The 57,671-nt window shown below is 45.0% G+C and carries 52 protein-coding genes, 2 pseudogenes and 2 riboswitches (2 of these 56 running past the window's edge); of the genes and pseudogenes, 35 read left to right on the top strand and 19 right to left on the bottom strand.

Annotation, left to right across the window (positions count from 1 at the left end; translation table 11 throughout):
• Positions 1 to 459 carry the 3' portion of a Fur family transcriptional regulator gene (locus MKY66_RS17545; protein ID WP_036613667.1) on the top strand. It extends 33 nt beyond the left edge of the window, so only the last 459 of its 492 coding nucleotides appear in the window; the start codon falls outside the window, past its left edge; the stop codon is at positions 457 to 459.
• 125 nt (positions 460 to 584) lie between these two features.
• Positions 585 to 2,924, top strand: coding sequence for a type IA DNA topoisomerase (locus MKY66_RS17540; protein WP_076210119.1), 2,340 nt, complete (start codon positions 585 to 587; stop codon positions 2,922 to 2,924).
• A gap of 28 nt (positions 2,925 to 2,952) precedes the next feature.
• On the opposite strand, the gene MKY66_RS17535 is transcribed toward MKY66_RS17540, so the two are convergent.
• Together MKY66_RS17535 and MKY66_RS17530 are read right to left on the bottom strand one after the other, a co-directional pair.
• A complete protein-coding gene (locus MKY66_RS17535) occupies positions 2,953 to 3,717 on the bottom strand; it encodes an HAD family hydrolase (protein WP_076210120.1) in 765 nt (254 codons plus the stop codon).
• Between the two features lie 49 nt (positions 3,718 to 3,766).
• A complete protein-coding gene (locus MKY66_RS17530) occupies positions 3,767 to 4,687 on the bottom strand; it encodes a helix-turn-helix domain-containing protein (RefSeq protein WP_076210121.1) in 921 nt (306 codons plus the stop codon).
• Positions 4,688 to 4,895: 208 nt separating this feature from the next.
• Between MKY66_RS17530 and MKY66_RS17525 the strand changes: the two genes are divergently transcribed.
• The 5 genes from MKY66_RS17525 to MKY66_RS17505 all read left to right on the top strand — a co-directional run bounded on the left by MKY66_RS17525 (position 4,896) and on the right by MKY66_RS17505 (position 10,424).
• The gene (locus tag MKY66_RS17525) at positions 4,896 to 6,086 is read left to right on the top strand and encodes an MFS transporter (RefSeq protein ID WP_076210122.1); all 1,191 of its coding nucleotides are present in this window, start codon (positions 4,896 to 4,898) and stop codon (positions 6,084 to 6,086) included.
• Positions 6,087 to 6,169: 83 nt separating this feature from the next.
• Positions 6,170 to 6,895, top strand: a complete 726-nt coding sequence (locus MKY66_RS17520; RefSeq protein ID WP_036613671.1) for an ATP-binding cassette domain-containing protein — start codon at positions 6,170 to 6,172, stop codon at positions 6,893 to 6,895.
• 22 nt (positions 6,896 to 6,917) lie between these two features.
• Positions 6,918 to 8,237, top strand: coding sequence for a hypothetical protein (locus tag MKY66_RS17515; protein ID WP_143760298.1), 1,320 nt, complete (start codon positions 6,918 to 6,920; stop codon positions 8,235 to 8,237).
• Complete coding sequence (locus tag MKY66_RS17510; protein WP_017688086.1) at positions 8,230 to 8,928, top strand: response regulator transcription factor; 699 nt, start codon at positions 8,230 to 8,232, stop codon at positions 8,926 to 8,928. Before MKY66_RS17515 ends, MKY66_RS17510 begins: the two co-directional genes overlap by 8 nt.
• Positions 8,925 to 10,424 carry a HAMP domain-containing sensor histidine kinase gene (locus MKY66_RS17505; protein ID WP_076210124.1) on the top strand — a complete coding sequence of 500 codons (1,500 nt, stop codon included), beginning with the start codon at positions 8,925 to 8,927 and terminating at the stop codon, positions 10,422 to 10,424. The genes MKY66_RS17510 and MKY66_RS17505 overlap by 4 nt, the downstream gene beginning before the upstream one ends.
• Positions 10,425 to 10,543: 119 nt before the next feature.
• On the opposite strand, the gene MKY66_RS17500 is transcribed toward MKY66_RS17505, so the two are convergent.
• The gene (locus MKY66_RS17500; protein ID WP_076210125.1) at positions 10,544 to 11,770 is read right to left on the bottom strand and encodes a glucose-1-phosphate adenylyltransferase; all 1,227 of its coding nucleotides are present in this window, start codon (positions 11,768 to 11,770) and stop codon (positions 10,544 to 10,546) included.
• A 193-nt stretch (positions 11,771 to 11,963) separates the two neighbouring features.
• Here MKY66_RS17500 and glgB point away from each other — a divergent pair, with 193 nt between their 5' ends.
• A complete protein-coding gene (glgB, locus tag MKY66_RS17495; RefSeq protein WP_076210126.1) occupies positions 11,964 to 13,970 on the top strand; it encodes a 1,4-alpha-glucan branching protein GlgB in 2,007 nt (668 codons plus the stop codon).
• The gene (gene glgA, locus MKY66_RS17490; protein WP_076210127.1) at positions 13,967 to 15,409 is read left to right on the top strand and encodes a glycogen synthase GlgA; all 1,443 of its coding nucleotides are present in this window, start codon (positions 13,967 to 13,969) and stop codon (positions 15,407 to 15,409) included. The genes glgB and glgA overlap by 4 nt, the downstream gene beginning before the upstream one ends.
• A 146-nt stretch (positions 15,410 to 15,555) precedes the next feature.
• Here the strand turns inward: glgA and MKY66_RS17485 are convergent, their stop codons facing one another.
• Together MKY66_RS17485 and MKY66_RS17480 are read right to left on the bottom strand one after the other, a co-directional pair.
• On the bottom strand, positions 15,556 to 17,322 hold the full coding sequence (locus tag MKY66_RS17485; protein WP_076210128.1) for an alpha-glycosidase: 1,767 nt from the start codon (positions 17,320 to 17,322) through the stop codon (positions 15,556 to 15,558).
• 237 nt (positions 17,323 to 17,559) lie between these two features.
• Positions 17,560 to 18,735 carry a M20 family metallopeptidase gene (locus MKY66_RS17480; protein WP_076210129.1) on the bottom strand — a complete coding sequence of 392 codons (1,176 nt, stop codon included), beginning with the start codon at positions 18,733 to 18,735 and terminating at the stop codon, positions 17,560 to 17,562.
• Positions 18,736 to 18,917: 182 nt separating this feature from the next.
• Between MKY66_RS17480 and MKY66_RS17475 the strand changes: the two genes are divergently transcribed.
• The 3 genes from MKY66_RS17475 (at position 18,918) to MKY66_RS17465 (ending at position 22,183) form a co-directional block, all read left to right on the top strand.
• Positions 18,918 to 20,381 (top strand): ABC transporter substrate-binding protein/permease, encoded by a 1,464-nt coding sequence (locus MKY66_RS17475; RefSeq protein WP_083656995.1) that lies wholly within the window; start codon positions 18,918 to 18,920, stop codon positions 20,379 to 20,381.
• Positions 20,368 to 21,090, top strand: a complete 723-nt coding sequence (locus MKY66_RS17470; protein ID WP_017688094.1) for an amino acid ABC transporter ATP-binding protein — start codon at positions 20,368 to 20,370, stop codon at positions 21,088 to 21,090. Before MKY66_RS17475 ends, MKY66_RS17470 begins: the two co-directional genes overlap by 14 nt.
• 219 nt (positions 21,091 to 21,309) lie before the next feature.
• Positions 21,310 to 21,506, top strand: a riboswitch (cyclic di-AMP (ydaO/yuaA leader).
• Between the two features lie 2 nt (positions 21,507 to 21,508).
• Positions 21,509 to 22,183 (top strand): 3D domain-containing protein, encoded by a 675-nt coding sequence (locus MKY66_RS17465; protein ID WP_076210130.1) that lies wholly within the window; start codon positions 21,509 to 21,511, stop codon positions 22,181 to 22,183.
• 107 nt (positions 22,184 to 22,290) lie between these two features.
• On the opposite strand, the gene MKY66_RS17460 is transcribed toward MKY66_RS17465, so the two are convergent.
• The gene (locus MKY66_RS17460) at positions 22,291 to 23,082 is read right to left on the bottom strand and encodes a polysaccharide deacetylase family protein (protein WP_076210131.1); all 792 of its coding nucleotides are present in this window, start codon (positions 23,080 to 23,082) and stop codon (positions 22,291 to 22,293) included.
• A 153-nt stretch (positions 23,083 to 23,235) separates the two neighbouring features.
• Between MKY66_RS17460 and MKY66_RS17455 the strand changes: the two genes are divergently transcribed.
• From MKY66_RS17455 to MKY66_RS17435, 5 genes are all read left to right on the top strand, one after another.
• The gene (locus tag MKY66_RS17455) at positions 23,236 to 23,577 is read left to right on the top strand and encodes a hypothetical protein (RefSeq protein ID WP_076210132.1); all 342 of its coding nucleotides are present in this window, start codon (positions 23,236 to 23,238) and stop codon (positions 23,575 to 23,577) included.
• A 111-nt stretch (positions 23,578 to 23,688) separates the two neighbouring features.
• Positions 23,689 to 24,360, top strand: coding sequence for a PspA/IM30 family protein (locus MKY66_RS17450; protein WP_076210133.1), 672 nt, complete (start codon positions 23,689 to 23,691; stop codon positions 24,358 to 24,360).
• Positions 24,361 to 24,454: 94 nt separating this feature from the next.
• Positions 24,455 to 24,856, top strand: coding sequence for a DUF350 domain-containing protein (locus tag MKY66_RS17445; RefSeq protein WP_036613690.1), 402 nt, complete (start codon positions 24,455 to 24,457; stop codon positions 24,854 to 24,856).
• 23 nt (positions 24,857 to 24,879) lie between these two features.
• The gene (locus MKY66_RS17440; protein ID WP_076210134.1) at positions 24,880 to 25,386 is read left to right on the top strand and encodes a DUF4178 domain-containing protein; all 507 of its coding nucleotides are present in this window, start codon (positions 24,880 to 24,882) and stop codon (positions 25,384 to 25,386) included.
• 12 nt (positions 25,387 to 25,398) lie between these two features.
• Positions 25,399 to 26,136, top strand: coding sequence for a DUF4247 domain-containing protein (locus tag MKY66_RS17435; protein WP_076210135.1), 738 nt, complete (start codon positions 25,399 to 25,401; stop codon positions 26,134 to 26,136).
• Positions 26,137 to 26,248: 112 nt separating this feature from the next.
• On the opposite strand, the gene MKY66_RS17430 is transcribed toward MKY66_RS17435, so the two are convergent.
• Positions 26,249 to 26,539 (bottom strand): HNH endonuclease, encoded by a 291-nt coding sequence (locus MKY66_RS17430; RefSeq protein WP_143760299.1) that lies wholly within the window; start codon positions 26,537 to 26,539, stop codon positions 26,249 to 26,251.
• Positions 26,540 to 26,740: 201 nt separating this feature from the next.
• Here MKY66_RS17430 and glp point away from each other — a divergent pair, with 201 nt between their 5' ends.
• Together glp and mobB are read left to right on the top strand one after the other, a co-directional pair.
• Positions 26,741 to 28,030 (top strand): gephyrin-like molybdotransferase Glp, encoded by a 1,290-nt coding sequence (gene glp, locus MKY66_RS17425; protein ID WP_076210366.1) that lies wholly within the window; start codon positions 26,741 to 26,743, stop codon positions 28,028 to 28,030.
• Positions 28,031 to 28,046: 16 nt separating this feature from the next.
• On the top strand, positions 28,047 to 28,598 hold the full coding sequence (gene mobB, locus MKY66_RS17420) for a molybdopterin-guanine dinucleotide biosynthesis protein B (RefSeq protein WP_076210137.1): 552 nt from the start codon (positions 28,047 to 28,049) through the stop codon (positions 28,596 to 28,598).
• A gap of 218 nt (positions 28,599 to 28,816) precedes the next feature.
• Here the strand turns inward: mobB and xerS are convergent, their stop codons facing one another.
• Positions 28,817 to 29,923 (bottom strand): tyrosine recombinase XerS, encoded by a 1,107-nt coding sequence (gene xerS / locus MKY66_RS17415; protein ID WP_076210138.1) that lies wholly within the window; start codon positions 29,921 to 29,923, stop codon positions 28,817 to 28,819.
• Between the two features lie 178 nt (positions 29,924 to 30,101).
• On the opposite strand from xerS, the gene MKY66_RS17410 reads away from it, so the two are divergent.
• The 3 genes from MKY66_RS17410 (at position 30,102) to MKY66_RS17400 (ending at position 32,505) form a co-directional block, all read left to right on the top strand.
• On the top strand, positions 30,102 to 30,590 hold the full coding sequence (locus tag MKY66_RS17410; protein ID WP_076210139.1) for a GNAT family N-acetyltransferase: 489 nt from the start codon (positions 30,102 to 30,104) through the stop codon (positions 30,588 to 30,590).
• Positions 30,591 to 30,705: 115 nt separating this feature from the next.
• Entirely contained in the window at positions 30,706 to 31,479 is a 774-nt protein-coding gene (locus MKY66_RS17405; RefSeq protein ID WP_076210140.1) for a glucose 1-dehydrogenase, read from the top strand.
• A gap of 132 nt (positions 31,480 to 31,611) precedes the next feature.
• Positions 31,612 to 32,505: an aldo/keto reductase gene (locus tag MKY66_RS17400; RefSeq protein WP_076210141.1), complete on the top strand. Its 894-nt coding sequence runs from the start codon at positions 31,612 to 31,614 to the stop codon at positions 32,503 to 32,505.
• 469 nt (positions 32,506 to 32,974) lie between these two features.
• On the opposite strand, the gene MKY66_RS17395 is transcribed toward MKY66_RS17400, so the two are convergent.
• Positions 32,975 to 33,619, bottom strand: coding sequence for a LysE family transporter (locus MKY66_RS17395; protein ID WP_076210142.1), 645 nt, complete (start codon positions 33,617 to 33,619; stop codon positions 32,975 to 32,977).
• Between the two features lie 155 nt (positions 33,620 to 33,774).
• Positions 33,775 to 34,524, bottom strand: a complete 750-nt coding sequence (locus tag MKY66_RS17390; protein WP_076210143.1) for a YqcI/YcgG family protein — start codon at positions 34,522 to 34,524, stop codon at positions 33,775 to 33,777.
• Between the two features lie 139 nt (positions 34,525 to 34,663).
• Here MKY66_RS17390 and MKY66_RS17385 point away from each other — a divergent pair, with 139 nt between their 5' ends.
• Positions 34,664 to 35,527 carry a manganese catalase family protein gene (locus MKY66_RS17385; protein WP_076210367.1) on the top strand — a complete coding sequence of 288 codons (864 nt, stop codon included), beginning with the start codon at positions 34,664 to 34,666 and terminating at the stop codon, positions 35,525 to 35,527.
• A 74-nt stretch (positions 35,528 to 35,601) separates the two neighbouring features.
• On the opposite strand, the gene MKY66_RS17380 is transcribed toward MKY66_RS17385, so the two are convergent.
• Complete coding sequence (locus tag MKY66_RS17380) at positions 35,602 to 35,955, bottom strand: hypothetical protein (protein ID WP_076210144.1); 354 nt, start codon at positions 35,953 to 35,955, stop codon at positions 35,602 to 35,604.
• A 173-nt stretch (positions 35,956 to 36,128) separates the two neighbouring features.
• Between MKY66_RS17380 and MKY66_RS17375 the strand changes: the two genes are divergently transcribed.
• Complete coding sequence (locus MKY66_RS17375) at positions 36,129 to 37,577, top strand: amino acid permease (protein WP_076210145.1); 1,449 nt, start codon at positions 36,129 to 36,131, stop codon at positions 37,575 to 37,577.
• Here MKY66_RS17375 and MKY66_RS17370 read toward each other — a convergent pair.
• Complete coding sequence (locus tag MKY66_RS17370) at positions 37,570 to 38,202, bottom strand: LysE family transporter (protein WP_076210146.1); 633 nt, start codon at positions 38,200 to 38,202, stop codon at positions 37,570 to 37,572. The genes MKY66_RS17375 and MKY66_RS17370 overlap by 8 nt on opposite strands.
• 211 nt (positions 38,203 to 38,413) lie before the next feature.
• Here MKY66_RS17370 and MKY66_RS17365 point away from each other — a divergent pair, with 211 nt between their 5' ends.
• The 3 genes from MKY66_RS17365 to MKY66_RS17355 are packed head-to-tail and all read left to right on the top strand — an operon-like array spanning position 38,414 to position 42,283.
• Positions 38,414 to 39,934: a spore germination protein gene (locus tag MKY66_RS17365; protein WP_256704200.1), complete on the top strand. Its 1,521-nt coding sequence runs from the start codon at positions 38,414 to 38,416 to the stop codon at positions 39,932 to 39,934.
• 12 nt (positions 39,935 to 39,946) lie between these two features.
• On the top strand, positions 39,947 to 41,155 hold the full coding sequence (locus tag MKY66_RS17360) for a Ger(x)C family spore germination protein (protein WP_076210147.1): 1,209 nt from the start codon (positions 39,947 to 39,949) through the stop codon (positions 41,153 to 41,155).
• Positions 41,156 to 41,176: 21 nt separating this feature from the next.
• A complete protein-coding gene (locus MKY66_RS17355) occupies positions 41,177 to 42,283 on the top strand; it encodes a GerAB/ArcD/ProY family transporter (RefSeq protein WP_076210148.1) in 1,107 nt (368 codons plus the stop codon).
• Between the two features lie 76 nt (positions 42,284 to 42,359).
• Here MKY66_RS17355 and MKY66_RS17350 read toward each other — a convergent pair whose 3' ends face one another.
• The 7 genes from MKY66_RS17350 to MKY66_RS17320 all read right to left on the bottom strand — a co-directional run bounded on the left by MKY66_RS17350 (position 42,360) and on the right by MKY66_RS17320 (position 48,329).
• Complete coding sequence (locus MKY66_RS17350; protein WP_083656998.1) at positions 42,360 to 42,671, bottom strand: spore coat protein; 312 nt, start codon at positions 42,669 to 42,671, stop codon at positions 42,360 to 42,362.
• Between the two features lie 13 nt (positions 42,672 to 42,684).
• Positions 42,685 to 42,876 (bottom strand): spore coat protein, encoded by a 192-nt coding sequence (locus tag MKY66_RS17345; protein WP_076210374.1) that lies wholly within the window; start codon positions 42,874 to 42,876, stop codon positions 42,685 to 42,687.
• 34 nt (positions 42,877 to 42,910) lie between these two features.
• Entirely contained in the window at positions 42,911 to 43,750 is an 840-nt protein-coding gene (locus MKY66_RS17340; RefSeq protein ID WP_076210150.1) for a manganese catalase family protein, read from the bottom strand.
• A 175-nt stretch (positions 43,751 to 43,925) separates the two neighbouring features.
• Positions 43,926 to 44,438: a DUF3231 family protein gene (locus tag MKY66_RS17335; RefSeq protein ID WP_076210152.1), complete on the bottom strand. Its 513-nt coding sequence runs from the start codon at positions 44,436 to 44,438 to the stop codon at positions 43,926 to 43,928.
• 216 nt (positions 44,439 to 44,654) lie between these two features.
• Positions 44,655 to 46,151, bottom strand: a complete 1,497-nt coding sequence (locus tag MKY66_RS17330; RefSeq protein ID WP_076210154.1) for an amidase — start codon at positions 46,149 to 46,151, stop codon at positions 44,655 to 44,657.
• A 315-nt stretch (positions 46,152 to 46,466) separates the two neighbouring features.
• Positions 46,467 to 47,447 (bottom strand): DMT family transporter, encoded by a 981-nt coding sequence (locus MKY66_RS17325; protein WP_047843351.1) that lies wholly within the window; start codon positions 47,445 to 47,447, stop codon positions 46,467 to 46,469.
• Between the two features lie 144 nt (positions 47,448 to 47,591).
• A riboswitch (FMN riboswitch) is annotated at positions 47,592 to 47,745 on the bottom strand.
• Between the two features lie 83 nt (positions 47,746 to 47,828).
• Positions 47,829 to 48,329, bottom strand: coding sequence for a DinB family protein (locus tag MKY66_RS17320; protein ID WP_076210156.1), 501 nt, complete (start codon positions 48,327 to 48,329; stop codon positions 47,829 to 47,831).
• Positions 48,330 to 48,472: 143 nt separating this feature from the next.
• Between MKY66_RS17320 and MKY66_RS17315 the strand changes: the two genes are divergently transcribed.
• The 8 genes and pseudogenes from MKY66_RS17315 to MKY66_RS17280 all read left to right on the top strand — a co-directional run.
• Positions 48,473 to 49,024, top strand: coding sequence for a CGNR zinc finger domain-containing protein (locus MKY66_RS17315; RefSeq protein WP_076210157.1), 552 nt, complete (start codon positions 48,473 to 48,475; stop codon positions 49,022 to 49,024).
• Positions 49,025 to 49,135: 111 nt separating this feature from the next.
• The gene (locus MKY66_RS17310; RefSeq protein ID WP_076210159.1) at positions 49,136 to 50,515 is read left to right on the top strand and encodes an amidohydrolase family protein; all 1,380 of its coding nucleotides are present in this window, start codon (positions 49,136 to 49,138) and stop codon (positions 50,513 to 50,515) included.
• Positions 50,516 to 51,058: 543 nt separating this feature from the next.
• Complete coding sequence (locus tag MKY66_RS17305; protein ID WP_076210161.1) at positions 51,059 to 52,138, top strand: hypothetical protein; 1,080 nt, start codon at positions 51,059 to 51,061, stop codon at positions 52,136 to 52,138.
• Between the two features lie 272 nt (positions 52,139 to 52,410).
• Positions 52,411 to 53,343, top strand: a complete 933-nt coding sequence (locus MKY66_RS17300; protein WP_076210163.1) for a tyrosine-type recombinase/integrase — start codon at positions 52,411 to 52,413, stop codon at positions 53,341 to 53,343.
• A gap of 167 nt (positions 53,344 to 53,510) precedes the next feature.
• A pseudogene (locus MKY66_RS17295) lies at positions 53,511 to 54,950 on the top strand (IS1182 family transposase); the annotation flags it as partial.
• A pseudogene (locus MKY66_RS17290) lies at positions 54,889 to 55,050 on the top strand (transposase); the annotation flags it as partial. The pseudogenes MKY66_RS17295 and MKY66_RS17290, both read left to right, overlap by 62 nt.
• 204 nt (positions 55,051 to 55,254) lie before the next feature.
• Entirely contained in the window at positions 55,255 to 57,489 is a 2,235-nt protein-coding gene (locus MKY66_RS17285) for a hypothetical protein (protein ID WP_305956093.1), read from the top strand.
• Positions 57,490 to 57,552: 63 nt separating this feature from the next.
• Positions 57,553 to 57,671, top strand: partial view of a hypothetical protein gene (locus MKY66_RS17280; protein WP_076217082.1) — the 5' portion only. Its footprint extends 1,090 nt past the window's final position; 119 of the gene's 1,209 nt are visible here — the first part of the coding sequence; the start codon lies at positions 57,553 to 57,555; its stop codon lies beyond the right edge, outside the window.

Genomic DNA, 57,671 nt, shown 5'->3' with positions numbered 1-57,671 from the left:
CAGATCTTTCACATTAAAAATCAATTGGTTGAAAAAGGATATAAGTTAACACAACAACGGGAAGTTACTGTACGTGTATTGCTTGAACATGAAAAGGATCATTTTAGCGCAGAGGAAGTATTTCTCCTGGTTAAGGAGCAGTTCCCTGAGATTGGATTGGCTACCGTATACCGAACTCTCGAACTGCTGAGTGACCTTCAGGTCGTTGAAAAGATTAACTTTGGTGACGGGGCTGCGCGCTTTGACCTGCGAAGTACAGACGGTTCCCATCACCACCATCATTTGATCTGTACAGAATGTGGTAAAGTGGAAGAGATTATGGAAGATGGTCTGCTTCGTTTGGAACAACAAATCGAGCGTCAGTATGGCTTTGCTGTTACGGATCATCGTCTGGATTTCCAGGGTGTATGCAAAGAGTGCAGACAAAAACATGTATTAAAGGAACAGGCAGCAGGATAATTCACTTCGGGAAGGTGCTCCCGAATCCAAAATCTGATATAATGAGTTTCAGAAGCAAGGGGCTTCCGTCGGCGGAATGCCCCTTTTTGCCGTCATGCGGACGGTGAAGGAGGAGAGATGGACGGATGAAGACACTGGTTATAGCGGAAAAACCCGACATGGGTCGAACCATTGCCGCCGTCATAGAACCAAAGGCCAAGAATAATCGCACATATCTGGAGGGTGAGCATTACATCATCACTTGGGCGATAGGGCATTTGCTTGGACTGGCTGAACCGGATGCCTATGATACAAAGTACAAACGCTGGAATATAGCGGACCTGCCAATCATACCCGATCAGTTCAAGATTGTACCCAATCCGAGGACTAAAGATCAGCTCAAAATGATTGGAGAACTGGCAAAACGGGCTTCAGCGATCGTTAATGCTTGCGATGCAGGGAGAGAAGGTCAGTACATCTTCGCTCTCATACAACAGCAATTGAAGCTGCGTCAGCCTGTAAAGCGTTTATGGATATCGGATTTGACGGCAGAGAGCATTAGACGTGGATTTGATGGTCTGAAGGATGCCTCTGAATTTGAAAATTTGACCCATGCAGCTCGCGCCAGAAGTGAAGCCGATTGGCTGATCGGCATGAATGCCTCGCGGGCGTTTACAACCCGCCATAATGCATTGTTGTCTGTAGGCCGTGTGCAGACGCCGGTACTCGCGCTAATCTACGATCGGGAAATAGAGATTGAAGCGTTCCAGTCACAGACCTTTTATGAAGTAGCCGCCTGGTTTCGGCAAGAAGGTGTTGAGTACCGGGGACTGCGTCAGGGAGATAAGTTGACCGATGCGGAGGCAGCAGAGGCCATTGCAGCCACTGTGAAGGGCAAGACAGGGCAGATTACCAAATACGAAGCAAAGCAGACGAAGGAGTATCCGTATCGTTTGTATGACCTGACCCTTTTACAGCGTGAAGCCAATGCCAAGTTTGGATATGGAGCCAAAAAAACACTGGATATTGCACAGGCCTTGTATGAAAAACACAAGGTAATTTCGTATCCGCGGACAAACTCCAACTATGTTACAGAACAGAATATTGAAGGTATGCACAAAACACTAAACCTGCTTAAAAATGGTACCTATAGTGAGCTTGCACAAGGGGCCAAGCCAGAGCTTGTTCACAAGAATAATAAAGGGGTATGTAATCCGAGCAGAGTTGAAGATCACCATGCGATCCTACCTACTTTGAAGCGACCAGGTACCTTATCCAAGGATGAGCAGAACATCTATGATTTGATTGTAAGACGGTTCTTGTCTCACTTTTATCCTCCGGCGGAGTATAAGCAACATACCGTGCTCACCGAAGTGGAGAAACATCAGTTTAAGACATCTGTCAAAGAGCTGCTGTCCCTCGGATGGAAAGTGGTTCTCGGTTCTGGAGATCAGGAACAGGGTGGTGCAGGCAAGAAGAAGACCAAGAAAAACGGCAATGAGGATGAGGAAGCTGAAGAGTGGACGGACAAGGCTTTTGCTGTACAACCTGAATTGCCTGTTCAATGTACGAAGAGTGAGTTCAAGGAGAAGGCGACCCAGCCTCCCAAAAGTTATACCGAGGGAACATTGCTGAAAGCGATGGAGAGTGCAGGCAAGCAGATCGAGAATGAAGAGCTGCGAGATGCGATGAAAGATAGTGGTCTGGGTACTCCGGCTACACGTGCGGCTACAATTGAACGCCTCAAAAACGTGGGTTACATTACGCTGCAAGGAAAGAAAATGCAGTTAACGCTCAAAGGCAGAACAGCTATTGAGTTGATTCGCCGTGCAGGCGTAGATCTGTTAACTTCACCTGAGATGACCGGGCAATGGGAAAGAAGATTATATCAGATTTCCAAAGGTGAGGCGGGTCAGGACAAGTTCATGGAGAACGTCAAGAAATTCACCTTGTCCATCATTGAGAAAGTACGTGTACAAGCCCCAGCCCCAGCAGATGCTTTTGGGGAAGATTCACGGGCAGGCAGGGGCAAAGGTAAAGGAGCCAGGACCCAGGCCGGCAATACAAGGACATCTGCCAAGACGGCTAGTGGTGGTTCCGCTGTAAAAACGTCCCGTCAGACTACGGCATCTTCGTCCAGAGCGGGCAGTGGGAAAAGCACGACCACCAAGGCATCATCTTCAACAGCGAGCCCAACCGGAGTGAGAGAGTTACTGGCACCTTGTCCTTCTCCCGGCTGCACGGGTCAGATTATAGAGGGCAAGAAGGGTTATGGATGCTCACGTTTCAAGGAAGGCTGTCCATTTGTGGTCTGGAAAGAGTATGCGGGTAAAAAAATCACCAGTACGATGTTAAAATCGCTGATAGAGAAGGGCAGTACACAAGTACTGTCGTTTAAACGAAAAGACGGGAGTACGGTGAAAGCACGTATTATTTTGCAGGACGTAGTAACAGGCAAATTATCTGGCGAGAAGCAGGATGCTTGATGTTAGTCATCATAAAGTAAAAGGACCCTTAACCAAGGGTCCTTTTCTGTTGCTGCTGTTGTATATTTTCGTGTATGACTTTTGGTACCTCTTCCAGTGCAGTGATGGTATACATCGACGTTTCCGGATTAGGCTGAAGTTCTACGATGTTGTATTGCCATTCATTCGGTTGTTTGATATAAATGCTGTGAATTCCGGCTTTTACCGCAGGCATAATATCTGTGCGTAGTGAGTTGCCAATCATCCAAGTTGCCCGACGATCAAACGGACCATTAGACAGAATGCCTTCCAACGCCTCGACGTTTTTGTGTTGTCGGATATAGATCCGATCATCAAAATAAGCCGAGAGTTTCATCTGATCAATCTTCCGCTGTTGGATCACGGTTTCGCCGCCCGTATATAAGTAGAGGGAATGTCCAGCACCTTTGAGGTTCTCAAGCGTTTCAACCATATGAGGGTAGGGTTCAACCTCCTGATCGTACACACTCATACCCAACTTGCTCAGATAAGACTCTTCTCTGGGAGAGGTTAATCTGGCGAACTTGCCGGAGAAATAACGATAGGTATCAATCAGGGATTGCGGGAAATGATGACTCGCAAAGCCAAGCTTGTTCACTCCGGTTACATCAATCTCCAGCTGTTTTTCCCGAATCTCTTGTGTCGTCAGAGAATGTCCATCAAACCACTCTTGCATATTTTCAAAGAATTCTCCCAAAACCAGGTTGAAGTACTTGTTGCAATATACGAGTGTATCATCAAGGTCAAACAAAATATGTTGTTTCATTATTTTCATGATCTAACTCACTCCTTGTAGCCAGTAAATCCACAATGGTTCAACTAAATTAAATGCGAATGTAGGATTCCAGGAACATATTCAGTTCAGATACGCCATCCGGTCGAATACTATATTTCTCTTTACGGTTACTTCCGAGCAGATGGGTCCGTAGCAGACCTGCGATGCGTAGCGCCATAACCTGGTCTTTGACCGTGTCTTCGTCTTTATCCAATTCTTCACACATCTCAGCGAGGGATTTGGGTTCATCCGATACGTAACGAAGCAGGCGAAGTCTTTCGGGATCAGCCAGCGCATGGGTGAAACGTAAAAGACATGTTGGTGGCTGGTCTTCGTTCTCTTCAGGTGCATCTACGGGATACTGCATGATCATCATACCCTCATAGAAACAGTACATATTAATAGGACGATTGTGGACCGTTGGAAACAGGATGACTTCGTTCAGTCCCGGCATCGGTTCAACAATAACGCCCGCTGTAGCATATTCAATAAGCAGTTCAGGGCCCATTTTATCAAGCAAAATGCGTTTTTCTTCGGCATCTTCTTCCAGCCACACACGCTGATCTTCGCTCATATTCTGACAGTAGTGTTCATCCCATAGTCGCAATAATGGGACATAACTGTTCCGAATGCGCGTAGATTCTTCTATTGTAAGAGCGGGCAGAAGAGGAGACACACGTGCATACAGGTCTTCCGCTGTCATTCCGGCAAGCATGTCCAGAAATTCACGATTTTCCTTCGTATCATTTTGATACGCAGCCCATGCAAACAGGACATCAAAATCATCAAAAGGCCAAGTGGCAGCAGGTGCGAGCGCAGCTCGTACATTGGAACTTAGTTTGCCTTCCACTTCCAGAATCCATTCAGGACCTATATCCAGATGCTGAATCCATTTTTTCGTAACATAAACCAGAAAGCTGTTGAGCATTTCATATATCGGTGAAACATCAATTTTCACATGATAAGCCATATTGTTGCAGAATCCTCCCGTCACATCTAAGTGTACGCAGCGACTTAAGTACTATTATGGCTTGTTTTGCAGGGCGTTGTCCACTATAATGTTCAAGTCCGGCGCAAAGCCCTGATTCAAGAATAGCAGTTTAAAACCATATGTATATCATACAAAAGTCGTCAGCGATGGCGATTTTTCTTTGTGTGCTCGCAGGAGGAATGAATTCGTGTCATCGATTACTCGTCCCAAACTATCACACTCGACAGCCAACTATCTCATTTTGATTACGGTTATTGTGGTAGCTGGAATTAGTCAGGGGCTTTTGCTGCCTGTGCTTTCGATTTTTTTGGAGCAAAAAGGGGTTTCACCAGGTTTGAACGGATTAAACGCCGCCGCGTTGTACATTGGCTCCTTTGCCATGACTCTAGTTGCGGAACGACTATTAGGGGCACTCGGGTTCAAAAAACTGATTGTGGGTGGCCTGATATTGGTCATGGTCCCTTTAGTACTATTTCCGTATTTACCAGATATTAAAATATGGTTCATATTGCGCCTGATCGTTGGAATAGGAGACAGCGCACTGCATTACGCGGCTCAGCTCTGGGTACTGCTTGTTACGGCACCTGAGAAACGTGGGCGCTACATATCACTATATGGCATGTCCTACGGGCTGGGATTCAGTATTGGTCCGCTGGGAATTAAGCTGCTTGGCTTCGGTGATGCTGTCCCTTTCTGGGTATTGTTCGTATGTATGGCAGCAGTACTTATACTGGTATTAATGAAGCTTCCGAATACGAAGCCGGAAAAAGCAGAGCATGGCCAGCTCCCTGAACGGCGCTTCCGTCGCAGTCTGGCATGGGCCTGGTATGCATTGTTACCAGCACTTTTATACGGATATATGGAGGCCGGTATGAATAGCAACTTCCCCGTGTATGGCCTGCGTATTGGATTCGATACCGATCAGATTTCATCCTTGCTTCCATTTATCGGGATTGGAGGTTTGTTCCTTCAATTGCCTCTTGGGATATTGAGTGACCGATACGGGCGTAAAAAGATATTGATGTTTGCGGGCATCAGCGGGGGAATCATCTTCATGCTGGTTCCAGTCGCAGGTACGCATTTCTGGTGGACGCTTGTATTGTTAACCATCGCAGGTGGCCTGGTCGGCTCCTTTTTCTCATTGGGCCTGGCCTATGCCGCAGACATTTTGCCTAAGGTGTTACTGCCTGCAGCCAACGTTGTGGCATCCTTTCATTTCACGATTGGAAGTATTATTGGACCGAATCTGGGTGGTCAGATGATCAACTGGATTTCACCCGGAAGCATGTTCACCTTGCTCGGAATTCTGTACCTTCTTTTCGGCGTGGCAGGTATATTATTTCGTCGTAAACCTGAGTTCGAATCTGTGTTAAAATAGAAGCTGGTGTTCGCATGGAAATTGATGTCCATTTCCGAGTACACTAGTGGTAGGGAAAAACATGGACAAGAGGAGACATCGCGATGATCAGAGTAGAGAACTTGAGTAAATCCGTTGGCGTGGACCGCGTTCCCGTTCTGCGGGATATTCGATTTGATATGCAACAGGGTGAAATGATTGCTGTAGTTGGCTCAAGCGGTAGCGGTAAAAGCATGTTGCTTAAATGTTTGGCCATGATGGAAAAATGGGATTCCGGCCGGTTTACGGTGGATGGTGCCGAGATTTTGAAAGAAGGCTGGTCCGGAAAACGGAAAATCAAACGGGAATGGGCATACTTGGAACAAAATCCAGAATTATTTCCTAGACGTACGGCTCTTAAAAATGTGTTAATCGGACGATCGGGTCAGACTCCCGTATGGAGAATGGTAACCGGTATGGTACGTTCCGATGATTATATGGGTGCTATGGATTATCTCGAAGGATTGGGATTACTTGATAAAGCACATCAAATAGCAGAGAAGCTCAGTGGTGGCGAGAAGCAGCGTGTTGCTATTGCAAGAGCACTTGCTCATGGTGCCAAAGTCGTTTTGGCCGATGAACCAGTGATTGGTCTTGACCCTCACACAGCAGATTCGGTGCTGGAAACGCTGCGCAAATTATGTGAAGAAGAACGTGCAACAGTCATTGCAGTACTGCCTATTGAACTTGCTGAAAAACATGCCACACGGATCTGGGGATTGGCAGAAGGCAAGATTGCTTTTGATATTCGTGGACGAAGACTGACACAGCAAGAAAAAAACCAGATTTAAACTATTGAAAAGAGTGATGAGATTGTTTAATTCACGGTGGGGACGCTTCATTGCAGCAGGAACTATGGCGATTATGCTTGGTTCTGTTCTAAGCGGATGCACAGTCATAAGTGACCCCAAGGGCTTGATGAGAAAACCAATGATGTCCACCGATAAGGAGAAACTGTACAACGTGGTTCAGGTTAAACTGCCGCCAGAGAGCACGTTGATCCGTCCCAAGGATATGAATAATACCAGTATGATTCGAGTAGAAGACCTGAATGGGGATGGAACTCGGGAAGCGATTGTTTTTTATGAGACACCAAATGAGAATGTGCGAATCCATGGCATGATTTTGGAAGAGCAGGGAGGCACATGGGTTAAAAAGCTTACATTTGATGTGCCGGGAAATGAGTTGCAATCCTTTAAAGTATTGGATATTACGAATGACGGAAATCCGGATATTATTCTTGGTGTAAGTCTGCAGGAGCAGAAGGCCCTGACTGCATATTCCTACAAGGGCGGGGCACTGGAGCAGGTCTTGGGTGGAGTTCCGTATAATCAATATATTATTGATAATGCGCAGGGGAACACGCTGGATTTGAGCGGAGATGGTAAAAGTGATTTTGTTATCATTTCGCTGAACACCAGTGGTTTTGCATCGATTGCGTTATACCAGTATGAAGATGGTAGCTTCAAGGAAGTGGATCGGGTGCAGACCGATTATACCGTTAAAGAAGTTTATAATGCGCTGGGTGGCGAGATCTCCAAAGGACAAATGGGCATTGTACTGGATGCTGAGCTGGATGATCGGAGTTCCTTCTCACAAATTATGTATGTTAAAGATAACAAGTTAGTCAATGCTTTTAAATCACCGGATCAAACGTATAGAGATGACAAAATTTTAAGCGGTGATGTCGATAATGATGGTATTATTGAGTTTGGACTTAAAGAGACTCCAAAAGGCTGGGAGCATTACGTTTTTGACTCCAGGTTGTGGTTCTATACCTATTACCAATGGGATGGCAAAGACAGCAAGAAATTTGTCTCATTCCAATTCCGGGATGATGCTGATTTATTCCATCTAAATCTCAAGCCAGAGTGGTACGGTAAGATCACTATTGACACCAAATCGGAGAAGGAAAAATATATTCGATTTAAAATGATTGATACGGACGAAACCGTAGCAGAGATCAAATATTTCACCCTTTCCAAGTGGGAACAGGAGAAGGGTAAAAGCTGGAAGGAAATTACGCGTACCAAAGATCGGGTTATTGCTTCACGAGTAGCACAATCAGAGGCGGGTAAAGATGCACTGAGCAATACTTCTCAGCTGAATAGAAAGGGAGAACTTAATGAGTAAAGTACTTATTCTTGAGGATGAAGAATCCATCCGCAGTTTTATAGTGATTAATTTAAAGAGAAACGGATTCGAAGTGCTTGAAGCGGGTGATGGCCATGAAGCACTCCGCATACTTCAGACAGTACCGGATATTGATCTGGCTCTGCTGGATGTTATGGTACCAGGTATTGATGGATTTGAGGTCTGTCGACGCATCCGTGAAACCAATGAACGTCTGGGCATCATCTTTTTGACCGCGAAAGTTCAGGAACAGGATAAAGTGTATGCTCTCTCCGTTGGTGCAGATGATCACGTCAGCAAGCCTTTCAGCCCAACAGAGTTGATTGCACGTATTCAGTCATTGTTACGCCGGGTGAACGTGCATCGGGAAACTGCGGCAAAGGTTACGTTCCAGTCCGGGCCATTTTCACTGGACCTGATCTCGAAGCAATTCAAGAAACAGAATGAAGCCATTGAATTGACTCCAACGGAGTTTTCCTTGATTCAGTTTTTCCTGGAAAAAGAAAATACACCGCTCAGCCGCGATGTATTGTTAGATCATGTGTGGGGAAAAGAGTACATGGGTGATCCCAAAATTGTGGATGTCAACATTCGTCGTCTGCGTCAGAAAATTGAGAACAATCCTTCCGAGCCCGAATACCTGCAAACTGTATGGGGTCACGGGTACAAATGGAAGGGCCGGGAGCAATGATTAAAAAAGGCATTACTCGGCAGATCGTACTACATTATTTCTTTGTAGTTTTTCTCGCTCTGCTGTTGGTCGAATTCGTATTTATGTTGGCAGTACAAAGGTATTATTATGAAAGTATCTACAATACGATTAGTACCCACATTTCTAATTCAAAGGACTTTTTCGAGCCAATCGCTCGTGAGAATACTACGGAGGATGGCAATAATCTATCCAGACTCCTTGTGAACTTGGCATTGTCCAATACTGAATTGGAAATTTTGGATCTGAACGGGCGCGTATTGGCGAGTTCGACTGCTTTTGAATCTGACCGTGCTGTGCTGCAAACCAGTGATATTATGCAGGCTCTGAATGGGGATATGGGACGCTGGATTGGAAGACAACCAGGTACTGGAGAATCCGTCATGGCCGTTTCACACAAGTTTGATCTGGGCGGCGAAAATACTTATGTTATTCGATATCTGACTTCACTCGAAGATGTGAATTCAAAGCTGTTGAATATGGGACTACTCGCCGCTGCGGTCGGTGTTGGCGTGCTTGCTATAGTGTTGATCATCAGCATTGGTATGGCAAATTCCATTGTACGTCCAATTAACAACATCACCGCAGTATCTGCCCAAATGGCCAGAGGGCGGCTGGATGTCAGGGTTAAGGGAAATTATAAGCACGAACTGGGCGAATTGGCATCAACACTTAACTTCATGGCACATGAAATCGTGCGCAGTAATCAGATCAAGGATGATTTTATCTCCTCGATCTCACATGAATTAAGAACACCTTTGACCAGTATTAAGGGCTGGAGCGAGACACTGGACTCAGGCGGTTATGATCCGGAAGAAACTCGTATCGGTATGGGTATTATCTCCAAGGAAACCGAACGACTGATTGGACTTGTTGAAGAGATGCTGGATTTCTCCAAATTGCAGCAGAATCAGATGAAGCTGGTCAAAGGAACGGTCAACATTCGTGAAATTGTACAGGAAACGATGTTGAATGTCTGGGCCAAAGCGGAACAAAAACAGGTCCATCTCAAATTGGAAACGGACGAGACGCGTGCTTATAATGTCCATGGAGACGGCAATAGACTGAAACAAGTTTTCTTAAACGTTGTGGATAATGCGATCAAATTTTCACATGAGAATTCCTGGATCTTCTTGTCGGTCAAAGAGGAGAATGGTCAGATCATTGCAGCTGTTCAGGATACCGGTATCGGAATTAGTGAAGAACACCTAATCAAAGTACGGGACCGCTTCTTCCAGGTTAATCATCAAAATGGGGGAACGGGACTGGGTCTTGCGATTACGCAAGAATTGGTAGAACTGCATGAGGGAACGATCACGATGCAGAGTGAACTTGGATCTGGTACAACCGTTACGGTTACATTACCGGCTGTGTCTGAGGAGATGGGTCCAGAAGAATCTGTAACCGCGTCTGGTGATGCTGAAGTCACAGATGAGGGAACAGCAAGTGATACAAAATCGGATCTAGAAAAGTCTTAAGGTTTTAAAAGATAAGAGATTTTTCTACCTGATGATTGATCGAGCATGTACGCTTTATAACTTCCATATCAACACAAAAAAAAGGTGAGCCATCCAAGGCTCACCTTTTTTGCATATTCTTATGAAGAAAGTTCACCAGTGCGCAGGCGTCCACTTTTCTCATATACTTCTTTCAACATACGAACAGGTTGCGTACGGACAGCCGGTTTGGCAGAGACGATCTCGTTAGGTCCAACGACCACAATTTCATCCGCCGTACCTTTAACGATTGCACCGTCCTTGATTATTGCACCTTCACCGATGATGGCGCGTTCGATGTGAACCCCACGGCCTATGCGTGCGTTTGGCATAACGACACTGTCTTTAACCTCAGAGCCTTTACCCACTTCTGCACCGCAGAAGATAACGGAACGCTCCGAACGACCTTCGATTGCACAAGAATCGTGAATCATGGAAGTAACATGTTCGATCTTTGTATGTCTTGCTTTGTAAGCACTTGGCTTGGAGCGCCAGTCGCGAGTAAACATCGGCCAGTTTTCTTTTTGCAGACTCCAGTCTTCCTCGTTGTGTAACAGATCCATATGTGCATCCCAAAGGCTCTTAACCGTACCTACGTCTTTCCAATAACCATTAAAGTTATAGACAAAGAGGGGATTATTTTCGTTCAACATTTGAGGAATCACATCTTTACCGAAGTCATGGCTGGATTCAGGGTTAGCGGCATCTTCCAAGAGATGGCGTTTCAGATAATCCCATTTGAACATGTAAATGCCCATTGAAGCCAGATTACTTTTTGGTTCAGCCGGTTTCTCGGCAAACTCGGTTACACGTAAATTCTCATCAGCAGCCATAATACCGAAGCGATGTGCTTCATCCCATGGAACTTCCATTACTGAAATCGTTGCTGCTGCATTATTGGCTTGATGAGCCTCCAACATCTCGCGATAATTCATATGATAAATATGATCACCCGACAAAATTAGAACATTTTCGGGGTTTTGCTGATCAATATAGTCAATATTTTTATAAATAGCATCCGCCGTTCCCAAGTATTCGTCATTTCCTGTATGATAAGATGGAAGTAAGGAAATTCCTGCCTGACTTGAGTTACCATGTCCCCATGGTTCGCCTTGACCAATGTGATCATGCAAAGATTCCGCTTGGTACTGCGTCAGTACACCTACAGTGTCAATTCCTGAATTAACGCAGTTACTGAGAGGAAAATCGATGATCCGGTAGTGCCCGCCAAACGGTACAGCGGGTTTTGCGATACTTGAGGTTAAAGGGGCTAATCGCTTCCCTTCTCCTCCCGCCAACAGCATAGCGATGCAATCTTTATTAAACATAATCGTTTCCCTCCCAAAATATTGTGCATTGTAGTACATCATTAACGCAAAGTAGAGCAGATGAAACGATTGTTACTGTAAAAATTCAGAAAAAAGACAACATTTTCTAAGACACCGCATTTTTCTTTTCAACTTGGCTAGAATGGGGTAATGGTTACTGTTATATCTATTTTCTTGAAAAGAAGGTGATCTCTTGGCCATTCAACCGTTGGCACACCCGGACATATTGCCGGAGCATATTTATTTATTTCATGAAGGTAACCTTCATCACAGTTATCGAATTTTGGGCGCACAGCCTGAGATCTGCGATGGCCGTCAGGGGTATCGCTTTACCGTGTGGGCACCAAATGCCGCAGAAGTAGGATTGGCTCTGGACCGTAATGGATGGAAAGGTGAAAAGGAACCTTTATATAAGATACCCGAATCAGGATTTTGGAGTCGTTTTTTTCCGGAAATTAGTGAAGGAACTTTATACAAGTTCCGTATATTAACGGAAGATGGAACAGAATTGCTCAAAGCCGATCCTTATGCGTTTCATGCGGAGGTTCGACCTCAGACAGCCTCTGTCACCAGTTCAATCGAAGGGTACAAATGGAATGATGGAGCCTGGAGACGCAAACAACGCGGGCTGTATAATAAACCCCTACATATTTATGAAATGCATATGGGAACCTGGAAGCGCAAAGAAGACGGAAGCCTCTACAGTTATCGAGAGATGGCTGATTTGCTTGTTCCTTACTTATTGGAAATGAAATATACCCATGTTGAGATGATGCCTCTTAGTGAGCATCCTTATGATCTTTCGTGGGGATACCAAAACACTGGATTTTACGCGCCAACAAGCCGTTACGGACAGCCCAAAGATCTGATGTATCTGGTGGATACACTACATCAGGCTGGAATTGGAGTTCTGCTGGATTGGGTACCAGCGCATTTTGCCAAAGATGCTCATGGGTTGCGTATGTTTGATGGTACGCCTTTGTATGAGTATGCAGACCCGATGTTAGCAGAGAAGCCAGGCTGGGGTACTCTTAGCTTTGACTACTCGAAACCTGAGATTCGTTCATTTCTGATCTCCAATGCATTATATTGGATGGAGATGTATCATTTTGACGGACTCCGTGTTGATGCGGTTACGAGTATGCTTCGGCTTGATTTTGAGAAGCAGCCAGGCCAATATCGTACCAATGATGAAGGTGGTCTTGAGAACAAGGAAGCTGTAGCTTTTTTGCAGCAGCTGAATGAGACGGTGTTCAAGTATTTCCCTTATGCATTGATGATGGCTGAAGAATCCAGTGCATGGCCAATGGTGACTTTACCTGTAGATGAAGGTGGTCTGGGCTTCAACTACAAATGGAACATGGGCTGGATGAACGATACGCTTGATTACATGGAATCTGATTTTCACGAGCGTCCTTCCAAACATCATTTGCTGACTTTCCCGGTCGTATACTCCTTTGCTGAAAATTATGTGCTACCTCTGTCACATGACGAGGTTGTTCATGGCAAAAAGTCGCTCCTCGACAAGATGCCAGGAACTTATGAACAGAAATTTGCCGGCATGCGTGCTTTTCTGGGCTATTTTATGACTTTCCCAGGGAAAAAGCTGTTGTTTATGGGTGGAGACTTTGGCCAGTTCATCGAATGGAAAGATGAGGATCAACTGGACTGGTTCTTGCTGGATTATGACAGTCACCGCAATTTGCATAAGTTTGAGCGTGAGCTGTCTAACCTGTACTTGAGTGAAAAAGCTTTGTGGGAGCTTGATCATTCCCTAGACGGTTATGAATGGATCACTCCGGATGATCAGGACCAGAGTGTCATTTCATACGTACGCAAAGGAAAAAAACCTGCGGATACACTCCTTGTGCTCATTAACTTTCAGCCGGTCAAGCGGGAGCGTTACCGGATTGGTGTCATGCGTCCCGGTATGTATACCGAAGTACTGAACAGTGACCATTCCGTTTACGGCGGTTCAGGCATTACTAATGATATGCAGCTGCCTACCGAAAAGATTCCTTTTCATGGGCATCCGCATAGTCTCGAATTGGTATTGCCTCCGCTTAGCATCGTGATTATAAAAAAGAACACGCGTCGGAAAACGGATGAATCACCTGCGACTATAACTTCCGTCAGTTCAAAAACGAAGAATAAAAATGAAAGCAATACGCTCAAACCGAAGAGGAGGACAAAGGCATGAATATTCTATTTGCTGCTGCTGAAGTACATCCATTTATCAAAACAGGAGGCCTTGCTGACGTAATCGGTGCTCTCCCGTTTGCATTGAAGAAGAGCGGGGCAGATGTGCGGGTGATTATGCCTAAGTACAAGGGGATTCCCGATGAGTATAAAGACGCGTTACAGTCCGTAATTACAACGGATGTGCCTCTTGGCTGGCGCAGACCCTATTGTGGAATAGAAATGCTGGTCCATGATGGGATTCCAGTCTATTTTGTGGATAATGAGTATTATTTTGGGCGTGATGGAGTGTACGGTTACATGGATGATGGCGAGCGTTTCGCCTTCTTCAACCGTGCAGTTCTCGAAGTGTTGCCACAGATTGAGTTCAAGCCTGACGTGCTGCACAGTCATGACTGGCATGCAGGAATGATTCCTTTGGTGCTTGAAGCACACTACAGACACGATCCATTCTACAGTGATATTCGTACGGTATTCACCATACATAACTTGTTGTATCAAGGGGTATTCCCGCATGAGTTATTCAGTGATATCCTTGAGCTGGACGATCGATATTTCACCGTGGATGGAGCCGAGTATTACGGTAATGTCAACTTCCTGAAGGCTGGAATTGTCTACGCTGACCATGTAACAACCGTTAGTCCAACTTACGCACAGGAAGTGAAAACATCTTATTACGGATACGGTCTGGACGGACTGCTTAGTTCACTTGGAGATCGATTCAGCGGGATTGTAAATGGCATTGATACCAAGAGCTACAATCCGGCTACAGACACCAAGATCCCGGTGAAATACAGAACAAGTCTGTCCAAGAAAACGGAAAACAAAATTGAGCTGCAAAAGGAACTTGGCTTGCCTGTTCGACCTGATGTACCCCTTATGGTCATGGTCACAAGGCTTGTGGATTCCAAAGGACTTGATCTGGTCTGTCGTATCCTGGATGAATTGTTGTATTATGATGACATTCAATTCGCGGTACTGGGGACAGGAGAGCAGGCGTATGAACACTGGTTCCGTGAAGCCGCGAATCGTTATCCACTTAAAATGTCTGCACAGATTAAGTTCAACGACGGGTTATCCCGTCGGTTCTATGCAGGCAGTGATATCTTCCTGATGCCATCCAGATTCGAGCCGTGTGGTATTAGTCAGCTGCTGGCTCTGCGGTACGGTAGTGTGCCTCTCGTAAGGGAAACAGGCGGTCTGAACGATACTGTACAGGCATATAACGAGTTTACTGGAGAAGGGAATGGTTTCTCATTCACAAGCTTTAATGCACATGACATGATGAATACCATTCGGCGTGCTGAGGAGATCTACAAACAGCCAGAACACTGGAAGAAAATTGTGAAGAATGCAATGGGTGGAGAATACAGCTGGAACGTCTCTGCTGAAGAATATATGGACATTTATCGTCGGATCACACTTGACCCTGTAAACTGATGCAATCCTGAAAAAGTCGCAGCATATCATGCTGTGGCTTTTTTCAATCCAATAAACAAAACACTTCCAAAGTTCAGAATGAAGTATCATCTGAGACGATGGAAGTGTTTTTCTTTTCTTTTATATGACTGTTCAGAATTTAAACCTCAGCCGTGTTGGATGGTTGTAGGATCAAGCTGTCTATACAAAATGCGGTACCCATAGGGGTCAAGCTTAATATTCATCATTCCATCGGCTGGAAACACAGGCTCTTCAGTTAATGCATCTTTCCAGTCTTTGGTTTCCATAGGATGAGAAAGCGTTCGATCTTGAGGTGTATTGTTCATCCATACGGTAAAGTGAAGGTTGTCATCCGCACGCTCGTACACGATACAGGGATCATTGTGGTCAGCCTTGAGGAATCGGAAGCGTCCTTTGCGCAGGGCTTCATTACTTTTGCGTAAATCGATCATCAGGCGATAGAAATCATACAATTCTCTGTCTTGCTTGGCCGGGTCCCATTCCATACATTTTCGACAATCCGGGTCAGCATCACCACTAATTCCCACCTCATCGCCGTAGAAAATACAAGGTGTGCCGATATAGGTGAAAAGAAATACAACCGACAATTTTAAACGGCGTTTGTCTTCTCCTAACCGGGTAAGCAATCGTGGGGTATCGTGGCTGCACAGCATATTAAAGATCACTTCGTTGGTTTGTTGCGGATAGCGCATAATCAGTGAACCCATCTCGTTGGCAAAGTTATACCCATCCATTGAACCGCAGAAGAACTGGAGCACTTTGTCGGCAAATGGATAATTCATGACGGAATCGAATTGATCCCCCATGAGCCAGGTCAAGGAGTCGCTCCATACTTCACCAACAATATAGGCTTCCGGATTCGCTGCCTTAACAACCTTGCGAAAATCACGCCAGAAATGGTTATCCACCTCATTTGCTACATCCAGACGCCACCCATCCAGCTTGATTTCCTTGATCCAGTACTCAGCTACATCGAGTAGATATGCCTTAACCTCAGGGTTGGCTGTATTGAACTTGGGCATGTTGCCATAGAACCCAAATGTATCGTAGGTTGGTATACCATCCTTGATCTGAACCGGATATTCATTGATGTGGAACCAGTCGGCATACTTAGAGTTTTTTCCATTCTGGAGAACGTCTTGAAAAGGAGGGAAGTCTTCGCTGCAATGGTTAAACACCGCGTCAAGCATGACACGTATACCCAGGCGATGACATTCTTCTGTCAATTGTTTAAGCAGGGCATTATCACCGAAATGGGGGTCGACTTTTTTATAATCAATCGTGTCGTATTTGTGGTAGGAATTGGCCTGGAATAACGGGGTAAAGTAAATGGCGTTCACGCCAAGTTCAGTTAGGTCATACAGATGATCCAGTACACCTTGCAGATCTCCACCAAAATAATTGTCCAACTCAGGTTTGCCACCCCAGTCATGCGTTTCTTTAGGATTCAGCTTGGGATCTCCATTAGCAAACCGTTCCGTCATGATCTGATAAAAGACGGCTTCTTTGGCCCACTCGGGCACCTTAAACACATCAATTTCATGTATATACGAGAACTCATAATATCCTCCAGTTGGATAGGGGGTCTCATAATGAATGCCATTATCCGCTAGAAAAACATCTTCTGAACCGGCAGTTATCCGAAATATATAAGTGAGACGTTTGAATTGTGGCTTGACGGCAGCCTCCCAATAATCAAACATATTATCCGAAGCAGCCTTCTCCAATTGAATTTCCTTGTACGTTCCATTCCAATCGTACTTATCTCCGGTCAGTGCGGTCACATATTGCACATCATTACGTTTGGTTCGTACGCGCAGATGTATGGTAGACGAATTATAGGCATAAGCCCACTTGTCACGAGGAACATGATACATGGCTTCGAGCAGCATGACAGCACCTCCTGAATATAGGATAAGTTATAGTTATAATTAACCAAGTTAGCCAGCAAATGAATCACATTTACTGTAATAAAATGTATTATTTTCATCGTTTTCAAAGGTTTCTTTCACAGCATTTCCAGCTTCGGGCTGAATATACTTACAGATAATTTAGAAAAAGGGTGCCCTGAACAGCTTGAAATCCAAGATTGTTCAGGGCACCCCTATATAACATGTTGAAAGTGAATTTTAGCGAATAGCTTGCTCGAACTCCGTGCGGATGGTTTGAAGCAGCTCTGGCTGGCTCAGTACGTCATAGGCTGTTGTAGCAAGTGCCTTGGCTCCCAGAATCATGCCGTCCAGCGCGCGCTCCTGTAGTGCAAGGTCACGGAAGGCTATGGAGTGCAGTGTATGAACCTCATCCACAACACGGATGTAAGGATGGATCGCAGGACATTTCAGGGAAACATTACCGATGTCCATAGATCCGTGATCATTACCACTCACGATCTCTTCTTGCGGGATACCAAGTTCCATCAGATTTTGACTAAACGCAGCTGAGAATGCTTCATTGGTAACCATCTCGTCATAGGAGGTTTCATAGTTGGATGTCACCAGCTTGCATCCTGTCTGGAGAGCAGAGCCTTCAGCGATCTGAATCACACGTTCTGTGAGGATATTCAGTTCTTTGCGAGTTGCTGCCCGTACATAAAACTGCGCAGAAGCATAGTCAGGAATGATATTTGCTGCCTGACCTCCGTTGTTGATCACACCATGAATGCGCACGGTGCTTTTTACTTGTTGTCGGAATGCGTTGATTCCGTTGAACGTTTGAATGACGGCATCAAGAGCATTAATACCTTCGTGCGGACTTGCAGCAGCATGTGAAGATCGGCCATGGAATTCAAATTGCACAGCATCAATAGCCAGCGAGCTGCCTGACTTTTCGTAGGCATAATACGGATGCGCCATGAGAGCGACATCACAGTCATCGAACAGGCCTGCTTCCGCCATCGGAACTTTGGCACCACGTGTCTCTTCAGCGGGTGTACCAAACACTTTAATTGTTCCGCCTACTTCATCCAGAATGGATTTCAGCCCAACAGCAGCTCCAAGACTCATCATGCAGATCAGATGGTGACCACAAGCATGACCGATCTCCGGCAAGGCGTCATATTCGCACAATAAAGCAATGGTAGGGCCGGGTTTGGCGGCTGAATAGGTTCCGATAAAGGCTGTCTCCAGACCGAGGATTGGAGCCTCTACAGTGAAACCGTGGAAGACCAGTTCTTCTTTCAAACGAGCAGAAGCAAGATACTCTTCATTCCCCAGTTCGGGGTTGGCACCGATATATGATGAAATGGCTTTAAAACGGGAAGCATATTGATCAATAACCGTCAGGATCTGTGATTTGTTAGATGTCATTAGTAAACTCCTTATGCAAAATGAAAATAATTTATTGATTATATCATGTTTGCTTTATTTTTTCAGAAACAAGTCAAGATTTGTAATGTCAAAATGCATTGCATAATCATGCATTGTACTTTATAATGACTCAGTCATCAACATGAGAAGCATACAAAGTATTGTAAGGGGAGAGAACAAGGTTGAAATTGATAAGTCGTTACACTATGATGCTGTTGACCTTTGTTGTTCTGCTGACGACTGCCGTTCCTGTGGCATTTGCAAGTGGGACTTCAGACAATTCAAGCAGTAAAAAGCTGGTGCTCGGTACAAGTGCCGATTTTGCACCCTATGAATTCCATAAAGTGATCGATGGCAAAGATCAAATCGTAGGGTTTGATATTGCCATTGCCAAAGAAATTGCCAAAGACCTTGGCGCTGAGCTTGTCATTGAAGATATGGGCTTCGACGGACTCCTGCCTGCATTGCAGAGTGGCCGTGTGGATCTGGTCATCTCGGGCATGACACCAACCGATGAGCGGAAGCAAAGTATTGATTTTTCCGACACCTATTACAAGTCTAAACAAGTAATCATGGTTCGCAGTGCGGATAAAGACAAATATCCGACGATGGCAGAACTGGAAAATGAAAAAATAGGGGTGCAGAAGGGTTCCATTCAAGAGACAATTGGACAGAATATCCCTGGAGCGAAGCTTACTGCGCTTGATAAAATATCTGATATTGTGTTGCAGTTGCAAACGAATCGTATAAATGCAGCAATCGTTGAAGATACCGTTGCTGCGGGATATCTGGACGATGTGATTGCACTTGCTCCTGCTGTTCCTGATGAAGAACAGGTAGAAGCAGCAATTGGAATCCGTAAAGGTAATACAGAGTTGCTAAGTGCGGTAAATGGAACGCTCGAACGATTGAAAAGTGAAAATAAGATCGAACAAATGGTCACAGACGCCAGTCTCCTGATGGCTGATAAAGTGAACAAATCACAAAATATAATTGAAGTGTTCTGGCAATACAAGAGCTTCTATGCAACAGGTGTAGGATACACGCTCCTGTTATCTGCACTTGGTGTAATATTTGGGGTTATTATCGGACTGATCATCTGTTTGTTCCGTCTGCATGATGTAGCCATTCTGCGTTGGATTGGAACAGCGTATGTCGAAGTCATTCGTGGTACTCCAATGTTAGTGCAATTGATGATAATCTATTACGGATTGGCCTTGACATTTGGTATTAATTTTAGTCCCCTGCAAGCGGGTATTATCACACTTTCCATCAATAGTGGTGCGTATCTGGCAGAGATTTTCCGTGCGGGTATCCAAGGTGTGGATCGTGGTCAGTTGGAGGCAGCTCGTTCCCTAGGTATGGGAAGAGGCGCCGCGATGCGTTATATCATATTGCCACAGGCATTCAAAGCTGTATTACCGGCGATCGGTAATGAATTCATAACCATCATCAAAGAATCCTCCATTATCTCCGTTATCGGTATGGTGGACATTATGTATCAGGCAAGTGTGGTCAAAAACATTACGTACCAAGGCTTGAGTCCATTTTTGATTGCAGCAGCCATCTACTTTGTAATGACGTTCATTTTGTCCAAGCTGCTGGGACGACTGGAAAGGAAGTTGAGTGCAAGTGATAGACGTTAGACAATTACACAAATCTTATGGTAATAACGATGTGCTTAAGGGCATTAACGTGACGATTGGCAAAGGCGAGGTTGTCGTGGTTATCGGTCCTTCCGGTTCAGGTAAAAGTACATTCTTGCGTTGTCTGAACCTCTTGGAACAACCTACATCAGGTGAAATCGATTTTGAAGGTGTGTCAATTACGGACCCCAAGCACAACATTAATGCAACTCGGGAAAAAATGGGCATGGTGTTCCAGCATTTCAACCTGTTCCCACACAAAACCGTACAGCAAAACATCACGATTGCTCCGATTAAAGTGAAGAAACAATCCACGCAGGAAGCGGAGAAAATTGCTGCTGATCTGCTTAACACTGTGGGCTTGTACGATAAAAAAGATACATTCCCGAATCAGCTGTCCGGTGGACAGAAGCAGCGGATCGCCATTGCAAGAGCATTGGCTATGCAGCCGCATGTTATGCTGTTTGACGAGCCTACTTCGGCACTGGACCCCGAGATGGTCGGTGAAGTGCTGGATGTCATGAAACGTCTTGCAGAAGGCGGGATGACCATGGTCATCGTGACACATGAGATGGGTTTTGCACGTGAAGTGGGAGACCGGATCCTGTTCATGGATGGCGGGGTTATTGTAGAAGAGGGAACACCTGATGAGGTATTTGGAGCACCGAAAAATTCACGTACACGTGATTTTCTTGCGAAAGTACTTTAAACGAAGTGATCGAAAATAGCGTTACTGACTTCGAGTCGGTAACGCTATTTTTTATGGATAATAATCATGTTTGCATTCGGAAAAGTAACTATTCTGTTACCAAATATAAAGAAGTCGGTTCGCCAACTTTTCTGAATTATCCAGTATTCTTACATATGCTTACATGCTAAAAACCATTTGGTAAGAATTACTACAAGTTCAGGTTACAAAATTGTGATATATTGAACTCTGCCGAAACTTCCGGACAGGGAGTGCGGGGGATGTAACGATGCAGATTGTGCAGGGGGAAGATCTACAGCACACTGCTTGGGGTGAATTAGGGGTACATAACGTCTCAAATGTAATGAAGAACCTATAGGGTGGGCTCTTCATCCGAATCCGACAACTAACTTCGCAGGCACAATGAGGGAGGAAGACCATGATTAACAAGAAACGTATAGCCAAAACAGCAGTAGCATTAATGACAACAGCAATGCTCATTCAAGCCGTTCCGGCTCACGCCGATTCAGTTCATGTGGCCAAAGAAGGGGATACCTTCTACACCTTATCAAAACAATATGGAGTAGCACTCAACACGTTGGTTAAAGCAAACAACGACATTTCACCTTACAACATTTATGGTGGTTTGAAAATTACGATTCCCGGTAAGGCAAACAATGTAGCAGCCGCTGCGGCGACGGAGAGCAAGACCCAAGCCAAAACGGTTAACACAGCAAGCTTGGACGTTAACGCAGATAACAAAGTGGTTCAGGCCTGGGGTAAAACATTCGATTACAGCAAAGCTGTGAACGTGAAAGCAACGGCATACTCTGCAGATCCGTCTGAAAATGGAGGCTGGGGTGCAGTCGATTATTTCGGAAATGACCTTGAACTGGGTACGATTGCAGTTGATCCAAGTGTAATTCCACTCGGAACCAAAGTACTGGTAACTGGTCACAGCCATCCAGGATTGCCAAAACAGGCTTTTGTAGCCACCGCGCGTGATGTGGGCGGTGCAATCAAGGGTCACCGGATTGATATCTTTATCCCGGGTAGCAAACAGTCCGTAAGCAAATTTGGTTTCCAGGATATCGAGCTGTATATTCTGAAGTAGAAAATAAATTACATCTAACGAATTCAAACAGGGTGTCTGCTAGTCGCTAATTTGCGATTGAACAGCACCCTTTTAATATTCTCATTTATTTTGCTATCACGGTCAGCTTAATCTATGGCCTTTGGCAACCCCAGCATTTCGTCCAAGGTGACGAGTTCATATCCACGCTTTTGCAATTCCTCAATGATTTCAGGCAAAGCCTCAATCGTGCCGTTCAGGTTCGATCCTACACCGCCTCCAGCATGTTGCAGAACGATGGAGCCTGGTTTTACGGCCGACAGGATGTTATCTTTCACCTGTTCCTTTGAAAGTCCTTTCCAGTCCAGAGAGTCTACGTTCCAGTTCACAATGCTATAGTGTTGTTTGGCAGCCCATCTCAGCTGTTCTTCATTAATGTCTCCATAAGGTGGCCGAATCATCTTGGGCGTATATCCCGCCAAACGTCGAATAATATCCCCGGTATGTAAAATTTGTTTGCGAAAAGCATTCATCGACAGCTTACTGAATTCAGGATGATTGTAGCTGTGATTACCAACCATATGCCCTTCCTTAACGATGCGTTTCACCAGATCCGGATGTTTCTCAGCACGACTACCCACGATGAAGAATGTAGCTCTGACATTGTATTTCTTCAATACATCCAGCACTTGTGGAGTAAATCGTGGATCAGGTACATCATCAAAAGTCAGCGCAACCTTCTTGGTTGAAGGACCATTGGTTTTGAACGTATCGGCATATTTTTGACGTAACTGTCCCAATGTCAGTTGTTCTTCTTCCGCAGAATCCGAACCTGATACGGATTCACTTGGCGGGCTTGAAACATCCCGCGATGAAACTGGAGCATGATATCCTCCGAGAAAAATAACGATAACCATCAGCATAATGAGGCGTACGCGCATAATAACGGCCTCCTTTTCCAAAATGACGTTCTCTTTGGTATGCCCGGGGTATCCATAAGTTATGCGTAGTGTGAGAATTTTCATTGCCGATGTAGCTCATGAAAGCCATAATTCCTCCATATATAACATATAGAAAAGGATAGGTGGATGGGTATGAGTACATATGATTTGAAATCTATACGTTTACAGGTGATTGAAGCAGGAGAAGATAAGGTTTTTCTCGTTACCGGAGGAAAGGCGCATATTGGCGCCGCAGCCACATTCTATGTGGATCATGAGCGCGTATGCGGGACCACGGTACATATTCCCGGTCATAAGGAACAAGAACTGTGTGAGCGGCTTGCCCGGAAGGCTGCCCAGCAGCTGAAAGTAACCGTTACGGTGATCATGGGGATTCATTTTGATTCCATCACGCGGATGCAGATCGACGAAATCGTGCAGACTGCAGAGAGGTTAATGGAAGACCATCTGAACAAAGATAAACGATCTTCCTGACGTAAGAGCCATCGAATGTTTTGATTTTATTTGCTAAAATTGAAACGAGTTGCAGATTGTTACGTATGTATGTTTATATACGATGTAATATCGACTAGGAGGAATAACATAATGTCCATTTTCAAACGTTTGCGTGATCTAACCATGTCTAACATCAACGCCATTATTGACAAGGCGGAAGATCCAATCAAGATGACGGACCAATATATCCGTGACATGCAAGAGGATTTGGAAGATGCGGAGAAAGCAGTAGCTCAACAAATCGCCATTGAGAAGAAATTCAAGCAGTTATTCGAAGAGCAGGAAGCTCTTGTGAAGAAACGCGAAGAGCAGGCGCATACGGCGGCACGTGCTCAGAATCTGGATTTGGCTCGACGTGCTCTGGAAGAGAAAAAGGCTGCTGAAGAGAAGATGGCTGAGTATAAAACCAGCTATGACCAAAACAAGGCTTCTGCAGATAACCTGCGTGGCAAGCTCGACGAGATGCGTAAGCAACTGACTCAAATGAAGAACAAACGTGAAACACTGGTAGCCCGTTACAATGCAGCAAAAGCCCAAACGGAAATCAACAAAGCGTTGAATGGGTTTGGCTCTGATACTGCAAGTGCTGGTATGAAGCGTATGGAAGAGAAAATGATGCAGATGGAAGCACAGGCAGAAGCAAGTAACGAAATGTCTTCCAAAGGAAAATCTTTGGATGAAGAGTTCGAGAAGTTGGGTAAAGATCAGGCTGTTGAAGACGAACTCGCAGCATTGATGAAACAGTACGATAATAAGAACTAATACCTTGTTGTCAGCAGGGTTAACCAGCGGAGGAGAAGAGCATTTCTCCTTCGCTTTTAAATGCGGTTCATGTTGATATGTGGGGGCTGTGTAAATGGATTTGAATATTTTGGCGATGTTGGTCTGGACCGGATCTGGTTCGGTTTTGCTGTTTGTCTTGATGTATGTAGATTCACTGTTCACGAAATATAAGGATTTTGCTGAAGTTAAGGCTGGCAATATGGCAGTAACCACACGTATGGTGATGAAATTATTTGCACAAGGGTATGTACTCGCTACGTCCATTTCTACAGCTGGTCATCTTGGAGAGGCATTGCTGGTCTCCGTTGTATCCTTTATCATTTTGTTGATTCTGGAGAGTGTTGTACACTTTATGATTCGCAAATGGGCCAATCTGGATCTGGATACGGGAATTCAGCAAGGGAAGACAGGATACGGGTTGTTCTCTGGCGCTTTACATATCGTGGGCGCACTGATTATTGCAGCTTGTTTATAAGATAAGGAACAGGAGTAATTCTCATGAGTGTATGGAAACGAATTAAAGGAATACTAACAAAACCTGAACCACCGCAGGCAGAGAAAACGATGCTTCAGCTTGCACCTGGTGATATCTGTGAGGTTTCTCTGGTCACTTATGAAGTCGTTGGTCGGGTACAAAATCGTGCTCGAAATGCAGTTGTGCTCACGCTGCAGGATGGTACCGCATTTCGATATTTGCATATCGAAGAACGTGAACTCACACGTTACGCCCTATATACACCAATTGATGGCAGGCTTGATGCACCTGATGAGGTGCCCACATTGCTGGACCTGGATGGACGCGCATTTCATCTGGAGGAAGAGTATGGAGGCATGGTATCAACGGCAGGTAGAACTCCATATGGCCAGGCTGGAGAACAATTGGTATGGCAGTATCAGTCGGATGATAATATGCTTCTTCGGGTGGAGTGGCAAGACAGAAGATTTACACTGTATGAGGGTGAGTCCATTCTTCCTGCGGATATCAAAGTGATTCGTTCGAGCTAGGAGAGGTTCCCAATGAAAAAACGCTTGGCACATGGATTAAAATTAATGCTGGTCCTCAGCCTTGTGATGTCTCTGTTGTCCGCGTGCGGAGCACCTTCTGTTCAGGACACATACCCGCTTGAATCGGTTAACGGCAGTGGTAACTCAACGTCCTATGTGTACCGGGCTTCTGACCGTACCGTTCCGGAAGTGGCCCAGGAATTGTCTGACCAAAGGCAACCGGATCAGATCTCGGCAGAGAACACAGAGCGTATGTTCCTCGTGTATCAGGACGAGTATTATCACCTGCAACAAGACCCGAACAAGCCGGAGGATACCTTGGTTGAGGTGGACTCCAAGGAATATGTTCGGCAGAACTACGATTCATCTTTTTTACAAGGTTATCTGACCGCTACGTTAATCGGTAATCTGTTCGATTCTTTTGGCGGGCGAGGTAATGGCAACTATCGAGGATATACCAATAAAGATACGTATAAACCGAGTGCAGGATCTTATCGTGCACCAACAAGTAATGACAAGAAGCTTGCTCCACCTATTACTGTTGATCGGAAAGGTACGATTACAAGGCGCGGAAGCGATAAAGATTCAAGTGTGGGATCTGGCGGAGGATTATTCAACCGCAACAAGGATCAGAGTAAGGGAACCATTGACCGCAACAAGAGCAGTGGTGGGTTGTTTGATTCACCTAAGAGATCCTACAAAAAACCGAAAACCAGAGTGGGCGGCGGCCGAATTAAGAGGCGAAGATAATAAACATCTAATCATAAGGATGGCTGCCAATCGCATAGTTCATTTAAGAACAGTGAAAAGGGAAGGCGGATTCACCTCGCCGGCACATGACCTTGGAGCTGTTCTTTTTCGTTTACGATTGGCGAACATGATTGGATTTGCGTACACGGGGAATCGTTGTAGCAGGCTGTTTGCGAATCCAGCGGATAAATGGAATCATTCGTTCATCCTGTCTCAAGGATTGCAGGTCCGTGAGACCAAGGGTCACAATGTCGCGATTAGTGTATAACGAATGAATCTGTTTGTGACAGGGGATGCACAGGTTGGCTGTTGGCAGTAATGTTCCGCCCATTTCTTTGGGTGTCAGATGATGAACGGTTGTATTCACAGGTTCTCTTCCGCATAATTCACATCGATTACTCATGATCATCGCCTCCCTTTGTCACTTATATTATGGGCAGACAAGATGCCTTTCATGTTGAATATAGATTAAGGGATGTTACACCTGTAAGAAATAAGATTTTGTCACAGGATTCAATAAGTGATGTACTTGTTATCTTACAGCATTCGGGCTACACTTTATAAAAAGATGATATGTCTCTAGGAGGTAAGAATACTTTTGAAAATGAACTCACATTCACATGATATGACAACTGCCAAATTCAATCGTACAGCTGTACAGGTAGCGGATGCCCAAGCCAAAATAGCTGCAAGAGTTACTGTAGGCTCCATAGAGAAAGTTCATCTTGAATCTGCTCATGGCCGCACACTTGCAGAGACGATTCAGGCACCCCATCCGTATCCATTCTTCCGGAGATCGGGTATGGATGGATTCGCGATTATCAGTACAGATACTATAGATGCATCGAGTGATCATCAAGTTTGGTTTCGAGTAATTGATGAAATTCCTTGCGGCTACACCTCGGATCACACCATTGTTTCAGGTACGACAGCTCGCATCATGACCGGTGCACAGGTTCCGGAAGGTGCGGATGCGGTGGTCATGATGGAGATGACCGAGAGCAAGGTAGAGGACGGAGAACAGTGGATTGCATTGAAACGGCACATATTGTCGGGTGCTAACATCACCCCAATTGGACTGGAAGTCCAGGAGGGACAGCAACTGCTCGAAGCAGGAACGATCATCAGGGCAGGGGAGCAGTCCGTGTTAGCTACTTTTGGCATAGCAGAAGTTCCTGTATTTCAACGTCCAAAGGTGGCGATATTCGCAACCGGCACGGAATTGCTTGATGTAGATGAGCCAGTACAACCAGGTCGGATTCGGAATAGTAACAGTTACATGCTTCGCTCTCTGGTTGTTGAGGCAGGTGGAGAGCCTGTGATGTACGGTTCTATTGCAGACGATGTGAATACGGCAAGGGCCAAACTGGAAGAAGCCATTCAAGATAATGATATCGTGGTGACCACAGGCGGTGTATCCGTCGGGGATTATGATATTATGGGTGAACTTGTGCTGGAAGAACATGTGGAGATGTTGTTTAACAAAGTGACGATGCGACCAGGCAGTGTGACCACAGCTGCTATATATAAAGATAAATTGCTGTTTGCACTTTCGGGTAACCCGGGGGCTTGTTTTGTAGGTTTTGGTCTGTTTGTTCGTCCAACCATTCGTTCCATGCAGGCGGATGCTCATCCTTATTTGGAAGAATGGACTGCAATCTTGGAAGAAGAGTACACCAAAGTTAATAATTTTACACGGTTCGTGCGAGGACGCACAGAGATTCGCAACGGCATGGTGTACGCGATACCGGCTGCTGCCCGTGTAGATGAATCCAGTGTTATGATTACCATTAAGGACAGTGATTGCCTGATTGTTGTTCCACCTGAGAAAAAAGGTATTCCTGCGGGTGAGCAGGTACGTATTATCAAACTGCCCTCAGGCCATGTGAGGTAGTTGGTGGATGACTACAATGAGTGATACAAAGCCACATATCATACAGATTGTTGGATACAAAAACACGGGCAAGACAACCCTGACAGCCGCGCTGATCGGGCACTTTTCTTCAATAGGACTTAAAGTAGCAGCAATTAAGCATGATGGACATGACCATTTTGAGATGGATCAAGAAGGAACGGATTCGTATCGATTTGGAGAGGCTGGGGCCTCGGCGGTGGTTGTTATGTCAGAGAAACGTACTGCGATTATGGAGCGACAGTCAACCAAGCTGGAGGATATGTTAAGTCATCTGTCCGGTTATGAGTGGATTGTCATTGAAGGATTCAAGGATGCTTCTTATCCCAAATTCGTGATGGTTCGAGAAGAAAAAGATTTGATATTGGTTAATCAGCTTGAAGGGGTAGTGGGTATGATCTCATGGTTATCTTCAGAGCAGTGTATGGAGCCAAACATCGTAAGCAGGGATATAACATGGTACTCGGTTCATGAAACGGAGGATATAGCCAAAGCGTTGTTAGCGATGGTTGAGAGCGAGTGTAGGCAGAATGGTGAAGTCGAATCGTAGAAATGTTTAGGCACGGGACATAATGGTCTCCGTACATGATTGAATGTACAGTGAGCGTGATTGATCGTCTTTGAATAAACGTAACTTTTATTATGTAAACTAAAATCATTTCTGCTTATGCTCTTATCTTTGAATGATGCAAAAAACAATACAAGCAGCAGACCTTTCTCGGATCGAAATCCTTGATACGGCTTGCTGCTTTTATTATGTTCGGGAGGTTACATCCCGTCGTCAGTACGGCGTTCGATGGCTTCGGACATCGTTTTGTCGGTAAGGTGAGCATAGATCTCGGTCGTTTCCGTAGAAGCGTGGCCGAGCTGCTCTTTTGTTTTGTAAATATCATTTTGCAAATAATAGTCTGTTGCGAATGAATGGCGTAATTTGTGCACGGTTAGATAAGGTTTGCCAAAGCGCTTGGCGTATTTCATAATCATGGCCTGGATCGCTCTTTTGGTCATTCGACTGCCTTCTGAATCTCCGTTACGCAATGCAATGAACAGACCCTTCTCCCGCTTGGGCGTACGGTAACGTGATTGCCGCAGATTCATATAGGTCGCGAGTTCGTCCTTGGCCTGTTCCCTGAAATAAACGGGTGTCTTGTACGTCTCGTCATTATTACCTTTGCGATAAACATACAGGAGTTTGTTGTTCAGATCGAGGTCATCGACGTTCAGGTTCACAACTTCCGACACCCGTAAACCTGAATTGAGAATCAGGCTGGCAATACAGGCGTCTCGTTCTTTGTTGAGCTCATGGGAATAGAGTGCCTGCTTGTTCTTCTCCATATCAACAGCGTAACCTTCAAGGATATAGCCGATAAATTCCAGCAGTTCCTCTTCCTCCAGGATTTTACCTTTGAGTTTGGCAGCGGTGTCCTTGGGTTTATGGGTACGCTTGATCTCGATTTTGGCCATAATGTTCCGCTTCAGCAACGGATAAAAGTCTTCATCTTCCGCAATTTGGCTCAGATAATGAAAAAGGGAGCGAAGGGAAGAGAGTTTGCGAGAGACGGTAATTCTGGAATTGGTTCCTTCCCGTTTGGTTGTGAGAAATAACCGATAGGCGGTAACCGAATCCATGCGTAGGACTTCCAGTTCAGTCAACGTAACTTCTTTATTAGAGCTTGCCTCGGAGAGCCCTTCTGCTCGCAACCATCCGAAGAAAGCTTCGTAATCTCTCAGATATTCGAGCAGGGTAGAGGGGGACAGGTCAGGCAACTTATAGTCCATGAATTGCTGAACGAACCAAGGCATGGAAGGTAGTTTGTCATCCAGCTTGCGTCGATCAATCTCTTTTTGCACGTTGGTCAAGTTCGACACCTCCATGTGAAAAACATATAAAATTAATATTCAACTTAATAGTATTCTATGTTCTAGTGTACCATAATTTACATGCTCACAGCTTGTTCACCAAAACAGGCAGTAAGCAGGGTATGCTTCCTTGCCCTTCGGCACGTAAACCTTTAAAGTAATCAGTATACGTAGAGCAGAGGAGGTGAACCGGATGAATATGAAAATAGAACTGGTTCCCCGGGAACGCAGTCAGGTGATACGGCATTTAATGCAATTTTATCTATATGATTTTACCAAATATCTGAATATTGATGTAGACAGTAACGGCATTTTTCCGGAATATCCCGGTCTGGAGGCATTCTGGACAGAGGAGGACCGCAAGTTTCCTTTTTTGATTACAAGTGATGGGGCACCTGCAGGGTTTGCTCTGGTGGAGAAACTGGAGCCTGGAAGCAAGGATAATGACTACTATTTAACTGAGTTTTTTGTGATGCAAAAATATCGGCGCAGTGGAGTGGGCACTCGGGCAGCATATGAATTGTTTAAACGTTTTCCTGGCAGATGGAAAGTAACCCAGGTTCGGAACAATGTCATTGCCCAGGCGTTCTGGCGAAAAATTATAGGGGAATATACGGGAGGACGCTTTCGGGAGAAGTTCCATCCAGAGCTGGGCAATCCAAGCCAGTATTTTGTAACCTGATTCCTATCGGGGCTTCAATTACATATAAGCATTGATGGAAGGTTATTCTGTCATCGTAGTGTCAGTGTAAATAATCTTTAGTTCAACTTATAAATCTGATGAAGGAGTGAGTAACATGAACGCACCCACATTCCATCTCGATGGACAGACAGCACTGGTGACAGGTGCAGGGAGAGGGATCGGAAAAGCAATTGCGATTGGACTTGCCCAATCAGGCAGTGACGTTGTACTTGTATCCCGAACGATGAAAGAGATTGAGGAGACAGCTGCCTACATCTATGAACAGACAGGGCGTAAAGCGCTCGCTCTGACTGCGGATGTGACATCAAGAGAACAAATGGAAGAGACATTTCAAGAGGCGATCTCGGAGATGGGCAGCCTGGATATTCTGGTGAATAATGCAGGTATGAACATACGGACGCCAGCACTGGAAGTAACGGACGAGCAGTGGGAGACCATCATGCAGACAAACTTAAAATCGGCTTTCTTCGCTTCACAATTGGTGGGTCAGCATATGAAAGAACGTGGGACCGGGAAGATCATTAACATCTCTTCGGTAGGCGGTCACACGGCTTTGCGGACAGGGGTTGTATACGGCGCGACCAAAGCTGCGTTAATTCATATGACCAAAGTGCTCGCACTGGAATGGGGCAAGTATGGAATCCGTGTCAATTCAGTAGGGCCATGGTATTTCCGAACCCCTCTGACTGAAAAACTGCTGGATGATCCCCAGTATTTGCAGGAAATTGTAAGCCGCACACCGCTTCAGCGCGTTGGAGAACTGGAGGAAGTGGTAGGACCGGTTGTATTCCTGGCATCAGATGCAGCGGGATACATAACGGGTCAGACGTTATTGGTTGACGGTGGAATGTCCATTTATGGCTTCTAAATAAATGAAGTTGGTTGTAAAGGAAAAGTGGGTGGCATAACCAACTCTTGGGTAATAACATAAGGGAAGTTGAAGTTAATCTGTATTTCTATTTATCTGTACCCAATTCACTGAACTTGGAGGAAGATAACCATGGAAACGCGCAAGTACGGTAATACTGGCATGAACGTAAGTACACTTGGATTTGGCGGAGCGGAAATAGGCAAAGATGTATCCAAAACGGATGTAGCGACATTGCTGAATAGTGCCCTGGATGCGGGATTAAACGTAATTGACACGGCTGAATGTTACGGTGACAGCGAGGAATTAATCGGTGAGGTGCTGTCACATCGGCGTGATGACTACTATTTGTTCACCAAATGTGGACATGCTGCCGGGGTCGAAGGTCCGGATTGGGATGCCAAAGTACTGGAGCAAACAATTGACCGTAGTCTGAAACGGCTGAAAACGGACTATGTGGATGTTATCCATTTGCATAGCTGCTCCGAAGAAGTACTCCGACAAGGAGCAGTAATCGAAGTGCTACAGCGTGCCAAGGAAGCAGGAAAGACCAGATTTATCGGATATAGTGGTGATACAACAGATGCGCTATATGCGATTCAGACCGGAGTATTTGACAGCCTGGAGACTTCATTAAATATCGCAGATCAGGAAGCAATTGATCTTACGTTGCCTGAGGCAAGAAAAAGAAACATGGGGGTAATCGCCAAAAGGCCTATTGCCAATGCGGCCTGGACGTATGAAACACTTTCGGAAGAGGCTTATCCATTTATATACTGGAAGCGCTTAAGTGAACTGAACTATGGTTTTCTGGGTGAAGATGCCCAGGCAGCGGTGGAAACAGCACTGCGTTTTACGCTAAGTACCGAAGGTGTAGACACAGCTATTGTAGGAACAGCCAAGCCAAATCGCTGGCAGCAAAATGCTGATCTTGTGGCTAAAGGGCCACTTCCGCAGGAACTGTATGATGAGATTAGAGCACGATGGAAAGAAATCGCCGGAGCAGACTGGACTGGCCGGACCTGATTCTTTGCATTTGCCAAATGGATTGTAATTTTGCGCAGCTGCCTATAGGCAGCTTTCTTTTTGTCATCAACCTTATATTTTCAACATATGAAAAATTCACAACAACTAAATAATCTAACTATTTCGTAAAATGTCCAAATCATCTTAAGCATACTACTTTAATTTTGAGACAACGATAAACGATAACTGTGTTGGCACTAAAAGCTAATTCGCCACTAATATAATATTTCAACATATGAAAAATTCACAATAGAAAAGAACGCACACCGCTGTTACTACCTACCTTTTAGATACGATTCAGCACGCCCCGCGACTAAATGAACTGCCATCCTTCACTGTGAAAGTCAAATGATTTCTGATTAAAAAATTAGATATTCTAGGAAAGTACCTACAGCAGCGTATGGAAAAGGAATCAAAAGAAAAGGTTGCCCCTTTTTCAGAAGGAACAACCTTAATTTCTCGAAATAATCTACTGAAATAGAAGCCACAGAGCGAATATAAATTTATATAAAAAGTAGAACGAGAAACCCAGCAAAAGGACTCCAGCCATGGCAGAGACAGCTTGTATCATTTTTTTGCTCATTACTTTTCGTGTCACAGATACAATGGAGAGCAGACCCAGGTCATGAATAAGAATTCCACATAGTACGCCAAATCCTGCAATGATAAAACTCAGCTTACCGGTAGATTGGTATGAATCGGACAATACAACACCAAAAACAGATATCCAAAACATAAGATTACCAGGGGAAACCGCTACCAATAAGCCATTGCGGTATGTCCTCCAAAACGATTTTTTGATTTTTCCTTTCGTATTATCTGATGTTGCCATATCCAGATCTGAGTTCCGGATTGAATCGTATCCCAGAAAGGCCAGAAATCCAGCTCCCGCAAGCCATAGTGGAATTTGTACATAAGGAAGAGATAAGACGGAAGCAAACCCGAAGTACATGGCCAGTATCAAACCAGCATCAATTGTCATGCCTCCAAGACCGACGGCCCAGCCATGGATAAACCCATTTCTCAATCCCTGCTTGGTCATCTCTACAGTAATTGCTCCCACTGGCATGGCAATAGCGAGACCAATCAGGACGAATTTAATATAGATTTCCATTGTCATTTCCTTTCCATCTGTAATGAATTCTTATTTCGATAGGGCTTGTCCAGTTGCTTATGTAGTTGTAGCGAGTATGTAGCACAGGGCTCTCCTCCTATAAATGGGTGGTATAGAGTTTATTCGGAGGAGAGTATTTTTAGAATCGATTTAAGCTATTCCTTTACGTTGCCTTGCTGAAGAGATCGAAGAAACGGGCATTTGGAAGGAGCGGTATCGTCATCTCGCAAAAAATATTGTTTATACTCCAGGTTGCCTTGTGATCCGTATTGCTTTAATTCAGGATGTGCCGGTATGGTATCGTAGGCAGCCAAGCGTGCGCGGATTCTTGGAGCAATCGCTGCAGCTTTCTGAGGTTGTGCGTTCCATATATCGAGTACCCAGCGCGGTGTTAGAGCTAACATGAAATAAGGAAAGTGGCGACTTTGTCGTGATACATGGGCTGGCGTCCCGCAATAGACAAAATACCGTTCGTCATTGTAACAAAACTCCCACATGGGATGCTCCGGGTCTTCTGGAATATCTTTTGGCCAAGGCTTGTTATCCAAGTGTCTAATCTGGCTTAATAAATCCCAAAAGGCTTTTTCGTAGGCCAATACATCCCGGACTTGTTTTTCCTTATCAAAAAATAAAATCAATGAAGAATATTCTCCGAATGAACGAGAGCATTCTCCATATTCCTTGAGTATGTCTGATACATTACGTTCTGCAGACTCGTCTCCGAAATTAGAAACAAAGCCGTATCGGAGGTGACCCAGGGCAAAAGCCTGTGTAGCCGGAATACAGGGAAATCGAGCCTCCCGGTCACTCATTTTCGAAGAGAATAAACGGTAAGCATCTCTTTTCCAGGTTTCGAGAGGGATCTCCTCATTCTCAATCTCAGAAGATGAAAACAACAACGACATGAATAGTCCTCCTTTTACCTATAGGATATAACCCAAGGGAAAAATGGTGACAGTCCAACTTATTTTTATTAATGAGACATGCAAGTGATCGATGTAATACACATACATATCACTTATCTAAAACGGATGAGGTGATATGTTGTTTTTTAATATCAAGGAGTTGCAGTATCATGCCAAGCCGGATCGACCCGATCCCGTGTTTGCAAGAAAACTACAAGAAGTACTGGGAGGACAATTTGGCGAAATTACCGTAGCCATGCAGTATTTATTTCAGGGCTGGAATGTCCGTGGAGATGGGAAATATAAGGACCTTCTTATGGATACGGGAACCGAAGAACTCGCTCATGTTGAGATGCTGGCTACGATGATCGCTCGCTTGCTGGACAATGCTCCATTAACCACACTGGAAGAAGCTGCCAAAGACCCGGTTATTAATGCGATACTCGGTGGGAGTAATCCACAACATGCCATTGTAAGCGGACTTGGAGCAGCCCCAACCGATAGTAATGGATATCCATGGAATGCAAAGTACACAATAGCAAGTGGTAATTTATTAGCTGATTTCAGACATAATCTAGCAGCAGAATCTCAAGGCAGACTTCAGGTTGCCAGGTTATATGAAATGACCAATGACCGCGGTGTAAAAGACATGTTATCGTGGTTGCTTGCTCGGGATACCATGCATCAGAATCAGTGGATTGCAGCGATAAGAGAACTTGAAGAAAAAGAAGGAATTGTTGTACCCAGCACGTTCCCGAAAGAACTTGAGAAGAGAGAGGTTGCATATGTTCTCTTTAACTTCTCTCGTGGTGATGAGAGCGCAACCGGACGGTGGGCTCACGGTCCAAGTATGGATGGGCAAGGTACTTTCCAATATGTTCAGCATCCTCAGCCTTTGGCACCTGCGCCTAAACTTCCGCCAGCGCCGCCGTATATTTTTGATACCCCACCTGAGGTTCTAAGAAAAGGAAGTTCAGCGGATATACCACCGTTTATGCCATAGGAAATGGATTGAAAAGCGGAGAAGAACAAAAAAGGAACCCAATGCTGGGTTCCTTTATGTTTACATGAGAAATGTTATTGCGGGCGGTTTTGGTTCGAATACGAACCAAAGGATTGACCATTAGTTGAGATATTGGGAGTGTTGTATGGCTGCTCAAGATAAGATACGTGCTGTGAAGATGAGTGTGCAAGTTGTTGTGCAAGATTGGAGATTTGTTGTAATTGCTGGATGGCGGTTTGATGTCCTTGCAGTGCGGTCTGGATCATATGTGTAGCTTGTTGCTCGCGTTGTGCCAATTGCTCAAGTTGTTGAGCGTTGCTTTGTTCTTGTCTAAGTAGTTGTTGATATTGCATCGAAGCCTGCTGTGTTTGTTGTGTAAGTTGTTGAGCCAACTGCGTAATTTGCTGCGATTGAGAGAACTGATTCATGTGTAAAACCTCCTATGTGTTTTGATGTACTCGTGTATTATTTAATGAGGTCTCAAGAATTATTCAATATATCCAGTTTGTCTGAAATAAGGATTAATTTATGAACATGATTCGCTGTGGATTGGGAAGGCTACCTTTAGTGACCTAAAATGATACAGAAAAGGAATGACAACATGAGTAAAGCATCAACTAACGCTACAGAAGAGAAGAAACTGAAATGGTGGCAATTAAGTCTGCTAGGTGTGGCAGGAACAATTGGTACAGGGTATTTTCTGGGTTCCAGCCTTGCGATCTCGATTGGTGGTCCAGCTGTGCTGCTGGCCTATATCTTGGCGGCCTTGGGTACATATGTAGTTTTTGATGCGCTCGCGAGAATGACAGCGGACCATCCGGAACAAGGATCTTTTCGTTCATATGCCAAGAAAGCCTTTGGAAGTTGGGCAGGCTTTGCGAGCGGATGGTTCTATTGGTTTTCGGAGTTGCTCATTATGGGGAGTCAGCTAACCGCATTGTCCATTTTCTCCAGGTTCTGGTTCCCTTCTGTTCCGCTCTGGATCTTTGCTGCAGGATTCGGAATTGTAGGTCTTTGTATTGTATTCTTCGGTAACAAGGGATTTGACCGGGTTGAAAATGTACTGGCTATCATTAAAATTGCAGCGATCATCATGTTCTTGGTGCTTGCCATCGCCCTTCTCGCAGGGTGGATTGGGGGAACAAAGTATGAACACAAAGTACCGCTGGATATGGCAGCGATTTTTCCAAAGGGTGGCATCGGATTGTGGTCTGCGTTTCTTTTTGCGTTCTATGCTTATGGAGGTATTGAAGTTCTTGGCATTATGTCATATCGGCTGCAAAAACCGGAGGATGCCCCAAAGGCAGGAAAAGTCATGCTTATTGCGCTATCCACCGTATATGTTGTATCCATTGGACTCGCGTTAATTATGGTTCCTTTGAATGCATTCAATCCCAAGGAGAGTCCATTTGTACTGGCACTCAGTAGTGATCACCTTGCTTTTGTCCCACATTTGTTCAACGGGGTGCTCATTGTAGCCGGATTTTCAACGATGACAGCTTCGCTCTATGCGGTGACGTCTATGATTATTACCCTCGCTCAGGAGGGAGACGCCCCGCAGTTATTTTCTCGAAAGTGGAAAACGAAGTATCCGTTATTTGCCTTGTCCCTCATTGGTTGTGGGTTAGTTGGTACGATCATCATGTCTCTCTTACTCCCAGGTAAAGTATATGAATACATCACAACTGCAGCTGGACTGATGCTTCTGTACAACTGGTCGTTTATTTTGTTATCCTCCGGTAAATTGTTGAAATCAGGCAAGTTCGATGTGATCAAACGCTGGATTGGCTTATTGTTGATCACTGCTGCAGTCACTGGAACACTTTTTCATGCACTCAGCAGACCGGGGTTCTATATTAGCTTATTGCTTGTCTCTCTCATTGCCATTAGTGACGTTATTGTACAACGGATTCGCAAGAAGAAACCTGCGTCCCAAACATCATCAAACGCCGAGAAAGACAAAAGTGAAGAATATGAGCAGCATTCTACGGGTATAAGCAGTTATCACATCACGGGTATTCGGTTACGCAAAAAAAACAAACTCAAATAAAGAAGAGAAATTGAATGGCTTTATATCCGAAGTAACAGCCAAAACCGACTAAAGAAAGTCCGGAAATGAGAGCAATTCCTTTAAGCACAGTAGAAGTGAGGTATTTGCGAAAAAAACTTACGGTAGTCGCCATGAATAGATCCCACAGAAGTACGCCAAAGATGATAGCTCCACTATATATCAACAATTGATCCATAGGGGAGTCATTTACAGCCTTGGCTAGAACAGAGCCATAAATGCCTAGCCAGAACATGATGGAAAGAGGGTTAAACAGAGACATCAGGAATCCTTGAGTAAATGACTTGGCAAGCTCCGAATCATCTCCTCTCATTTGAGAAGGGGCAAGGATTCCTGCATTTTTAATACTTTCCACACCCGTATAGATCAATACAAAACAACCAAACATCCAGAGGAATACCCTTACAAACGGAAGTTCAAGCAGATGTACGATGCCAAAATACACAAGCAGCATGTAGATGATATCAGCTGCGATGGCTCCTAGTCCAACACACCAGGCAGGCATGAACCCGCCTCGAATACCCTTGTCCAATTGCGCAGCATTGATGGGTCCAATAGGGGCTGAAAGTGATAATCCCAGGATCACATAACCTAACATGATATAAATAAGATGTCCTCCTTTCCATACAGTACAGCATATTCTTCAAAGTGTTTTTGTAGGACTAGATTATCGAGGGCGATGTATACTTTTTGCATGATTAATCCATATTAGTCGGAAATAGGGGGTGATTCATGTGCTGATGCGTTGGATAAAGGAGATATTTACTTCACAAAAGCAAGGAGAAACACTACATAAACGAAAACAACATTCGCAAAGTCTGAATATATCGCTTGAAGATAAACTTAACCATATTATCAAGGCATTTGAGTATAGTCCTGATTTTGTAGTTCGGGAGTTCCCTATGTTAGAGGAGAAGGGTACTGCTTTGGCTGTATGTTATATGGAAGGGTTGACAGATTCTACGCTACTGGTTGAACTTATGGACAATATCATTCAATGGATGAATACGAATCCTCTGCCGGGAGATCAACCGAGAGATGTGTTAGTGAAAAGAGTCTTACCCTCCGGTAATATCCGAAATATAGATTCACCGCATCTTATCTATGAAGCTTTATTAACAGGCCACGTCGTTATCCTTGTTGATGGTATAAAAAATGTTCAGGCAGTGCCGATCGCCGGAGGGGCGAGAAGATCTGTGGAGGAGCCTACCTCTCAAACGGTGGTCAGAGGGCCAAAGGAAGGATTCACAGAGGAGATTACGACCAACATTGCCCTTGTTCGACGAAAAATTCGGACTCCTGATTTGAAATTCAAGATGCATACCATTGGAGAATACACCCAGACAGTGGTTGCCCTGGTTTACATCCAGGGTATTGCAAAGCCACAAGTCATTGAAGAGGTTACCAGGCGTTTAAATGCCATCAACACAGATAGTATACTCGAGAGTGGTTACATAGAAGAATTTATTCAGGATGCACCGCTTACGCCTTTTCCGACCATGATCAATACGGAGCGCCCAGATACGGTTGCCGGCAGTCTATTGGATGGTCAAGTAGCCATTATGGTAGATGGTACGCCATTTGCCTTGATTGCACCTGTTACTTTTTTTAACTTCTTTCAAACGCCTGAGGATTATTATCAGCGTTATGATATCTCTACCTTTCTGCGGATTATACGGTTAATCTGTTTCCTCATATCCTTGTTGCTGCCTTCGACATTCATTGCACTAACCACATTTCAGCAGGAGATGATACCTACAACGTTATTGGTCACCCTGGCCGCTCAACGCGAAGGAGTCCCTTTTCCGGCATTACTTGAAGCCCTGCTTATGGAAATTACGTTTGAGGTCATTCGTGAAGCCGGAGTGAGAATGCCGCGAGCCATTGGACCTGCAATCTCCATTGTTGGTGCATTGGTCATCGGGCAAGCTGCGGTAGAGGCGGGATTGGTCTCAGGTGCAATGGTCATAGTGGTTTCCTTCACAGCAATCGCAAATTTTGTTATACCCTATTTCAGTATGGCTACAGCAGTAAGGCTATTGCGATTTCCCTTTATGGTACTGGCAGGTACGCTGGGGTTATACGGCATATTGGCCGGAGCAGTGCCCTTGCTTGCACACTTGGTATCGCTGAAGTCCTTCGGCGTTGACTACCTGATGCCATACAGTCCTTTTTTTAAGTCAAATATGAAGGATCTATGGTTGAGAGTACCCTGGTGGGCTATGAAGACGAGACCCGATGAGAAGTCAAATACGAATAAGACGAGACAAGCCCCACATCAATACCCGGCGGGATCGGATAATATTGTAGATCGTATTAATGACGCTGAGAACGAATAAGGAGCGATTTATATGATTCGTTTGCAGTCCATATTAATCTTACTCATGGTCGGACTGGTCACTGCTGGTTGTGGAAATCGCACAGAATTAAATGATTTGGGCATCACAACAGCTACAGGATTTGATCGGAAAAACGGAAAGTGGATCATAACCTATCAGATTATTGTACCGCCAGCGAGCAGTTCAATCGGGTCGTCGTCTGGTGGATCTCAATCCCCCGTGAACACATTTTCATCAGAAGGCAGAACGATTCGGGAAGCTGTTGCCCAAAGCAGTGTGGAAAATCCCAAAAGATTATATTTTGCACATACCAATATCGTTCTGATTGGTGAAGAAGCGGCAAGATACGGGATTGCAGAGATCATGGATCACTATTATCGAAATATTGGTTCTCGGGAATCTGCCAAGCTTATTATTGCAGATGGTCAAGCAAGAGAGTACCTCGAAAAATTGATTCCGCCAGAGAAACAGCCTGGCCGTGCTTTATCCGAGATTTTGGAACGGAATAATGAAAAAGGGTCGTACTATCCCGTGATGAACATACATGAGGTTGGTCTGAAGATCACTTCAGATAGTGGATCGGCAGGAATTCCTGGTGTTACAACAGATACACCGGGCGATAACAAACAGAGTTCAATTGATATCTTTAAGGAGACATCCATACCCGGGAATTTAAGACTTCAAGGATTAAGTGTATTTCTCAAAGACAAAAAGATCGGAGTTCTGAACCAAAAAGAAAGTATGGGTATCGCCTGGCTAACAGACAGGGTGAACTGGACCAACTTGACCTACACAGCTGCAAAGGGGGAGGTGAACTCTTTTCTTGTGCGCAAAGCAAAAGTTAAGGTTGTTCCTGTGAAAAAGGGGCTTCACTATGCTGTTCAGGTAGATGCAAAGGTCGACGCTGAGCTGGATGAAAGCACATCCGGAGAGGATATAGCCAGAACACATACGATTCATGAATTGCAGCGACAGGCTGAACAAGTCATTCAAGCACAGATATTGGACGGATGGAGAGGGAACCAAAGGCTTCATGTCGATATGATGGGAATCGCAAACAAAATACATCAAAGACATCCCAAAGAATGGAAAGTTCTAAAAGACAATTGGTCTAGCGAATTGGCACAGATGGATATTAACATAAACGTAAACGTTACTTTGAAACGAGTAGGTCTGCTTCAAGATTCTTTCAGCAAGTTGCTTGGCGAAGAGAAAGACTAACACCAAGGAGAGGTTCAATTTATGAAATTGGCTAGGGAGCTTCGCGTATCCGAATTGGCTGTTTGTCTTTCCTTGTTTGAAGTTGGAAGTACAACCTTGTTTCTTATAGGCGGAGACGCCAAACAGGATGCATGGTTAGCCATGCTTGTTGGGGCTGCTGGTGGCTTGGTGTTACTACTCCTTCATCTGGCTATTCATCATCAGGAACCTGAACTGGATTTGTTTCTATTGTGTCGCCGCTACATGGGAAAAGTACTAGGGACAATCGTAAGCCTTTCATTTGTAGCTTATTTCGCCTATGAGGCTTCACGAAATTTACGTGACATCAGTGAAGTCACTGAATTGACCTTACTGAACAGAACATCCATGTGGATTATCAGCATGATCACCATTATCGTTGTATCCAACACCGTACGATATGGATATCGTGTACTGTTTCTCATGTGTATGATTCTGTTTCCGCTCATGGCGCTGGGTTATGCGTTAATCAGTTTCTTAATTCCAACAACAGGTCTTTTTCACTCCGATCTGGCCCTGCCTGTGATGGAGAATGGGTGGAAGCCGATTTTTCAAGCTGCTTTTCCAGAGATCATATCTTTTCCATTCGGGCAGGTTGTCTTATTTCTGGTATTTTATCCATATGCCCGGAAAGGAAGGAATCTTAATAGAGCGGTGATCATCGCCTATAGTCTAACGGCTCTCGCTTTAACATTTATCAATCAACTTATCATTTTTGTCTTGGGTCCTCAGATTGCTGCCTATAGCACACTCCCGCTTTTGGAGACAGTACAGTTAATCGATTTGACTGAAGTGTTTGAACGGATGGATGCCTTGTTCACTTTACTTCTGTTCCTCGGATTGGGTATTAAAATGGCTGCATTTTTCCATGGAGCCGTAATTGGACTCGAAAGAGTAACTGGGATGAACTATAGGAAATGGGTGTTTCCAGTAGGGCTTGTTCTATATGGGTTGTCTTTTTTATCACCGACATTTACAGAACACATTGAGATCGGGCGAGGATACACATTGAATTATACTTCTCCTGTATTTCAGATCTTTTTACCCGTACTACTATTGGTTGTCATTCTCCTGAGAAAGAAAGGTATACAGAAAAGCGAAAAAAACTAGCTGGAAATATGAAAGTCATATGCTCTGGAATCAAAAAGCGACCCAGTCGTAACTGAGTCGCTTTAGGCGTTAACCATTAGTTGTCATCCAACAATTTTAACGCCATGTCTGATTTTTCCATATCGTGTTCAACTTGCTCTTCTATACTATAGGGATGATACATCTCATTCTTGATCATATAGTCTGCGATCTTTTGGTGGGTTTCGATTGCAGTATCCAATTGAGCCTTAAGGACTTTCCGAACGCGAGGGGTTGCAGTTTCGGTAAGGGCTATCGCATAGGTACGTACCGCCGACTTAGCAGAGAGGAGCATATCGGTAGCAATGGCCATATCATCCATGGGAGCAACGGCTTTAACGAGCATTTCTTTCGTCTTGGTTGTAGTCATAAGAGCAACCTCCTTATTTTAATAGGGATTTTAATTGTTCAATAGCTTTGGAAGAGTTGTCCAAATCATCTTCGATTAAGGATTTTAGTGTGTCGTCTTTTACGAGTTCCAGCATCGTTACGGCTTTGGTGGCACACGAAGTTTTGAGAGTTAGCAGTTCATGTACTTCGAGTTTCTCATGTAATGCAAGTTCCTTAGTTGCCATCATTAAGCACCTCCAAAAAATAGTATTTAACTTTTTATTTATCTGTTGATCTCATATCCAAGTCATGGTGAAGTTCTGTTGCAGGGATGACGGGCTCATGTATCTGTCCCTTTGGAACAGGATTGGAGATATATACATAGTCTCCGGTTCCATCAGGTGCACTTCCTGTAGCCCATAAGCCTTCGGCGGATTCAGTTCCCTCGGAGAGATTCCAGAATTCATAGGCCAGCGGCTGAGATTCTTGCTCGGCTTCCGGTGGGAAAGACGCTGGAACAACGACTCCGTTCTTTTCCTCCAGTTCCTGAATAGCTGCCATCCATTGATACTGGTGATAACGGTCACGTGCCAACATTTTACGGAAAGTAGCCCGTACGCCTTCATCAGTTGTCATATGGTACAGTCTTGCCACCTGAAGGCGACCCTGACTCTCGGCATGCAAATTGGAACGCATGTCTGCAAGCAAGTTCCCGCTTGCCACGATATACGAACCATTCCATGGAACACCGTTAGAGTTGGTTGGCAAACCACCAAGACCGCTGACGAGCAGATGTTGTGGGTTGATACCGCCCATAATTGCAGCTGTCACAGGATCCTCAGCGGCTTGTTGTTGTTCCTCAGGAGTAGCGCCATCCAGTAACTGACTGATCAATGAGCAGAGCATCTCGACATGTCCAATTTCTTCGGTGCCAATATCCATAAGCATATCTTTATATTTCTCTTCACCTCGACAATTGAATCCCTGAAAAAGATACTGCATCATGACGGTCATTTCACCAAATTGTCCTCCCAACACTTCTTGAACCTGACGTGCAAGCATGGGATCGGGACGATCTACTTTGACTTCAAATTGCAACTCTTTCTGATGTCGAAACATATGATTCCCTCCAATAAAGATGTCTTAAAATTCTGATGATTTCAAAATTTTATTAACCTGTCGATTGGAAATTAAACAGCTAAATAACAAAAAGACAAAGCAGGAGAATGGAAGCTTCTCCTGCTTTGTCTCATTATTTCACTACAAATTATTGTTAGACGTCGCCCGATGAACTCTATTCTGAATCCGGTCTTTTGACTTGAAGCGGTGGAGGGATGAGCCAGCCTTTTTCTTTGTTCATTTGTAGAATTCGAACGCCTAGAGCTGTTTTGGTCGCATGATATTTAGCAAATAACGCGCCAATATCTTCTCTGATCGATTGCCCGATCGTTTGGCTGGCAGCAACCAGACCCATAGCTGTATCGGCTGTTACTTTTGCAGCAATTTCGGGATCTGTGAACCTTGCACCAGCAGGAATGTCTTCCAATTTTACAGTTGGTCTTTCGGGGAGCATTGGAGCAGGGGCAATCCCATTCTCGGTTAATAAGGCATCACATTCTTTGATTTCGAGTTTGGCTTGGTCGAGCAGATCGTCCAGGATCTTCTTCAAGTCTTTGTCTCCAGCATGGTTAAGGTAAGCCTGATAACAGGATACAGCCCCCTTAGCTACCGTGGAACATTGCCATACACTGAAGATTTCTCCATAGTGCATTGGTTCATTTTTGGGGTTACCACTTAAAATACCCATTGTTCTTTCCCTCCCACAAACTTTTTTTTGCACAAAATTATATTTTCCCTCGGCCAGTACATTTATGCGACGTTCTAGAAAAGTTGAAGAATGTATACAATTAGTATACATCATAATAATTATGTAAACTAAATAAGTGCACATGACATTTATTTTGTGTTGGCATAGAAAAAAGCCAGCACAAAAGGTGTACTGGCATCTAAGATTTTTATTTTTTCATGATGGAAAAAGCGGGTTCCCATTCATGCCGATCCATAGATTTGATTGTTCAAGCTGTCCAGCCAGATGTAATAACCAATCTTCACGTCCTTTGGTTGCCATCACCTGAACACCCATTGGCAAACCTTCTGGTGTCATATGAAGAGGCACACTAATCGCAGGTTGGCCTGTCAGATTCGCAAGCTGGGTGAACGGAGTATAGGTGAGACTCGGCTCAAACATTTCATAGATGAGTTGCTGCTGCTGGGTCTTGTCCAATTCACTGATTTGCATCAGATTACGAATCTGTTCGTCATGAGGTGTTAGTTCACCAATCTTAGGCGCAGGAAAAGCATTAACAGGTGTGACGTAGAAGTCATAACGCTCAAACAAGGTAGACATCTGAGCTGCAGCTACATCCCATTCTGCTAAGCTATGTACAAATTCCGCAGCGGACACCTTTTTGCCAGCTTCAGCCAGAACCCAGGATTCAATCTCCATATCATCGGAGGTCAGAGCCCGGCCCATGGATCGTTCCATGGAAGAGATCATCGCGGCCATCTCACCACTGTTCATCATGTAATAGTTCTCCATCAGCCTGACTCCATTGACTGGACTCAGTTTTTCTTCAACATGATGACCTTGATCTTCCAACCAGCGAACGAGCTTGTATACAGACTCTTTAGCTTCTGCGCTGACAGGTGTACCCACGGGCGAATCCGTTGTGTATGCAATTTTCAGTTTGCGTTGATGTGGATAGCTCATATCTGCCAAGTAACTGCCTGGAAAGAGTGGTGCATGGAACGCAGCTTCGGGCTGAATGACTTGTAACGTATCAAGCAATGCAGCACTGTCCCGAACCGAGCGAGAGAGGGCAAAATCAATTGATGCACCTTGCCATTGACGACCAACTCCCGGTCCTACAGGTGTGCGCCCGCGGGTTGGCTTTAATCCAAACAATCCGCTAAAGGAAGCCGGGATACGAATCGAACCTCCTCCGTCACTGGCTCCAGCAAGAGGAACAATACCCGAAGCTACAGCAGCAGCGGCACCACCACTTGAGCCACCCGGGGAGTGATTGATATTCCATGGATTGCGAGTTGGACCATGAAGACGGGGCTCGGTAATATTTTTCAAACCAAATTCAGGTGTATTGGTATGTCCTATGAAGATAAAGCCTGCATCACGGAGTCGAGTGACAAAATTGGAATTGCGTAATGCACGATGCTCGCTGAACAAACGGGAGCCTGAAGTCAGAAATTCACCTTCCAAGGATTGCGAGATATCTTTCAGGAGCAGGGGAACACCGGCATAAGGTTGTTCTCCAGGTCGAACCAAACCGGCTTCCTCCCGTGCACGAGATTCATATGTACGAATAACCGCATTAAGTTGCGGATTCACTTCTTCAAGGCGTGCAAACGCCGCTTCCAGCATTTCAACCGGGGATACTTCCCGGGCTCGGATCAGTTCAGCCAAACCTACGGCGTCGTAGGAGGTATATGAGAATGAAGACATTAATGATCGTTCCTCTCTGAATATATTTCATCTGTTTATTCCATATGTCATCGTACCACCGGATTAGACAAAAGACAAAACATAGAAGAGACGTAGTGCGATGATATGGATATTCGTTATGAGGTTGGAGGGAAAAGAGGGGGGATTTGCATTTGCGATATAGAAATAAAGCACAGGGTCAATAGCTCATATTGCTAAGTGAGAAAATGATCGAGTAATGGAAATGAAAAAACCACTGCTCATCTAATTTGATGTGCAATGGTTTTATTTTATATTTGACTATTTATTTATATGTGAACCTCGGATATATCCACTTTACTCTGTACGCAGCTTCGGTGCAGCATCGGCCGCAGTTGATGATCTTTCCTGCTGTCTGGAAATGGCGAAGAGGGCCACCCAGATCAGAATAAAACCAAGTAGTTGCTCCCATGTAATCAGTGTACGGAAAGCAATCCAGTTCACCAACACACCCGCCATCGGGAAGCTAAGTTCTGCGAGTGTTGCAACAGATGCTTTGGTTGACGACAGACCTTTGTAATACAACAGAAGACTGAGCAAACCTGGTAACAATGCCTGACCGAGAATGTTGAGGATGACAGCAGTCTGTTCACCCGTTCCGGACGGAAACGTCCATGCCGCACCTTCGTTCCACGTCATAAAGATCAGGAGCGGGAGAGCAACGACAAAGCGAAGGGAGGTGACCGTTTCATAACGCGCCTGACCCAGCATCAATCGACCCATAACGGTTGAACCTCCCCATAAGGCAGCAGCCCCAAGGGATAACAAGCTTCCAGCATGAATCCAGTTGTCCCAGTTACCTAATGGCAATGTGAAGCCAAATGTAAGCAGGTACGTTCCTGCTAATGCTATGAAGAACAATCCACCGAAGCGACGAGGCAACGTTTCTTTCAGTAACAGTTTAGCCAGCACGATAGCGAAGAGTGGTTGCATTTTTTGCAATAAAAGTACCGTATTCGGATCGTTATGTGTTAGTGCCATGGTGAACAATACCGTTGCGAGTGCTGATCCTCCCCATGAGATAAAAATCACGGCAATCCAGTGGCGAGCACGCAGGTTTTTCAGATCAGCCCGAAATTTCCACAGCACAGGAATGGCAATAAGACTGACGATGATGTGTTCCACCAGTACAATCTGCGTGGATGTCATCGTATTTAGCAAAATAATGCGGAAGAGTGGGTCGACACCCCATAAAGCGGCGCCAAGAACTACAAGCCAGAATCCGGTATTACTTCGTTCCTTGCGGTAAACAGGTGATGCTGCTGATGTCTTTTCCATATTCAGGACTCCTTCGTCAGAACACGGAATCTTCAGTTGGCAAAATCGACAAAAGCCCCCGTTTTGGTATATACCAAATAAACGGGGGCTCATCCAAGGACATGCGTCAGGAAAGAGGCCTTCCCGTGAACGGCATGTCAATGTGTTGATCTTCTCTCATCCGGACTGTACCGTCGGCCTTGGATTCACACCAAGTCAGTCGCTAAATGTCCTTCGTTAAGAACAAATAGCGAGTCGCGGGCTGGTTCCGAAGAACATCACCGCCGGTTGGGAATTGCACCCTACCCCGAAGATCCTATTCAATTATATAGTATGTTGAACAAGCTGTAACATTAATAAGTTCATCTTATTCCTGTAAGCGCTAGCAGTTCAAGCATTTTTTTAGAAAACGATTTTCCAGCTTCCTTGCTGTCTGCGAAGGAGCACGATCTGACCTGCGTGATACGCATCATGGAGTACCCAGCGAGCGAGTTCGTGTGCCCATTTATCTTCAGAGTCCATATATCCGGCTTCAAGATCTGATTCTTGTAGTGCAGCCAATTGATCTCGCAACTGTTGGGCTAATCGAGTTGTACCCTGTAGCAGTGTATTCCATCCAGCTGCGTCCGTTGCATCTCCAGAATTCCCAAATGTGTATTCATTGGAGTCTACAGCAGGAAGGGTGGGCTCCTTACCTTGCATGCGACATAATAAGCGATGGTTGTAATAATACATATGGTTAACCAACTGCCAGATGCTTAATCCCCCTGAGGGTGGAATCCAGGCTGCTTGTTCTGCTGTAAGACCCTCCAAGGATTTCGACAAAGGTACAATCCAATTACATTGATCCCAAGTATCATCCTTTTGAATAAGTAACACATCTAGTGCTGTTGTTTTCGTCATTGCCTTTTCCTCCTTGCGTATAATTGTGATAGGTGATGTAACTAGCTAAAACTGATTAATGAGGTTACACTTAATATAACACATCAAAGATGAGTTGTAACCTTCTTTGTTTAATTAGATGGTTACAATAAACGGAGGTATATATGGACAGGTTATGGACCGATTTTGTAAACAGCGATTATCACGACTGGCGTGGGGGAGATCGATCGGAGGACAGGCTTGGGAAGGCGAGCTGGCAGCAAGACTTTCTGGCTCGATGGCAACTTCACGCTTCTGTCCCTGCATCTCCAGAAGATGAGTTGTCCATGAGAAACTTCAGGAACGAATTGATGGCTCTTGGAGCCCGCTTGTCTTCAGGAGGATCATTAACGGATATAGAAAAACAATGGTTGAATGGCGTTATGGAAGCAGGGCATGTGAGAAGAATATTGACTACAATTGATCAGGAACTGAAACTCCAACTGGTAGCTGTAGAAGCACATTGGCATCAGGTTATGGCTGAGGTAGCTGCTGACTTTGCCACGACTTTGGTGGAGGGAGAAGGGCATAGGATTCGGATCTGTGATAATTCAGATTGTCGCTGGATGTTCTATGATGATACCCGAAGCAGAACACAGAAGTACTGTGATGATAAGATGTGTGGAAATCTGATGAAGGTCAGAAGATTTCGGGCGAAACGCAAATCCCAAAATTGATAAATACTAACAATAACTATATAATGTATATATACTAGCGAAAAAATAGTCAGAAGCAGTACAGATTCGTAAGCAGGATGTGATCGTCTTTCAAACCAAAATAGATGGGAGATGTTTCTTGTGCGGACAAGTTATCTGTTGAAAAATGGCTGTGTGTTGTCGATGGATGCTCGAGTTGGACAGTATAAGAGGGCGGACGTTCTGATTCAGGATTCACTGATCATGGCTATTCAGCCCGACCTGGATATTCCGGATGCGGAGATCATCGATGCTTCATCGATGATTATTATGCCTGGGCTGGTGGACACGCATCGGCATATGTGGGAATCACTTGTCAAAACAGCGGGAACCAACTGGTCGTTACCAGTTTATTTGCAAAATCTCTATTATGGTGCGATGGGAAGCAAGCTCCGCCCACAAGATAGTTATATTGCCAACCTGCTCGGTTCCTTGGAAGCGCTTAACGCAGGAGTGACGACAGTAATGGATTGGAGCATGCCGTATTCCCCTGACCATACGGATGAACTGATTCGTGGACTTCAGGATGCTGGCATTCGGGCGGTATTTGCTCACGGAGTCCCTGGTGAGACGGACTACTGGAATCGGGATAGTCAACTCACGTATTCGAATAATGATGTGAGAAGAGTCAACGAACGTTATTTTTCATCACGGGATCAATTGCTTACTTATGGGCTTGCCATTCGTGGTCCGGAGTTCAGTCATTGGGATACAACCGTGAAAGAGATCGAACTAGCACAAGAACTGGATGCGATCTGTTCCATGCATGCCGGATTTGGCAGTTGGGGATCTGTGGATCGCTCGATTAGTCACATGTACGAAGCGGGACTGTTAAGTCCACGGGTGAATATCGTTCATGGTAACACCATGGGCATGGATGAATACAAAATGCTGGCAGATAGCGGCGCTTCCTTGTCGGTCACACCTGAAGTTGAAATGATGATGGGTCATGGTTATCCGGCCACCGGCTATTTTCTTGAAAACGGGGGAACCCCTACACTTGGTGTAGACGTGGTGACGTCCACAGGCGGAGATATGTTCTCGCAGATGAAGTTTGCACTTCAGGCTGAACGATCCAGAGCCAATGAACAACTTCTGCAGCAGGGTGAAATGCCTGGCGAGTTGAACTTGCAGTCCAGTCAAGTACTGAGATTTGCAACTTCGGCTGGTGCCCAAGCATTGGGATTAGAACAGAAGGTCGGAACGCTGACCCCAGGAAAGGAAGCGGATCTGATCATGATTCGTACCACCGATCTGAATATGTTCCCCGTTCATGATCCAATCGGCGCTGTTGTGCAATTTGCCAATCCATCCAATGTGGATACGGTCTTTGTGGCAGGTAGACTCGTGAAGCGAGAGGGTAAGTTGTTGAATGTTGATCTGGATGCGATTCGTCATGCGGCGATGCAAAGCAAAGATTATTTGTTAACCCAATACCGGATGTCAGATGCAGAGAGAATTGCGTTCTCGTGAACCTATAGTAAGAAATAAAGGGCCGCATAATGATATGTGGCTCTTTTACATGCCGTCATATCGTGGATTTAGACAGGATAAGAGAGGAAGGGACAGCGGAAAAAGACGAAAAGAGCTCTCATTTTCTTAACTTCAGATAACAAGGATTTAGAGTTGTTTTCCGCGGAAAAATAGGCTCATAAAAACTGCGCATAATATAAATTATACGCAGTTTTGTTTTAAATCGATTTTCATATTCAACCCCGTGCAACAGATCATGATAAATTTCGCGATAAAAGAACAAAATAAGTGATCTTCAAAAATAAATTTAGCCAAGCAACGCGATAACGTCATTTCGTATCGCTTAGGCGAAGCGGGATGGGGATTTTTTTATTTAGAAAGAAAAGGAAGATAACAGCAGGGGAAGGTTGGGATTTTCTTCATATATGGGTAAGTAATAAGGGACGTGACGAACTTAATCATGGGGTGGGGTTGCGGCTAATCCAAATATGAAATATATTTGGGGATGTGACATGCCATCAGACATAAGAGAGGGGATGTATCATGAACACACCATTACATACGAATTCAGATCATCAAAATGCAGCTTTTGGATTTGCATTAGCTGACTCATCCGTACTTGCAGAGGCGCAATTAATTGTTTCACAATTAGAGGATTCACAAACCTTACAGTTGGATATTGATCCGCAGCGTCTTCTGAAGGATGGACGTAAGGTATCTGTCATTGCACAACAGTTGGATTCACCGGTCAATCGTCAGGATGCCAATATTATCTATGGTCAGGAGCTGGCATACGTGCAGTATGCTGTTAACCTGAAACCGGATAGCTCGATCTCCATTGCTTCTATTGAAGGCGTTGAACAGTCTGTTAATCTTGGTTGGGCAGCATTTCAAGAGGGGGAATACGAACTTCGAATCTCCCTGCATATGAAAACACCTCGTATTGCTGAAGGTACACTCGAACCTGAACAACTTGTAATGGTTAAGTATGCGCAAGTTATCACCGTATATATATCTCTTTTCCCGGCAGAAGCAGCATCGTTGAGTTCACCATCTCAAGCTGTGTGGAGCAGAAACCATCATGTATTTGACTCCTACGGCAGAGGAGGATTCATCCTCGCTGACCTGCCTCGACTCGCTGAACGTGTAGAGGCACTGATGGGACCGGGGAACCATAATCTGATCGAACAATTTGCGGAAGGGAAACTGTCGGATACGTTGCTGGAAGAGGGGCTGATGGCGATCGCCTGGGGCGTGACTCCGTGGTGTTATTCACTCTATTCTGCACCAGATGAGCAGTCTGCTCGAATACTTGCCGTGGACAAGCTGGGTGATGAACCTGAACGGCAAGGGATCTACCGTATTGATCCGTCCATTCAGCAATTAAGTATCGTACCTGCGAATGAGCTGGCTTACTGGCCTGCCTGCGTTCAGAACGATTGGCCTGTTATTGATGTGGCTGGTGAAGGCGAGACGTTGCATATGGATCTGTATACTCAGATCTGTGAATCCGTGAATGGGTTGCACGAGAATCCATTGCCATCGTTTGTACTTACCCGTAGTCAAGGCAAACCCGAAACGATCATTCCGCTGATTGACGTTGTCATTGTGGATGAAGCGTAGAGCACTGCTTTATAATAAATATATAAATTGAACTAATCATTTACACGAAAACGGAGAGGACAGAAAGAACCTGAAAAAGTGAAGCTAAAAGTTTTCTGCAAGAAAGCTACTTCGGAAGCATACGCTTCGCCTTTATCCACGGATTTTTCCCTTGAGAAAAGGGAATCAGAAAAATCTGGGGATAACAGCGATTGGAAGGTTGTTCTGTCATCGCAGTGCCCGTGTAAATAATCTTAGTCAATTTATAAATCGAATCGAGGTGACGTAGACAGATGATGACCGAGGAGATTCAGGAGCAATATGCGGACGAGCTAGAAGCTTTTCACATATGGATGAAGGATGCCGGATATACAGGCCATACGGTAAAATCATACACCGGTGACGTGGTGGAATTCCTGGTCTCCATTCAAGGAAAGTCACTGGAGCAGGTCAAAAAGCTGCATGTGTTGTCTTTTCTGTCCCGTGCGCGGGAGCGTGGGGTTAGTGATGCCACGAGAAATCGCAAACATGCGGCGGTGAACTGTTTTTACAAGTCCCTCATTGAACTTGAATTGTTAAGCAATAATCCGGCGTTTGGGATCAAAAAATCCAAAACCGAGAAAAACCGTGCGCCCGTTTTTCTTGATGAAAGTGGGCTGACACGTTTTCTGGAGTCGGTAGAAGGAAAGTATCGTACACGTAATCTGGCTGTTTTTCTACTGATGGGATATATGGGATTAAGGGTTGGAGAAGTGCATGCTCTGGATTGCAAAGACTATAACGCGGAGCGACGTACATTGGATGTATTTGGTAAAGGTCGTAAATGGCGCTCCCTACCTGTACCGGAGACTGTGGCAAAAGTCTTATCACAAGCGATGGCTGAGCGTCTCGATCCTTGGCGACCGAAAGAGGAAGCGTTATTTGTCTCGCAAAAAGGGAAGAGACTGTCGATTCGCAGCATCCAGCTCATATCTACGGAAACCTTTGAACGCTTCCAGCAGGAATCACCAGCTAATCAACGTCAAAATTACTCCAGTCATAAGCTGCGTCACTCCTTCGCTACCATGATGTTACGGCGTGGAGCCGACTTGCGTACCGTGCAGGAGTTGCTCGGTCATGCATCCATTCAAACAACAACGGTGTACACACACGTCACCAGCCGGGAGAAAGAAGAGGCTATGGCTCTGCTGGACGTTAAACTTCCGGCATTTGGGTTGAACAATTAGCTATTGAATAATTAGATTTAGAGAAGGGGCTGTCCCATAAGTCATAAAAATGGCTAGGGACAGACCTGTTTTCCAAATTGTAAAACAAAAAGAAGCCTTTCCTTGGTAAAATGGAAGTGTCGAGCAACCATTTCTAAGGAGGGCTTCTTTTGTACATTCAATATACCATGGATCAACTTTTCTTGCCAATGGATTTGGAGACAGATATCCCCGAAAACCACCTCGTTCGTGTTGTAAATGACGCAATCAATCGCCTGAGCGATTCCATTTTTAGTGCAGCATATCCTGGCGGGGGCCGCCATAGCTATCATCCCAAAATGCTCACCAAAATCATCATCTACGCCTATACCCAACGCATCTATTCATCCCGGCAAATCGCCAAGGCTGTTCGCGAAAATATCATGTTCATGTGGCTCGCTGGGCGGCAACAACCGGATTTTCGGACCATCAATCGCTTTCGTTCCGAGCGGATGAAAGAGGTACTGGAAACGGTGTTTACCCACGTGCTAGAACTGCTGGTTCAGGAGCAATACGTGTCCATGGATCACTACTTTCTGGACGGAACCAAGCTTGAGGCGAATGCAAATCGGTACACCTTTGTCTGGAAAAAGGCTGTCGTCAAGTACCAGGCCAAGCTGCAAGAAAAAGTACATACCCTGTTCCAAACCATCGAAGCGGCCGAAAGTGAAGAAGATGCGCTCCATGCGGGTACAGACCTCCCTGAGCTCGGGGAAGCTTCTGCACTCACGGCAGAAAAGCTGGAAAAAGCCATTGAGCAACTGGAGGAATCCTTACAAGAAAAACCGAAAAACAAAATCGTAAAGAAAGCCGTACGCCAGTTACGCAAAGACTTGCTACCGCGGCTGCAAAAGTATGAGCACCAGATCCAAACCGCAGGGGAGCGGAATAGCTATAGCAAAACCGATCCAGACGCAACGTTCATGCGAATGAAAGAAGATCATATGCGAAATGGTCAATTGAAGCCAGGGTACAATGTGCAGATTGGAACGGAAAACCAGTTTGTTTTAGGTTACACGGTGCACCAGCGACCCACAGACACGAAATGTCTGAAGCCCCATCTCGACCATTTCGAAGAAACGCTCGGCAAAAGACCGAAGACCGTCATTGCGGATGCAGGATATGGAAGTGAAGAGAATTACAGCTATTTCGAGGAGCAAAACATCCAGGCAATCGTCAAATATGGGACGTACCACAAGGAGAAAACCAGGGCGTGGAAGCAAGCGATTGGCAAGGTGGACAACTGGAGCTATAACGAAACGGAAGATACATGGACCTGTGCGGCGGGGAAGACGTTACATTTTCGGTACGAAAGCGAGACAGTCACGGAAAGTGGTTACACGATTCGTACCCGCCATTATCGAAGTGAAGATTGTAGTAGATGTCCTCTGAAAGCAACATGCACCAAAGCCAAAGGCAATCGGGAGATCGCGATCAGCCTGACCTATATGCGGCAAAAAAACGAGATGCGGGAACGACTGCGCAGCGAGGAAGGATACACCCTTTCTGTTCAGCGCATGACGGAGAGAGAGTGTGTTTGGACAAATCAAAAACAACCGGGGATTCCGAAGATTCCTGCTTCGCGGCTTGCAAAAAGTAAGCCTGGAGGTCGGGTGGCTTTGCCTTGCCCACAATCTGCTTAAAAAAGCCGCAATGACGGAAAAACGCAAAAAGGACAAAGCAGGATAAACCTCTGCTTTGTCCTTTTTTGAACCTATGAGTGTTATTTCTTTTTGCCGATACGCTTTTTAAGGGCTTTTGAGACAGCCCCTTTTTGAGTTCTCAAATACTGAATTATGCGATACTTCTCACCCCTGACATGAATTGGAATACTTTATGTAAAGAAGTTAGGGGATGCCAAAGATTAAACTGCATGTGAGGGGAGGGGATAACATGGCTACTTTATCAACTGGACCGATTGAGAATAATCCAGTTAGTGGCGTAAGGCCAACACAACAGTTGACAATTAAGATCGATAATAGAGATCTGGTCAATAATGCGAGCATCTTAATTCAAGGATATTATCTGAATGGAATTAGAACTCTATATGCACTTGAACTTATTAGTATAAATCCGAATCAAGCAATAACGAAGAACTACTTTGCAAACCTGGATGTATTTGAATTTATCTTTACAACAAGTGGTCTCGCAGAGCAGCAAGTAGAAATATCAGTTTGGGGAAAAAATTCTGCCGGGCAGCTTGTAACGCCCCATCGTATTGTATCTTCAGAATTGTTAGGTGCAAATGAGTCCACGGGAGTTACCGGGTTGACTGGAGCTACTGGAAGTACTGGAGTAACAGGAGAAACTGGAGCAATTGGTGCGACTGGAGCAACAGGAGAAACTGGGGCAACCGGAGGAACTGGTGAAACTGGAGCAACCGGAGATACTGGTGTAACTGGAGTAACCGGAGCTACTGGGGCAACTGGAGATACTGGTGTAACTGGAGTTACTGGCGCAACCGGGGAAACTGGAGCAACCGGAGATACTGGAGCAACTGGAGTAACCGGAGCTACTGGGGCAACAGGAGCAACCGGAGAAACTGGAGTAACCGGAGCTACTGGGGCAACCGGAGGAACTGGTGAAACTGGAGCAACCGGAGATACTGGAGCAACAGGAGAAACTGGAGGAACTGGGGCAACAGGAGATACTGGAGTAACTGGAGTAACTGGAGCAACCGGGGAAACTGGAGCAACCGGAGATACTGGGGCAACTGGAGCTACTGGAGCTACTGGTGTAACTGGAGCTACTGGAGTAACAGGAGCAACCGGAGCAACCGGAGCAACCGGGGAAACCGGAGCTACTGGGGAAACTGGGGCAACTGGTGTAACTGGAGCTACTGGAGTAACAGGAGCAACCGGAGCAACCGGAGCAACCGGGGAAACTGGAGCTACTGGGGCAACAGGAGCAACTGGTACAGTAGACCCTACCGTAACTATAGTGGGAGTAGGCCCAGATGTTAGTTCTGAATTTAGCGAATTAAGAGCAAGTGAAAAAACGCCGATTATTGAATTGACTTCAGTATATGGTCTATCTAACCTAAGAGATATCGTCTCTACGTTGGGTGCTGCAACGGTTGGAACCAACAACACAGAGTTTCAATTAACCACGACAGCATCTGGAACAGATACGGCAATACTGCAAAGCTCAGAGCGAGGAAGGTATGAGTCAGGGTATGCTGGAGAAGCAGGGATCGGTGTGCGATTACCTGTTGCCCCTACAGGAACACAAGTGGTAAGATGGGGGCTTTTTGATGACCAAAATGGTTTGTTTTTTGGCCAGAGTGTGGCAAACGGGATATTTGTAGCAGTCAGAAGAGCAGGATCTGACACGATTATTCCTCAGGCTTCCTGGAACGTTGATAGATTAGATGGAACTGGTCCTAGCGGAGCTACGCTTAATCTGGCTAAGGGGAATATATTTCAAATTTTATTTACTTGGTACGGTTATGGGGTCATTGAGTTTAGAGTTGTTATTCCTGATCCTACGACTTTAGCACAAGAAGTAATCACCGTTCAACGATTCTCACCAAGCGGGCAAACAAGTTTGGCCGATCCTAATCTTCCTCTTCGTGCTGAAATCTCGAATAGTGGAACAGCATCTGCACTTAATTTATTTGTTGGAGGAAGACAATATAGTATTGTGGGAATATATAGCCCGGTATTCAGAATTACTTCTGAAAGAAGAACCGTAACTGCAACCGGGACTCTGACACCAATTTTGGCCTTCCAAAGGAAAGCAACTTTCCCAGCAGGTTCTGGCAGAACGAATTCAGTCAGTGTAAAACTTGAAGGCATCGACCTTGTAACCTCAGACGATATATACTACCAGGTCATATTAGGGGGCACCATTAATGGAGCCTTTGCAACGTATCCAACGGCAACGACGAATATTCCAAACTCGGAGACAGGTCTGTTAGTAAATAGTACGCTAACGACCATCACTGGAGGTCAGGTAATACTACAAGGCTTAGCAGCTGGCGTAGAAGGCAGTGCCAGAATATTAGCTTCCGCGTCATTATTGGATTTTCAATTACCAGACACTGAATTTGTCACGCTGGCTGTAGCTAACTTAAGTGGTGGTACGAATTCTGTCACCGCAACCTTTAGTGTCACTGAAGAATGGTAGTCAATAAAAGCTGGGAGAAGAATATTCACTTCTTCTCCCTCTTTCTGCAAAGGAGGAGAAACATTGTCAGATATTATCATCTCCAATATTGGACCAAATGTAAGTTCGCAATTCGATGAGATGCGTGTAGCACAAAAAACTCCAATTGTGGAGCTAACCTCTGTGTATGGTTTATCGATTCT

Source organism: Paenibacillus sp. FSL R5-0766, from assembly GCF_037971845.1.
In the GTDB taxonomy this organism is placed as follows: domain Bacteria; phylum Bacillota; class Bacilli; order Paenibacillales; family Paenibacillaceae; genus Paenibacillus.
Note: the sequence above shows the minus strand (reverse complement) of the source record. Positions and strands in the feature narration are given on the sequence as shown.

Bases quoted from the DNA above. Each gene is read 5' to 3' on its own strand.
- MKY66_RS17540 (WP_076210119.1), top strand. From the start codon at position 585: ATGAAGACACTGGTTATAGCGGAAAAACCCGACATGGGTCGAACCATT.
- MKY66_RS17535 (WP_076210120.1), bottom strand. From the start codon at position 3,717: ATGAAAATAATGAAACAACATATTTTGTTTGACCTTGATGATACACTC.
- MKY66_RS17530 (WP_076210121.1), bottom strand. From the start codon at position 4,687: ATGGCTTATCATGTGAAAATTGATGTTTCACCGATATATGAAATGCTC.
- MKY66_RS17520 (WP_036613671.1), top strand. From the start codon at position 6,170: ATGATCAGAGTAGAGAACTTGAGTAAATCCGTTGGCGTGGACCGCGTT.
- MKY66_RS17510 (WP_017688086.1), top strand. From the start codon at position 8,230: ATGAGTAAAGTACTTATTCTTGAGGATGAAGAATCCATCCGCAGTTTT.
- MKY66_RS17505 (WP_076210124.1), top strand. From the start codon at position 8,925: ATGATTAAAAAAGGCATTACTCGGCAGATCGTACTACATTATTTCTTT.
- MKY66_RS17500 (WP_076210125.1), bottom strand. From the start codon at position 11,770: ATGTTTAATAAAGATTGCATCGCTATGCTGTTGGCGGGAGGAGAAGGG.
- glgA (WP_076210127.1), top strand. From the start codon at position 13,967: ATGAATATTCTATTTGCTGCTGCTGAAGTACATCCATTTATCAAAACA.
- MKY66_RS17485 (WP_076210128.1), bottom strand. From the start codon at position 17,322: ATGCTGCTCGAAGCCATGTATCATGTTCCTCGTGACAAGTGGGCTTAT.
- MKY66_RS17480 (WP_076210129.1), bottom strand. From the start codon at position 18,735: ATGACATCTAACAAATCACAGATCCTGACGGTTATTGATCAATATGCT.
- MKY66_RS17465 (WP_076210130.1), top strand. From the start codon at position 21,509: ATGATTAACAAGAAACGTATAGCCAAAACAGCAGTAGCATTAATGACA.
- MKY66_RS17460 (WP_076210131.1), bottom strand. From the start codon at position 23,082: ATGCGCGTACGCCTCATTATGCTGATGGTTATCGTTATTTTTCTCGGA.
- MKY66_RS17455 (WP_076210132.1), top strand. From the start codon at position 23,236: ATGAGTACATATGATTTGAAATCTATACGTTTACAGGTGATTGAAGCA.
- MKY66_RS17450 (WP_076210133.1), top strand. From the start codon at position 23,689: ATGTCCATTTTCAAACGTTTGCGTGATCTAACCATGTCTAACATCAAC.
- MKY66_RS17445 (WP_036613690.1), top strand. From the start codon at position 24,455: ATGGATTTGAATATTTTGGCGATGTTGGTCTGGACCGGATCTGGTTCG.
- MKY66_RS17440 (WP_076210134.1), top strand. From the start codon at position 24,880: ATGAGTGTATGGAAACGAATTAAAGGAATACTAACAAAACCTGAACCA.
- MKY66_RS17435 (WP_076210135.1), top strand. From the start codon at position 25,399: ATGAAAAAACGCTTGGCACATGGATTAAAATTAATGCTGGTCCTCAGC.
- MKY66_RS17430 (WP_143760299.1), bottom strand. From the start codon at position 26,539: ATGAGTAATCGATGTGAATTATGCGGAAGAGAACCTGTGAATACAACC.
- glp (WP_076210366.1), top strand. From the start codon at position 26,741: ATGAACTCACATTCACATGATATGACAACTGCCAAATTCAATCGTACA.
- mobB (WP_076210137.1), top strand. From the start codon at position 28,047: ATGAGTGATACAAAGCCACATATCATACAGATTGTTGGATACAAAAAC.
- xerS (WP_076210138.1), bottom strand. From the start codon at position 29,923: ATGGAGGTGTCGAACTTGACCAACGTGCAAAAAGAGATTGATCGACGC.
- MKY66_RS17410 (WP_076210139.1), top strand. From the start codon at position 30,102: ATGAATATGAAAATAGAACTGGTTCCCCGGGAACGCAGTCAGGTGATA.
- MKY66_RS17405 (WP_076210140.1), top strand. From the start codon at position 30,706: ATGAACGCACCCACATTCCATCTCGATGGACAGACAGCACTGGTGACA.
- MKY66_RS17400 (WP_076210141.1), top strand. From the start codon at position 31,612: ATGGAAACGCGCAAGTACGGTAATACTGGCATGAACGTAAGTACACTT.
- MKY66_RS17395 (WP_076210142.1), bottom strand. From the start codon at position 33,619: ATGGAAATCTATATTAAATTCGTCCTGATTGGTCTCGCTATTGCCATG.
- MKY66_RS17390 (WP_076210143.1), bottom strand. From the start codon at position 34,524: ATGTCGTTGTTGTTTTCATCTTCTGAGATTGAGAATGAGGAGATCCCT.
- MKY66_RS17380 (WP_076210144.1), bottom strand. From the start codon at position 35,955: ATGAATCAGTTCTCTCAATCGCAGCAAATTACGCAGTTGGCTCAACAA.
- MKY66_RS17375 (WP_076210145.1), top strand. From the start codon at position 36,129: ATGAGTAAAGCATCAACTAACGCTACAGAAGAGAAGAAACTGAAATGG.
- MKY66_RS17360 (WP_076210147.1), top strand. From the start codon at position 39,947: ATGATTCGTTTGCAGTCCATATTAATCTTACTCATGGTCGGACTGGTC.
- MKY66_RS17355 (WP_076210148.1), top strand. From the start codon at position 41,177: ATGAAATTGGCTAGGGAGCTTCGCGTATCCGAATTGGCTGTTTGTCTT.
- MKY66_RS17350 (WP_083656998.1), bottom strand. From the start codon at position 42,671: ATGACTACAACCAAGACGAAAGAAATGCTCGTTAAAGCCGTTGCTCCC.
- MKY66_RS17345 (WP_076210374.1), bottom strand. From the start codon at position 42,876: ATGGCAACTAAGGAACTTGCATTACATGAGAAACTCGAAGTACATGAA.
- MKY66_RS17340 (WP_076210150.1), bottom strand. From the start codon at position 43,750: ATGTTTCGACATCAGAAAGAGTTGCAATTTGAAGTCAAAGTAGATCGT.
- MKY66_RS17335 (WP_076210152.1), bottom strand. From the start codon at position 44,438: ATGGGTATTTTAAGTGGTAACCCCAAAAATGAACCAATGCACTATGGA.
- MKY66_RS17330 (WP_076210154.1), bottom strand. From the start codon at position 46,151: ATGTCTTCATTCTCATATACCTCCTACGACGCCGTAGGTTTGGCTGAA.
- MKY66_RS17325 (WP_047843351.1), bottom strand. From the start codon at position 47,447: ATGGAAAAGACATCAGCAGCATCACCTGTTTACCGCAAGGAACGAAGT.
- MKY66_RS17320 (WP_076210156.1), bottom strand. From the start codon at position 48,329: ATGACGAAAACAACAGCACTAGATGTGTTACTTATTCAAAAGGATGAT.
- MKY66_RS17315 (WP_076210157.1), top strand. From the start codon at position 48,473: ATGGACAGGTTATGGACCGATTTTGTAAACAGCGATTATCACGACTGG.
- MKY66_RS17310 (WP_076210159.1), top strand. From the start codon at position 49,136: ATGTTTCTTGTGCGGACAAGTTATCTGTTGAAAAATGGCTGTGTGTTG.
- MKY66_RS17305 (WP_076210161.1), top strand. From the start codon at position 51,059: ATGAACACACCATTACATACGAATTCAGATCATCAAAATGCAGCTTTT.
- MKY66_RS17300 (WP_076210163.1), top strand. From the start codon at position 52,411: ATGATGACCGAGGAGATTCAGGAGCAATATGCGGACGAGCTAGAAGCT.
- MKY66_RS17285 (WP_305956093.1), top strand. From the start codon at position 55,255: ATGGCTACTTTATCAACTGGACCGATTGAGAATAATCCAGTTAGTGGC.